General features: G+C 71.6%; 52 protein-coding genes (1 of these 52 cut by a window edge). 35 read left to right on the forward strand and 17 right to left on the reverse strand.

Annotation, left to right across the window (positions count from 1 at the left end; all coding sequences use genetic code 11):
* Positions 1-216 precede the first annotated feature (216 nt).
* Positions 217-378 carry a hypothetical protein gene (locus AC068A_RS05610; protein ID WP_478581126.1) on the forward strand — a complete coding sequence of 54 codons (162 nt, stop codon included), beginning with the start codon at positions 217-219 and terminating at the stop codon, positions 376-378.
* A gap of 39 nt (positions 379-417) precedes the next feature.
* Here the strand turns inward: AC068A_RS05610 and AC068A_RS05615 are convergent, their stop codons facing one another.
* Entirely contained in the window at positions 418-606 is a 189-nt protein-coding gene (locus AC068A_RS05615; RefSeq protein WP_360622827.1) for a DUF5703 family protein, read from the reverse strand.
* Positions 607-653: 47 nt separating this feature from the next.
* Here AC068A_RS05615 and AC068A_RS05620 point away from each other — a divergent pair, with 47 nt between their 5' ends.
* Complete coding sequence (locus AC068A_RS05620) at positions 654-1,349, forward strand: hypothetical protein (RefSeq protein WP_478581129.1); 696 nt, start codon at positions 654-656, stop codon at positions 1,347-1,349.
* A 75-nt stretch (positions 1,350-1,424) separates the two neighbouring features.
* On the opposite strand, the gene AC068A_RS05625 is transcribed toward AC068A_RS05620, so the two are convergent.
* Together AC068A_RS05625 and AC068A_RS05630 are read right to left on the reverse strand one after the other, a co-directional pair.
* Positions 1,425-3,863: an ATP-dependent DNA helicase gene (locus tag AC068A_RS05625; RefSeq protein ID WP_478581132.1), complete on the reverse strand. Its 2,439-nt coding sequence runs from the start codon at positions 3,861-3,863 to the stop codon at positions 1,425-1,427.
* A complete protein-coding gene (locus AC068A_RS05630; RefSeq protein WP_478581135.1) occupies positions 3,860-4,855 on the reverse strand; it encodes an aldo/keto reductase in 996 nt (331 codons plus the stop codon). Before AC068A_RS05630 ends, AC068A_RS05625 begins: the two co-directional genes overlap by 4 nt.
* Before the next feature lie 102 nt (positions 4,856-4,957).
* On the opposite strand from AC068A_RS05630, the gene AC068A_RS05635 reads away from it, so the two are divergent.
* A complete protein-coding gene (locus AC068A_RS05635; protein ID WP_478581137.1) occupies positions 4,958-6,007 on the forward strand; it encodes an LLM class F420-dependent oxidoreductase in 1,050 nt (349 codons plus the stop codon).
* 232 nt (positions 6,008-6,239) lie between these two features.
* Entirely contained in the window at positions 6,240-7,028 is a 789-nt protein-coding gene (locus AC068A_RS05640) for a ferritin-like domain-containing protein (protein ID WP_478581139.1), read from the forward strand.
* Positions 7,029-7,041: 13 nt separating this feature from the next.
* On the opposite strand, the gene AC068A_RS05645 is transcribed toward AC068A_RS05640, so the two are convergent.
* Positions 7,042-8,034, reverse strand: coding sequence for a magnesium and cobalt transport protein CorA (locus tag AC068A_RS05645; protein WP_478581142.1), 993 nt, complete (start codon positions 8,032-8,034; stop codon positions 7,042-7,044).
* Positions 8,035-8,116: 82 nt separating this feature from the next.
* Here AC068A_RS05645 and AC068A_RS05650 point away from each other — a divergent pair, with 82 nt between their 5' ends.
* The 4 genes from AC068A_RS05650 to mshC all read left to right on the forward strand — a co-directional run bounded on the left by AC068A_RS05650 (position 8,117) and on the right by mshC (position 11,712).
* On the forward strand, positions 8,117-8,854 hold the full coding sequence (locus AC068A_RS05650; RefSeq protein ID WP_478581143.1) for a histidine phosphatase family protein: 738 nt from the start codon (positions 8,117-8,119) through the stop codon (positions 8,852-8,854).
* Positions 8,855-8,948: 94 nt separating this feature from the next.
* The gene (locus tag AC068A_RS05655; protein ID WP_478581146.1) at positions 8,949-9,539 is read left to right on the forward strand and encodes a DUF3090 domain-containing protein; all 591 of its coding nucleotides are present in this window, start codon (positions 8,949-8,951) and stop codon (positions 9,537-9,539) included.
* Positions 9,503-10,372, forward strand: coding sequence for an SCO1664 family protein (locus tag AC068A_RS05660; RefSeq protein ID WP_478581148.1), 870 nt, complete (start codon positions 9,503-9,505; stop codon positions 10,370-10,372). The genes AC068A_RS05655 and AC068A_RS05660 overlap by 37 nt, the downstream gene beginning before the upstream one ends.
* A 110-nt stretch (positions 10,373-10,482) precedes the next feature.
* A complete protein-coding gene (gene mshC, locus AC068A_RS05665) occupies positions 10,483-11,712 on the forward strand; it encodes a cysteine--1-D-myo-inosityl 2-amino-2-deoxy-alpha-D-glucopyranoside ligase (RefSeq protein WP_478581150.1) in 1,230 nt (409 codons plus the stop codon).
* A gap of 219 nt (positions 11,713-11,931) precedes the next feature.
* Here mshC and AC068A_RS05670 read toward each other — a convergent pair whose 3' ends face one another.
* From AC068A_RS05670 to AC068A_RS05690, 5 genes are all read right to left on the reverse strand, one after another.
* A complete protein-coding gene (locus AC068A_RS05670; RefSeq protein WP_478581152.1) occupies positions 11,932-12,945 on the reverse strand; it encodes a PAC2 family protein in 1,014 nt (337 codons plus the stop codon).
* A 126-nt stretch (positions 12,946-13,071) separates the two neighbouring features.
* Entirely contained in the window at positions 13,072-14,679 is a 1,608-nt protein-coding gene (locus AC068A_RS05675; RefSeq protein ID WP_478581155.1) for a glycerol-3-phosphate dehydrogenase/oxidase, read from the reverse strand.
* A gap of 37 nt (positions 14,680-14,716) precedes the next feature.
* Positions 14,717-16,243, reverse strand: coding sequence for a glycerol kinase GlpK (gene glpK / locus AC068A_RS05680; protein ID WP_478581157.1), 1,527 nt, complete (start codon positions 16,241-16,243; stop codon positions 14,717-14,719).
* A gap of 80 nt (positions 16,244-16,323) precedes the next feature.
* Positions 16,324-17,106 carry an MIP/aquaporin family protein gene (locus AC068A_RS05685; protein ID WP_478581158.1) on the reverse strand — a complete coding sequence of 261 codons (783 nt, stop codon included), beginning with the start codon at positions 17,104-17,106 and terminating at the stop codon, positions 16,324-16,326.
* 316 nt (positions 17,107-17,422) lie between these two features.
* On the reverse strand, positions 17,423-18,190 hold the full coding sequence (locus AC068A_RS05690) for an IclR family transcriptional regulator (protein ID WP_478581160.1): 768 nt from the start codon (positions 18,188-18,190) through the stop codon (positions 17,423-17,425).
* A gap of 252 nt (positions 18,191-18,442) precedes the next feature.
* Between AC068A_RS05690 and metH the strand changes: the two genes are divergently transcribed.
* From metH to AC068A_RS05710, 4 genes are all read left to right on the forward strand, one after another.
* A complete protein-coding gene (gene metH, locus AC068A_RS05695) occupies positions 18,443-21,979 on the forward strand; it encodes a methionine synthase (protein ID WP_478581162.1) in 3,537 nt (1,178 codons plus the stop codon).
* Positions 21,980-22,092: 113 nt separating this feature from the next.
* Positions 22,093-22,794: an HAD family hydrolase gene (locus tag AC068A_RS05700; RefSeq protein WP_478581165.1), complete on the forward strand. Its 702-nt coding sequence runs from the start codon at positions 22,093-22,095 to the stop codon at positions 22,792-22,794.
* 483 nt (positions 22,795-23,277) lie between these two features.
* Positions 23,278-24,882, forward strand: a complete 1,605-nt coding sequence (locus AC068A_RS05705; protein WP_478581167.1) for an ABC transporter substrate-binding protein — start codon at positions 23,278-23,280, stop codon at positions 24,880-24,882.
* Between the two features lie 74 nt (positions 24,883-24,956).
* On the forward strand, positions 24,957-26,537 hold the full coding sequence (locus AC068A_RS05710) for an ABC transporter substrate-binding protein (protein ID WP_478581169.1): 1,581 nt from the start codon (positions 24,957-24,959) through the stop codon (positions 26,535-26,537).
* A gap of 92 nt (positions 26,538-26,629) precedes the next feature.
* On the opposite strand, the gene AC068A_RS05715 is transcribed toward AC068A_RS05710, so the two are convergent.
* Together AC068A_RS05715 and AC068A_RS05720 are read right to left on the reverse strand one after the other, a co-directional pair.
* Positions 26,630-27,304, reverse strand: a complete 675-nt coding sequence (locus tag AC068A_RS05715; protein WP_361095993.1) for a response regulator transcription factor — start codon at positions 27,302-27,304, stop codon at positions 26,630-26,632.
* A gap of 66 nt (positions 27,305-27,370) precedes the next feature.
* Positions 27,371-28,273, reverse strand: coding sequence for a RecB family exonuclease (locus tag AC068A_RS05720; protein WP_478581173.1), 903 nt, complete (start codon positions 28,271-28,273; stop codon positions 27,371-27,373).
* Between the two features lie 279 nt (positions 28,274-28,552).
* Here AC068A_RS05720 and AC068A_RS05725 point away from each other — a divergent pair, with 279 nt between their 5' ends.
* From AC068A_RS05725 to AC068A_RS05735, 3 genes are all read left to right on the forward strand, one after another.
* Complete coding sequence (locus tag AC068A_RS05725) at positions 28,553-29,686, forward strand: site-2 protease family protein (RefSeq protein WP_478581488.1); 1,134 nt, start codon at positions 28,553-28,555, stop codon at positions 29,684-29,686.
* Positions 29,687-29,704: 18 nt separating this feature from the next.
* Positions 29,705-30,616, forward strand: a complete 912-nt coding sequence (locus AC068A_RS05730; protein ID WP_385422372.1) for a tRNA (adenine-N1)-methyltransferase — start codon at positions 29,705-29,707, stop codon at positions 30,614-30,616.
* Positions 30,617-30,816: 200 nt separating this feature from the next.
* Positions 30,817-31,425, forward strand: a complete 609-nt coding sequence (locus AC068A_RS05735; protein WP_478581176.1) for a hypothetical protein — start codon at positions 30,817-30,819, stop codon at positions 31,423-31,425.
* 4 nt (positions 31,426-31,429) lie between these two features.
* Here AC068A_RS05735 and AC068A_RS05740 read toward each other — a convergent pair whose 3' ends face one another.
* On the reverse strand, positions 31,430-31,759 hold the full coding sequence (locus tag AC068A_RS05740; RefSeq protein WP_478581179.1) for a ferredoxin: 330 nt from the start codon (positions 31,757-31,759) through the stop codon (positions 31,430-31,432).
* 266 nt (positions 31,760-32,025) lie between these two features.
* Here AC068A_RS05740 and arc point away from each other — a divergent pair, with 266 nt between their 5' ends.
* From arc to prcA, 6 genes are all read left to right on the forward strand, one after another.
* Positions 32,026-33,792, forward strand: coding sequence for a proteasome ATPase (gene arc, locus AC068A_RS05745; RefSeq protein WP_385684543.1), 1,767 nt, complete (start codon positions 32,026-32,028; stop codon positions 33,790-33,792).
* A 255-nt stretch (positions 33,793-34,047) separates the two neighbouring features.
* On the forward strand, positions 34,048-35,559 hold the full coding sequence (gene dop / locus AC068A_RS05750; RefSeq protein ID WP_478581184.1) for a depupylase/deamidase Dop: 1,512 nt from the start codon (positions 34,048-34,050) through the stop codon (positions 35,557-35,559).
* Between the two features lie 188 nt (positions 35,560-35,747).
* Complete coding sequence (locus AC068A_RS05755; protein ID WP_042803062.1) at positions 35,748-35,960, forward strand: ubiquitin-like protein Pup; 213 nt, start codon at positions 35,748-35,750, stop codon at positions 35,958-35,960.
* 70 nt (positions 35,961-36,030) lie between these two features.
* Positions 36,031-36,606, forward strand: coding sequence for an endonuclease VII domain-containing protein (locus AC068A_RS05760; protein ID WP_478581491.1), 576 nt, complete (start codon positions 36,031-36,033; stop codon positions 36,604-36,606).
* Positions 36,558-37,397, forward strand: coding sequence for a proteasome subunit beta (gene prcB, locus AC068A_RS05765; protein ID WP_478581188.1), 840 nt, complete (start codon positions 36,558-36,560; stop codon positions 37,395-37,397). Before AC068A_RS05760 ends, prcB begins: the two co-directional genes overlap by 49 nt.
* A gap of 46 nt (positions 37,398-37,443) precedes the next feature.
* A complete protein-coding gene (gene prcA, locus AC068A_RS05770; protein ID WP_478581190.1) occupies positions 37,444-38,208 on the forward strand; it encodes a proteasome subunit alpha in 765 nt (254 codons plus the stop codon).
* A gap of 91 nt (positions 38,209-38,299) precedes the next feature.
* Here the strand turns inward: prcA and AC068A_RS05775 are convergent, their stop codons facing one another.
* Positions 38,300-39,304 carry a LacI family DNA-binding transcriptional regulator gene (locus AC068A_RS05775; RefSeq protein ID WP_478581192.1) on the reverse strand — a complete coding sequence of 335 codons (1,005 nt, stop codon included), beginning with the start codon at positions 39,302-39,304 and terminating at the stop codon, positions 38,300-38,302.
* Positions 39,305-39,439: 135 nt separating this feature from the next.
* Here AC068A_RS05775 and AC068A_RS05780 point away from each other — a divergent pair, with 135 nt between their 5' ends.
* From AC068A_RS05780 to AC068A_RS05840, 13 genes are all read left to right on the forward strand, one after another.
* Positions 39,440-40,702, forward strand: coding sequence for an MFS transporter (locus AC068A_RS05780; RefSeq protein WP_478581194.1), 1,263 nt, complete (start codon positions 39,440-39,442; stop codon positions 40,700-40,702).
* 58 nt (positions 40,703-40,760) lie between these two features.
* Positions 40,761-42,122 carry a Pup--protein ligase gene (pafA, locus tag AC068A_RS05785; RefSeq protein WP_478581197.1) on the forward strand — a complete coding sequence of 454 codons (1,362 nt, stop codon included), beginning with the start codon at positions 40,761-40,763 and terminating at the stop codon, positions 42,120-42,122.
* 101 nt (positions 42,123-42,223) lie between these two features.
* The gene (locus AC068A_RS05790; protein WP_478581199.1) at positions 42,224-43,162 is read left to right on the forward strand and encodes an FKBP-type peptidyl-prolyl cis-trans isomerase; all 939 of its coding nucleotides are present in this window, start codon (positions 42,224-42,226) and stop codon (positions 43,160-43,162) included.
* 66 nt (positions 43,163-43,228) lie between these two features.
* Entirely contained in the window at positions 43,229-43,609 is a 381-nt protein-coding gene (locus AC068A_RS05795; protein ID WP_478581201.1) for an FKBP-type peptidyl-prolyl cis-trans isomerase, read from the forward strand.
* A gap of 128 nt (positions 43,610-43,737) precedes the next feature.
* Positions 43,738-44,697 carry a helix-turn-helix transcriptional regulator gene (locus AC068A_RS05800; protein ID WP_478581204.1) on the forward strand — a complete coding sequence of 320 codons (960 nt, stop codon included), beginning with the start codon at positions 43,738-43,740 and terminating at the stop codon, positions 44,695-44,697.
* A 92-nt stretch (positions 44,698-44,789) separates the two neighbouring features.
* Positions 44,790-45,758: a helix-turn-helix transcriptional regulator gene (locus tag AC068A_RS05805; RefSeq protein ID WP_478581207.1), complete on the forward strand. Its 969-nt coding sequence runs from the start codon at positions 44,790-44,792 to the stop codon at positions 45,756-45,758.
* Positions 45,759-45,944: 186 nt separating this feature from the next.
* Positions 45,945-46,217: a hypothetical protein gene (locus AC068A_RS05810; protein ID WP_478581209.1), complete on the forward strand. Its 273-nt coding sequence runs from the start codon at positions 45,945-45,947 to the stop codon at positions 46,215-46,217.
* A gap of 26 nt (positions 46,218-46,243) precedes the next feature.
* Positions 46,244-46,447 carry a hypothetical protein gene (locus AC068A_RS05815; protein ID WP_478581211.1) on the forward strand — a complete coding sequence of 68 codons (204 nt, stop codon included), beginning with the start codon at positions 46,244-46,246 and terminating at the stop codon, positions 46,445-46,447.
* Between the two features lie 199 nt (positions 46,448-46,646).
* Positions 46,647-46,931 carry a Sec-independent protein translocase subunit TatA gene (tatA, locus tag AC068A_RS05820; protein WP_478581214.1) on the forward strand — a complete coding sequence of 95 codons (285 nt, stop codon included), beginning with the start codon at positions 46,647-46,649 and terminating at the stop codon, positions 46,929-46,931.
* 81 nt (positions 46,932-47,012) lie between these two features.
* On the forward strand, positions 47,013-47,969 hold the full coding sequence (tatC, locus tag AC068A_RS05825; protein ID WP_478581217.1) for a twin-arginine translocase subunit TatC: 957 nt from the start codon (positions 47,013-47,015) through the stop codon (positions 47,967-47,969).
* Between the two features lie 17 nt (positions 47,970-47,986).
* Entirely contained in the window at positions 47,987-48,874 is an 888-nt protein-coding gene (locus AC068A_RS05830) for a diacylglycerol kinase (protein ID WP_478581220.1), read from the forward strand.
* Positions 48,875-48,952: 78 nt separating this feature from the next.
* Complete coding sequence (locus AC068A_RS05835; protein ID WP_478581223.1) at positions 48,953-51,805, forward strand: DEAD/DEAH box helicase; 2,853 nt, start codon at positions 48,953-48,955, stop codon at positions 51,803-51,805.
* Between the two features lie 91 nt (positions 51,806-51,896).
* Positions 51,897-52,580 carry a TetR/AcrR family transcriptional regulator gene (locus AC068A_RS05840; protein ID WP_478581226.1) on the forward strand — a complete coding sequence of 228 codons (684 nt, stop codon included), beginning with the start codon at positions 51,897-51,899 and terminating at the stop codon, positions 52,578-52,580.
* A 50-nt stretch (positions 52,581-52,630) separates the two neighbouring features.
* On the opposite strand, the gene AC068A_RS05845 is transcribed toward AC068A_RS05840, so the two are convergent.
* The 4 genes from AC068A_RS05845 to AC068A_RS05860 form a co-directional block, all read right to left on the reverse strand.
* Entirely contained in the window at positions 52,631-53,599 is a 969-nt protein-coding gene (locus tag AC068A_RS05845) for a pseudouridine synthase (protein ID WP_478581229.1), read from the reverse strand.
* Positions 53,600-53,680: 81 nt separating this feature from the next.
* Positions 53,681-55,219, reverse strand: coding sequence for a serine hydrolase (locus tag AC068A_RS05850; protein WP_478581231.1), 1,539 nt, complete (start codon positions 55,217-55,219; stop codon positions 53,681-53,683).
* Positions 55,220-55,306: 87 nt separating this feature from the next.
* A complete protein-coding gene (locus AC068A_RS05855; RefSeq protein ID WP_478581234.1) occupies positions 55,307-56,140 on the reverse strand; it encodes a siderophore-interacting protein in 834 nt (277 codons plus the stop codon).
* A 49-nt stretch (positions 56,141-56,189) separates the two neighbouring features.
* Positions 56,190-57,098 carry a 5'-3' exonuclease gene (locus AC068A_RS05860; RefSeq protein ID WP_478581494.1) on the reverse strand — a complete coding sequence of 303 codons (909 nt, stop codon included), beginning with the start codon at positions 57,096-57,098 and terminating at the stop codon, positions 56,190-56,192.
* 251 nt (positions 57,099-57,349) lie between these two features.
* Between AC068A_RS05860 and AC068A_RS05865 the strand changes: the two genes are divergently transcribed.
* On the forward strand, positions 57,350-57,671 hold the 5' portion of the coding sequence (locus AC068A_RS05865) for a helix-turn-helix domain-containing protein (protein ID WP_478581235.1). 290 nt of this gene lie beyond the right edge of the window; the window shows 322 of its 612 coding nt (coding positions 1-322); the start codon lies at positions 57,350-57,352; the stop codon falls past the right edge of the window.

The following is a 57,671-nucleotide window of genomic DNA, read 5'->3' on the forward strand; positions in this document are numbered from 1 at the left end:
CGTACGCCCGGTCAGCCTGGCACTCCGGGTACGCCCGGTCAGCCCGGCACGCCGGGTACGCCCGGTCAGCCGGGTACGCCGGGTCAGCCTGGCACTCCGGGTCAGCCCGGTCAGCCGGGTACCCCGGGTCAGCCCGGTACGCCCGGTCAGCCGGGTTCGCCGAGCACTCCCGGTCAGCCCGGGAATCCGGGTGGGCCCGGGACCGGGACCGGGACGGTGACTCCGGGGACGGGTGCCGGGATCGGGATCGCGCCCGCCCGGCAGGCGGGGCTCGCGGCGACCGGTGCCGGTGACGTCCTCGGCGTGGGCCTTCCGCTCGCCGCCGGGACGGTGCTCGCCGGTGCCGTGCTCTACCGGCGCGCCCGCAACACGGCCTGACGGCCCCTCACGGCGCGGGCCCCCTCCACGGGGCCCGCGTCACCACGTGGCGCGGACCTGACGGATGATCCGCCGTCGCAGCCGCACGCGCCGGCTGCCGTCCCGGTGCAGGGTCAGCCGGTCGAGCTCCCAATGCCCGTACTCGGCATGGTCGGTCAGCAGTCGGGTCGCCTCGCTGCGGGGAACCCCGCGGGGCACGTACACGTCGACAAATTCGTATTCCGGCATCGCATCTATTGTGCGGGCACAGCCCCGCTACGGATAGCGTCTGCACTATGTCTGATGCCGCTCTGCCCACTGTTGCCGAGGTACGCGCCGCCGCCGAGGCGGTCAAGGCCGCCATCGACCGTCACCTCGCCGCGGTCGAGAGCAGGATCGGGGACGAGGACCCGGCCGTCTACGCCGCATTCAACGAACTCGCCGCCGCCGCCGAGGAGTACGACGAACTGCTCTACGACCGGTACGACGAGGTCACGCCGTTCGAGATCCCCACGCCCGAGGACGGAGCCCCGTACCGCGGGCCGGCCGAGCCCGCCGCGTTCAGCGTGCTCATCCGCCGCGACTACACCGTCGCCAAGCCCGCGCGGCTGATCGCCCAGGCCGACCGGGTCGCGGCGCACGACAGGGAGGCCGAACTCGTCCACGACGGCGGCACCGCCGGTGCGCTCGGCGTCCTCTTCGGGGAGTACGAGCCCGACGAAATCGCCTCCCGCGCCAAGGACTTCGGTCTGGAGGAGGGTGACTCGACCCTCTGGATCGCCGCCTCGCCCGAGGCGGCGGAGCCGGGGGAGTGGCTGGGCTCGCCCTTCGGGAACACCGATCCGCAGGACGTACTGCACCGGTTCGACGTCAGCTCCGTCTTCGACGACGAGGACGAGGACGCGGACGAAGAAGAGGACGAAGAAGAGGGCGTGGACGAGGGGGAGGACGAGGACGACGAGGCGGCCGAGCCGGGCTTCGCCCCCGCCTGATCCGCCCCGAGGCGGTGAGCGGCGACGCGGCCCACGCCCTTCCCAGGCGTGGGCCGCGTCGTCCGCTCCGGCGGGTTACTCCGGCTGCTCCTCGGCCGCCGCCGCCAGCGACCGCAGCAGACCCGCCAGCCGGGTCGTACGCGGCTTCGGCAGCACGTCCGCGACGGCGTGCGGCAGCGCCTGGTCGACCCCGTGCACCACCGACAGGTGCCGCTCGGCCCGGCCGAACGCCGTGTACACCCAGTCCCGCGACAGCATCTGCGCGGCATCACCCGGCAGTACGGCGACCACCGCCGGCCAGCGCATGCCGACGGCCTGATGCGCCGTCACCGCCCAGCCGTGCCGCACCTGCGCCGCCACCCGCTCCTTCGGTACGACGATCCGACCGCCCGCGGTGTCCAGGTGCAGGCCCTCCGCGTCCGCCGAGACCACCCGGCCCGGGACGGCCCGCCCCGGCGAGGGCACATGGACGACCCGGTCGCCGGGGTCGAAGCCGTCGAACCGGCCCGGGCCGGGGTTCAGCCGCTCCTTCAGCGCCGCGTTCAGCGCCCGGGTGCCCGACGGCCCGCCGTGGCCCGGGGTGATCACCTGGACGCCGTCCGCCCCGATCCCGAAGGCCCGCGGCACCGACTCGGCCACCAGCTGGACGGTGCGGTGCACCGCCTCCCCCGCGTCGCGCACGGGGACGATGACGACCTCCTTGCCGGGCGCCTCGACCTGGTTCAACTCGCCGATCCCGATGCCCGAGACCAGCTCGCCGAGCGGGCCCGGATCGGGGATGCGGGAGACCACCTGCGGGCAGGCGCGGGCCGCGAGCACATCGGCGAACACCCGCCCCGGGCCCGCCGACCCGAGCACCGCCGGATCACCGGACAGCACCAGCCGGGCGCCGTCGGGCACCGACTCCACCAGCTCGGCGGCGCTCTCCACGTCCAGCTGCGGCGCGTCCAGCACCACGAGCAGGTCCAGCGCGAACTGCCCGTCCGCGTCCCGCTCCGGCCCCTCGGTCCCGGCCAGCAGCCCGGCCACGGTGACGGCGCCCGGCGCGGGGGCGTGCGCGGCCAGGCAGGCGCGCAGACCCAGCTTCCCGGCGGTCTCCAGCAGGGCCAGCGGCTCGGCGCGGGCCGCCTCGCCGCCGGTGTGGACGACCAGGCCGTGCGCGGCGACCGCCCGGATCAGCTCGGCGCCCCTGCCGGCGGCGGCCGCCTCCTCCCAGCCGGCGGCGTCCGCGGCCGCGGTGAAGGTGCCGGCCAGTCGGGCCAGGCCGTCGGCCAGGCTCTCCTCGGCCAGCGCGTACGCCTCCAGGCCCAGCAGTACCTGTACGGGCTGCTCCTCGCCCTCGGCGGCGGGCGCACCCAGCGGCTCGTGGAAGACCAGGACCAGGCCCTCGGCGACGGCCTGCTCCAGGGCCTCCGCCGGCTGCGGAACGCCGTACCGGGCCAGGGCGGACTCCAGGGTGGGCGCCTCCAGGGCGGTGTGGCCCTTGAGGGCGGCCTGCTCCAGTAGCCAGCCGACGAGGGCGGTGGCGCGCCGCTCGTCGCCCGGGCCCGCGGCGGGGCCCAGCAGGGCCCGGGCGAAGGAGTCCGCCTGGGTCGGGCGGATCCCGGCCACGGCCAGGAGCCGCCAGGGGTTCTCGGCGAGCTTGTCGGCGGCGGCCTCGCCGAGGGCGGAGGCGGCCGGGGCGGCCAGGGCATCGGGGGCGCCGCCGCGGGTCAGGACCGCCCGTACGGCCTCGACGGTCTCCGCGGACGGGGCGGCGGGGGACCGGTCGGCGGCGGCCGCCGCGGCCGGGCGGGGGTGGGCCGGGGCCGCGGCGGGCGAGGGGGCCGGGGCGGGCCTCCGCGGAGCGGCCGGGGCCTCGTCGAAGTAGCGGGGGGAGGGCTTCTCCCCACTCTCCACGGCCCGTACGGCGGCCAGCAGGTCGGCGGCCGTGCCGCTGAGCTTGCCGCCGGCTTCGACCGGGCCGTGGCGTTGCGCCTTGCGGTGGGCGATGCGCTCCCGCTCGATACGCTGCGCCGCCAGCTCGGCCTGGGCCTCGCTCAACTGCGGGGCCGCGGCGTCGCCCTCCGCCTCGGCGCCGTCGTCCCCGGCTCCGCCGTGGGCGCCGGCCTCCGGCTCGGCGCCGTCACCGGCTCCGCCGGATGCTGCGGGGGGCTCCGCGTCGGAGCCCGGGTCTCCACCCGGGGCCGGTTCGGGCTCGGCGGTGCCGTCCACGGCTGTGCCGGAAGCGGCGGGAGCCTCGCCCGCGTCGGCGGCGGTCTCCGGCTCGGTGGTGTCGCCTTCGGCGCCGCCGGATGCTGCGGGTGTCCCGGCCGGGCTGTCCGGGGACTCGGCCGCGGCCGAGTCGGCGGTGTCCGGGTGTGCTGTGTCGGGTGCCGGCGACTCGTCGGAGGGCGGGCCCGGGGTGCCGGCCGGGTGCGCGGCGGCGGGGGTCGGGGCGGCCTCCGGGGCGGTCTGGGCCTCGCCCTGCGGGCCGGGGGAGGCCGGCTCGGCGGCGTGGCGGTCCGTACTCACAGCGTGCTCCAGTCCTGGTCGGGATAGCGGTGCACCGGGGCCGACACGTCGTCCAGCGCCCGGCGGATCTCCTCCGGAAGACTAAGCGCCTCCACCGACAGCGCCTCCGCCAGCTGCGCGGCCGTCCGAGCGCCCACGATCGGCGCGGCCACCCCCGGCCGGTCCCGCACCCACGCCAGCGCCACCTGGAGCGGTGTCACGGCCAGGCCGTGGGCGGCCGTGGCGACCGCGTCCACGATCCGGCCCGCCGCCTCGTCCAGGTACGGCTCCACGAAGGCGCCCATGGTCGGCGACGCGCCCCGGGAGTCCGCCGGGATCCCGGCCCGGTACTTGCCCGTCAGCACCCCGCGGCCCAGCGGCGACGACGGCAGCAGGCCGACGCCCAGGTCCAGCGCCGCCGGCAGCACCTCCCGCTCCACGCCCCGCTGGAGCAGCGAGTACTCCATCTGGGCGCCGGCCAGCCGGGTCCGGCCCCCGCCCGGCGCCGCCAGCTGCCAGGTCGCCGCCTTCGCCAGCTGCCAGCCGCTGAACCCCGACACCCCCGCATAGCGGGCCCGCCCGCTGCTCACGGCCAGGTCCAGCGCCTGGAGGGTCTCCTCCAGCGGGGTCGCCGGGTCGAAGGCGTGGATCTGCCACAGGTCCACGTAATCGGTGCCCAGCCGGCCCAGCGAGTCGTCCAAGGCGGCCAGCAGGTGCCCGCGCGAGCCGTCGAAGCGCCGGTCCGGATCCGCGACGCCGCCCGCCTTGGTCGCGATGACCAGCTCCCGGCGCGGCACGAGCCCGCCGATGAGCTGCCCGAGCAGGTACTCCGCCTCGCCGCCGCCGTACACGTCCGCAGTATCGACGAGGGTGCCGCCGGCGTCCCAGAAGGTCTTCAACTGCTCGGCGGCGCCCGCCTCGTCCGGCCCGTCCGCCGACCGGCCCCAGGTCAGGGTGCCGAGGCCGATCCGGGACACGCGCAGGCCGGTGCGGCCGAGATGCCTCTGCTCCATGAGCGCTGAGACTACTGGGGCGCTGACGCGGCGAACCCGGGCGCGCTACAGTCCCTGCTCACAGCAACGTTACTGATCGGTAAACCGATAAGGGGACGACACATGCGGCTCGGCATCAATCTCGGCTACTGGGGCGCCGGCATGGACGCGGACAACCTCGCCGTGGCACAGGAGGCGGACCGCCTGGGCTACGACGTGTGCTGGGCCGCCGAGGCCTACGGCTCCGACGCGCCGACCGTGCTCTCCTGGGTCGCCGCCCAGACGGAGCGCATCGACGTCGGCTCCGCGATCATGCAGATCCCGGCCCGGCAGCCCGCGATGACCGCCATGACGGCCGCGACCCTGTACTCCCTCACCAAGGGCCGGTTCCGGCTCGGCCTCGGCGTCTCCGGCCCCCAGGTCTCCGAGGGCTGGTACGGCGTGAAGTTCGACAAGCCCCTCGCCCGGACCCGCGAGTACGTGGAGATCGTCCGCAAGGCGATGACCCGCGAGCGCCTCTCCTACGAGGGCGAGCACTGGACCCTGCCCCTGCCGGGCGGCCCGGGCAAGCCGATCAAGCTGACCGTGCACCCGGAGCGCGAGCGCATCCCGCTCTACATCGCCGCCATCGGCCCGAAGAACCTGGAGCAGACCGGCGAGATCGCCGACGGCGCCCTGCTGATCTTCCCCGCCGCCGAGCACCTGGAGGCCACCGCGCTCACCCACATCCGGGCGGGCCGCGAGAAGGCCGGGCTGACCATGGACGGCTTCGACGTCTGCCCGACCGTGCCGCTGGCCGTCGGCGAGGACGTGACCGCCCTCGCGGACACGTTCCGCCCGTACACCGCCCTCTACGTGGGCGGCATGGGCAGCCGCAAGCAGAACTTCTACAACCAGCTCGCCCAGCGCATGGGCTACGAGAAGGAAGCCGCCGAGATCCAGGACAAGTACCTGGCGGGCGACAAGGCGGGCGCCGCCGCGGCCGTCCCGCACTCCCTGATCGACTCCACCACCCTGCTCGGCTCCGTGGAGCGCATCGCGGACGGCATGCGGGCCTACGCCGAGGCCGGGGTCACCACCCTCACGCTCGCCCCGGCCGGGTTCACCCTGGACGAGCGGCTCACCGCCCTGCGCGCCGGCACGGAGGCCCTGGAGCGGGCCGGCCTCGCCTGATCCCGGACCGGACCGAACCGGACGGGGCCGGGCCCGGGGGACCCCCGGGCCGGTGTGAAGCCTGCGGCCGTGGTGGGGGCTCGGGGGTCTTCCCCGCCACGGCCGACACAGTCAACAACGCGCACGGCCTCCGCCGGGTTACGCCCCCGGTTCACCCGCGTCCGTCGTTCGTTCGGCCGAGTAGGGCGACCCATCGGTTGCCCGGCCGCCGGAACGGCCGTTGACTCGATGCATGCTCTCTGCCCGCAGCCTGTTCCAGGAGATCGTCGACAACGACGACTCCTTCCAGCTCTTCTGCTCCATCGCCGCCAGCGGCGAGACTCAGGGCGGCTGGGAGAACGCCCGGATCGCGGCCCTGGTGCCCGACAGCATGCGCGACCTCGCCCCCAAGATCACCCGGCACGGCGCCGACGAGGACAAGCACGGCCGCATCTTCCAGGCCCTGCTCCGCAAGCGCGGCCTGCCCGCCGTCCCCGTACCGCCCGAGACCGACTACACGATGCTGCTGGAGCGGTGCGGCATCGGCCTCGCGCACGCCAAGCTGCGCGCCGAGGAGCGGCTGACGGAGGAGGACATCGTGGTCTACCTCGCGCACAGCCGGGTCACCGAACAGCGCGCTGCCGACCAGATGGTCATGCTCGTCCGGCACTTCGGCAACCACCCCATGGTCGGCAAGGCCATCCGCGTGATCAGCCACGACGAGGACGGCCACCTGTCCTACTGCCACGAGGAGCTGCTGCGCCTCGCCCGCGCGGGACACGGCAGGACCATCCAGCGGGTACTGCGCGAGAGCGCCCTCGCCGAGATCGCCGTCTACCGGGACGTGAGCCTCGCCGTCATGGCCCACATGGGCCGGCTGCTGCACTGGCCCGCCCCCAAGTCGGCCGCGCTCGCCGCCGGGATCCGCGGGACGTACGCGTACGAGCGGTTCGCCGGCTGGCACCGCATGATCAGCCTGCGCCTGCCGGAGCGGCGCAACGCCCTCGGCGGCGCGCCCGCCACCGCACCCGGGCTCGCGTAGCGCGGCCCCGCGGCTACAGCCAGCCGCGGGCCTTGAACAGCCGGTGCAGCCCCAGGCAGGCCGCCGCCATCACCGCGAGCACCGCCGGATAGCCCCACGGGTGCCGCAGCTCCGGCATCCGGTCGAAGTTCATCCCGTAGATCCCCGCGACCATGGTGGGGACGGCCGCCATCGCCGCCCACGCGGAGATCCTGCGCATGTCGTCGTTCTGCCGGACGCCCACCTGCGCCAGGTGCGCGGCCAGCGCGTCCGACAGCAGCCGGTCCAGCCCCTCCACGTACTCGTTCGCCTTCGCCAGGTGGTCGGCGACGTCCCGGAAGAACGGCTGCGCGGGCCCGGGCACGAACGGCACGCTCCCGAACGCGAGCCGGTCCATCGGCTGGAGCAGCGGGCTCGCCGCCCGCCGGAACTCCAGCACCTGCCGCTTGAAGCCGTAGATCCGGGCCGCCGTGTTCCGCGTGTCCGGGCCGGCCGGTGCGAACACCTCGGCCTCCAGCTCCTCCAAGTCCGCCTGGAGCTCGGCGGCCACCTCCATGTAGTGGTCCACCACCGCGTCCGAGACCGCGTACAGCACCGCCGTCGGGCCGTGCCGCAGGACGTCGGGCTCCTGCTCCAGCCGGCGCCGTACGGCGGCCAGCGCCGCCCCCTCGCCGTGCCGGACGGTGACCACGAAGGAGTCGCCGATGAAGACCATCAGCTCGCCGGCGGTCACCGTGTCCGCGTCGTCGTCGTACAGCACCGGCTTGAGGACGACGAACAGCGAGTCGTCGTACACCTCCAGCTTCGGCCTCTGGTGCGCGGTCAGCGCGTCCTCCACGGCCAGCCGGTGCAGCCCGAACTCGCGGCTGACGTGCTCGAATTCCTCCTCCGTCGGCTCGTGCATGCCGATCCAGAGGAAGGCGTCGCCCGCCGCCCGGGCCATGTCGAGGGCGTCCGAGAAGTCCTCGGGGGCAGCGGAGCGGCGGCCGTTCCGGTACATCGCGCAGTCGACAATCACGCCGGGCATTGTGCCCCGCACGCGCCGGACGCGCACCCCGGGCGCCGCCGCCCCGCCCTGTTCCCGCACGCCAGGGCCTACCCTTGGCGCCATGGCCACGCTGATCCTCGTACGACACGGGCGGTCCACCGCCAACACCGCAGGGCTGCTCGCCGGATGGACGCCCGGCGTGGCCCTCGACGAGCGCGGTGCCGAGCAGGCCGCGGCGCTTCCCGCGCGGCTCGCCGCAGTGCCCCTCGCCGCAGCCGTCACGAGCCCGCTCCAGCGCTGCCGCGAGACCCTCGCACCGCTGCTCGCCGCCCGCCCGGAGCTGCCGCTGCACACCGACGAGCGGATCGGCGAATGCCACTACGGGGACTGGTCGAACCGCAAACTCTCCGAACTCGCCGAAGAACCCCTGATGAAGATCGTCCAACAGCATCCCTCGGCCGCGGCCTTCCCCGGCGGGGAGTCGCTGCGCGCGATGCAGGCGCGCGCCGTGGACACCGTACGGGAGTGGAACGCCCGCATCGAGGAGGAGCACGGCAGCGACGCCGTCTTCCTGATGTGCTCGCACGGCGACATCATCAAGGCCCTGGTGGCGGACGCCCTCGGCATGCACCTGGACCTCTTCCAGCGCCTCCACGTCGACCCCTGCTCGGTCACCGCCGTCCGCTACACGCCCACCCGGCCGTTCGTGCTCCGGCTCGGCGACACCGGCGACTTCGGCTCGCTCGCCCCGCGCCCCGCCCGCGTACCGGACGCGGCCGCGGCCGACACGGAGACCTTCGAGGCGGCCACCGAGGACGGCGGGAACGCGGTCGTGGGCGGCGGCGCGGGAGCGGCGTGATCGAACGGCGCAGTAGGGTGGATGGGCCAACACATGGGCGCAGCCCCGCCCCTGCCCAGCGCCCGCCCCTGCCGCCGAGACTTGGAGACTGGACGTGCCCCGTCAGGTGTTCCTCTACGACCCGCCGGACCGCTTCGTGGCCGGCACGGTCGGTCTGCCGGGACGCCGTACGTTCTTCCTGCAGGCCTCCGCCGGCCACCGCATCACCAGCGTCTCCCTGGAGAAGACCCAGGTCGCGGCGCTCGCCGAGCGGATGGACGAACTGCTGGACGAGGTCGTACGGCGCACCGGCGGCAACGCGCCGGTACCGGCCGTGGCCCCCGCCGAGGCCGCGGACACCGCCCCCCTGGACGTCCCCGTCGAGGAGGAGTTCCGCGTCGGGACCATGGCCCTCGCCTGGGACGGCGAGCACCAGCGGATGATCGTCGAGGCCCAGGCGCTGGTGGAACTCGAGGCCGACTCCGAGGAGGACCTCGCCGAGGCGGAGGAGCGGCTCCTCCAGGACGAGGAGAACGGCCCGCCGATGCTGCGGGTCCGCCTCACCGGCGCCCAGGCCCGGGCCTTCGCCAAGCGGGCCCTGGACGTGGTCAACGCCGGCCGGCCGCCGTGCCCGCTGTGCAGCCTGCCGCTGGACCCCGAGGGGCACGTGTGCCCGCGCCAGAACGGCTACCGGCGCCAGGTGTGAACACTGTGGGGGAGCGGGAGGAACTGCTCGCCAAGGGCGAGCTGACGGTCGTCGGCCGGATCTCCGGGGCGTCCAACGCCGTACTGCTGTGCACGGCGGGGTACGGGGGCGTGAGCGTCGACTGCGTGTACAAGCCGGTCAAGGGCGAGCGCCCGCTGTGGGACTTCCCCGACGGCAGCCTCGCCCGCCGGGAGGTCGCCGCCTACCTGGTCTCCGAGGCCACGGGATGGGGGCTGGTGCCGCCGACGGTGCTGCGCGACGGGCCGTACGGGGAGGGCATGGTCCAGCAGTGGATCGAGCCCGACGAGCCCGACGGGCCCGGAGGCCGCGTCGACGGGTCCTCCGGGGCCGACGGGCTGCTGGCCCTCGTCGAGGGCGAGGAGGCGGGGGAGGGCTGGAAGCCGGTCGCCTTCGCCGACATCGGGGAGGGCCGCACCGCGCTCCTCGTCCACGCCGACGACCCGCGGCTGCGCCGCCTCGCCGTCCTCGACGCCGTGATCAACAACGCCGACCGCAAGGGCGGCCACCTGCTGGCCGCACCCGGCGGCCGCCTCTACGGCATCGACCACGGCGTGACCTTCCACGTCGAGGACAAGCTGCGCACCCTGCTGTGGGGCTGGGCCGGCGAACCGCTGACGGACGAGGCGCGCCGGATGCTGACCGGCCTGGAGCGGCAGCTCGCGGCCGGGGCCCCGCTCGCCACCCGGCTGGCCGAACTGATCACCCCTGCCGAGCTGGCCGCCGTACGGGCCCGTGTGGCCCGTCTGCGGCACACGGGAGTGCACCCCGAGCCCTCCGGGCAGTGGCCGGCCATCCCCTGGCCCCCCGTTTGAACAGGCCGGACCCGGCAGGCACAGAACCGGCGTGACCGCAAGAGTGCCTATCCGGCCAACAGTGCTGGTCCGGTTCGTTTGCGGAACAGGCGTCCGGTTAGGCTCGACACATGCATGCCTGGCCCGCTTCTGAGGTCCCCGCCCTTCCCGGCAAGGGCCGCGACCTCCAGATCCACGACACCGCGACCCGGGGGAAGATCACCCTCGACCCCGGGCCCGTCGCCCGTATCTACGTCTGCGGCATCACGCCGTACGACGCGACCCACATCGGTCACGCGGCGACCTACAACGCGTTCGACCTCGTGCAGCGCGTGTGGCTCGACACCAAGCGGCAGGTTCACTACGTGCAGAACGTCACGGACGTCGACGACCCCCTCCTGGAGCGGGCCCTGCGCGACGGACACGACTGGACCGAGCTCGCGGAGCGCGAGACGGCGCTGTTCCGCGAGGACATGACCGCCCTGCGGATCCTGCCCCCGCAGCACTACATCGGCGCCGTCGAGGCCATACCGGGAATCGTGCCGCTGGTGGAGCGGCTGCGGGACGCGGGTGCGGCGTACGAGCTGGACGGCGACATCTACTTCTCCGTGGAGTCCGACACGCACTTCGGCGGCGTGTCCAACCTCGACGCGGAGGCCATGCGCCTGCTGTCCGCGGAGCGCGGCGGCGACCCGGACCGCCCGGGCAAGAAGAACCCGCTCGACCCGATGCTGTGGATGGCCGCCCGCGACGGCGAGCCCAGCTGGGACGGCGCCTCCCTCGGCCGGGGCCGCCCCGGCTGGCACATCGAGTGCGTGGCCATCGCCCTGGATCACCTGGGCATGGGCTTCGACATCCAGGGCGGCGGATCCGACCTGGCGTTCCCGCACCACGAGATGGGCGCCTCGCACGCGCAGGTCCTGACGGGCGAGTTCCCGATGGCCAAGGCGTACGTGCACGCGGGCATGGTCGCGCTGCACGGCGAGAAGATGTCGAAGTCCAAGGGCAACCTGGTCTTCGTCTCCGCCCTGCGGAGGGCCGGCGTCGACCCGGCGGCGATCCGCCTCGCCCTGCTCGCGCACCACTACCGCGCGGACTGGGAGTGGACGGACGACGTCCTCGCCGAGGCGGAGGCCCGCCTGGCGCGCTGGCGCGCGGCCGTGTCCCGCCCGGACGGGCTTCCGGCCGACGCCCTGGTCGAGGAGGTCCGCGCGGCCCTCGCCGACGACCTGGACGCCCCGGCGGCCCTCGCGGCCGTGGACCGCTGGGCGGACGCCCAGAACGCCGCCGACGGCACCGACACCGCGGCCCCGGGCCTGGTCACCCGCACGGTGGACGCCCTCCTGGGCGTAGCCCTGTAACCCCGCCGCCACGGGCGGGGCAGATCCAGCCTGCGCGGCGTTTGAGCGCACGGGCGCGGAGCGCCCGTCGGGGTCCGGGGCGGAGCCCCGGTTTCGGGAAGGGGCGGGTAGGGGAGCGGCTCCGCGCAGCGGCGCACCACCCCGCCCCGCTTCCGAGGCCGGGCCCGGGAGGTCCGGGCCCGCCCGGATCCCGGCGCCCGGCGCCAGCGCCCCGCGGGGCTACGGCTGCGGCGGCTCCGCCGGGCCGGCGGTGTCGTCCCCCGGGTCCTGCGCGGGCCCCGACCCCGGCTCCGGCTCCGGATCCACGGCCCGCCGCGGCGGTCGCGTCCGCCCGGACGAGGTGTCCCGCAGGTACGAACCGTCACCCCCGCCGGCAGGCCCCGGTTCGGTCCCCGGATCCCGCCGCCGCAGGTACCGCTCGAACTCCCGGGCGATGGCGTCCCCGGACGCCTCCGGCAGGTCCGCGGTGTCCCGCGCCTCCTCCAGCGTCTGGACGTACTCCGCGACCTCGCTGTCCTCCGCGGCGAGTTGGTCGACCCCCAGCTGCCAGGCCCGCGCGTCCTCCGGGAGCTCACCGAGCGGGATCCGGAGGTCGAGCAGGTCTTCCAGCCGGTTCAGCAGGGCGAGCGTCGCCTTCGGGTTCGGCGGCTGGGAGACGTAGTGGGGGACGGCCGCCCACAGGGACACGGCGGGGACCCCGGCGTGGGTGCAGGCTTCCTGGAGGATGCCGACGATGCCGGTCGGGCCCTCGTACTTGGTCTCCTCCAGGTGCATCGTCCGCGCCAGGTCGGGATCCGAGGTGACCCCGCTGACCGGCACCGGCCGGGTGTGCGGGGTGTCGCCGAGCAGTGCGCCGAGGACGACCACCATCTCGACGCCCAATTCGTGGGCGAAGCCGAGGAGTTCGTTGCAGAACGACCGCCACCGCATCGACGGCTCGATGCCCCGTACGAGCACGAGGTCGCGCGGGTTCGCGCCGCCGATCCGCACCACGGACAGCCGCGTCGTCGGCCAGGTGATCTTCCGTACCCCGTTGTCCAGCCACACCGTCGGCCGGTTGACCTGGAAGTCGTAGTAGTCCTCGGCGTCGAGCGCCGCGAAGACCTCTCCCTTCCACTCCCGGTCCAGGTGCGCGACCGCACCGGAGGCCGCGTCACCCGCGTCGTTCCAGCCTTCGAACGCGGCCACCATGACCGGGTCGATCAGCTCGGGCACGCCCTCAAGCTCGATCACCCAGGTCTCCTTCCCAAGTTGCTTGTGTACGTGGGCCAGCCTAAGCCTTGTGGGGACGGCGGCCACAGCCCACGACAGAGGGGCGGTTCCCCTCGGAACCGCCCCTCTTCCCCACCTTGCCGGAGGCTATGCCTTGCGGCCCAGCATCTCCTCGACGCGGCCGCGGACCGCGTCGTCGTCCAGACCGCGGATGGTCACCGTCGTACGGCGGCGGAGCACGTCGTCGACGGTCTCGGCCCACTCGAAGTCGCGGGCGTAGGCGACCTGCGCCCAGATTTCCGGGCCGTCCGGGTGGATCCGCTCGGCCAGCGCCGGGTCCTCGTTCGCCATGCGGGCGATGTCGAAGGCCAGCGAACCGTAGTGGGACGCCAGGTGGCGGGCGGTCAGCGGGTCCATGCGGGCGCCGGGCTCGCGGTCCACGAGGAGGCGGTGCGCGACCGCGTTCGGGTTGGCGACACCGGGCAGCGGGACCCGGCGGACCAGCGACTTCACCGGCTCCATGTCGTCGATCAGCGGGCGGCCCGGGAGCTTCGCCAGCTTGTCCATGACCACCCGGCCGATGTGGCGGTACGTGGTCCACTTGCCGCCGGCCACGGACAGCATGCCGCCGGCACCCTCGGTGACGACCGTCTCGCGCTTGGCCTTCTCGACGCCGCCGGGGCCGCCCGGCAGCACGCGCAGGCCGGCGAAGGCGTAGGTCATCAGGGAGCGGTCGAGGTCGGCGTCCTTCACGGAGAAGGCGGCCTCGTCCAGGATCTGCTGGATGTCCTTCTCGGTGGCGCGCACGTCCGCCGGGTCGCCCTCGTACACCTCGTCGGTGGTGCCCAGCAGCAGCTGGTCCTCCCACGGCAGGGCGAAGGTGATGCGGTACTTGTCGATCGGGGTGGCCATGGCGGCCTTCCACGGCGACTTGCGCTTCATGACGATGTGGGCGCCCTTGGAGAGGCGGATCGACGGCAGCGCGTGCTTGTCCTCCATGCGCCGCAGGTGGTCCACCCACGGGCCGGTGGCGTTGAGCACGACGCGGGCGTCGACGCCGAACTCGGTGCCGTCGAGGCGGTCCTTGAGCTCGGCGCCGGAGACCCGGCCGCGCGTCATGCGCAGGCCGGTGACCTCGGCGTGGTTGAGGACGACCGCACCGGACTCGACGGCCGCGCGGACCGTCATGACGGCGACGCGGGAGTCGTTCATCTGGTGGTCGTAGTAGACGGCGACGGCCTTGAGGTTGTCCGTCTTCAGGCCGGGGTTGTCGGCGACGGCACGGGCCGGGGATATGACCTTGCCCATGCCGTCGCCGAAGGCCGAGAGGGCGGAGTAGGCGAAGACGCCCGCGCCCAGCTTGGCCGCACCCACCGGACCGCCCTTGTAGACCGGCAGGTAGAAGGTGAGCGGGTTGACCAGGTGCGGGGCCACGTCCTTGGCCAGCACCCGCCGCTCGTGGTGGTTTTCGGCCACCAGCTTGACCGCGCCGGTCTGCAGGTAGCGCAGGCCGCCGTGGACGAGCTTGGAGGAGGCGGAGGAGGTGGCGCCGGCGAAGTCGCCGGCGTCCACCATGGCCACCCGCAGACCCGACTGCGCGGCGTGCCAGGCCACCGAGGTGCCCAGGATTCCACCGCCGATGACCAGCAGGTCGTACGTGGCCTTGGCCAGCTGCTCACGGGTCTCGGCGCGGCTCGCGTTCGAGCCGGCGGTCGGGTGCGTTCCCAGGGCGGGGACGCTCTGCAGGGTGCTCATGTTCTTCAGCTCCTCATCGGTTCGTCGGCTGGTGCGGTCAGCCGGCGTTTTCCTCGTCGATCCAGCCCATGGACCGCTCGACGGCCTTGAGCCAGTTCTTGTACTCGCGGTCCCGCTGCTCGGCGGGCATCCGCGGGGTCCACTCGGCCGCGCGGCGCCAGTTGGCGCGCAGGGCGTCGGTGTCCGGCCAGAAGCCGACGGCCAGGCCGGCGGCGTAGGCGGCGCCGAGGCAGGTGGTCTCGGCGACCATCGGACGGACCACGGGGGCGTCCAGGAAGTCCGAGAGCGTCTGCATCAGCAGGTTGTTGGAGGTCATGCCGCCGTCGACCTTGAGGGCCGTCAGCTCGACGCCGGAGTCCTTGGTCATGGCATCGGTGATCTCGCGGGTCTGCCAGGCGGTGGCCTCCAGGACGGCACGGGCGATGTGCGCCTTCGTCACGTACCGGGTGAGGCCGGCGATCACACCGCGGGCGTCGGAGCGCCAGTACGGGGCGAACAGGCCGGAGAAGGCGGGCACGAAGTAGGCGCCGCCGTTGTCCTCGACGGAGGAGGCCAGGGTCTCGATCTCGGCCGCGGACTTGATCAGGCCCATCTGGTCGCGCATCCACTGGACGAGCGAGCCGGTGACGGCGATGGAGCCCTCCAGGGCGTAGACCGGCTTCTGGTCGCCGATCTGGTAGCCGACCGTGGTCAGCAGGCCGCTGTAGGAGTTGATGACCTTGTCGCCGGTGTTCATCAGCATGAACGTTCCGGTGCCGTAGGTGGACTTGGCCTCGCCCTCGGCGAAGCAGGTCTGGCCGAACAGGGCGGCCTGCTGGTCGCCGAGCGCCGAGGCGACCGGGACGCCGGCGAGGACGCCGTCCTTGACGTGGCCGTAGACCTCGGCGGAGGACTTGATCTCGGGCAGGACCTTCAGCGGGACGTCCATGGACTCCGCGATGCGCTCGTCCCAGGCGAGCGTGTGCAGGTTCATGAGCATGGTGCGGGAGGCGTTGGTGACGTCGGTGACGTGCACGCCGCCCTGGGCGCCGCCGGTCAGGTTCCAGATGACCCAGGAGTCCATGGTGCCGAAGAGGATGTCGCCGGCCTCGGCGCGCTCGCGCAGGCCCTCGACGTTGTCGAGCAGCCAGCGGACCTTCGGGCCCGCGAAGTACGAGGCGAGCGGCAGGCCCGTCTCGCGGCGGAAGCGGTCCTGGCCGACGTTGCGGCCGAGCTCCTTGCACAGGGCGTCGGTGCGGGTGTCCTGCCAGACCAGCGCGTTGTGCACCGGCTCGCCGGTGTTCTTGTCCCACAGGACGGTGGTCTCGCGCTGGTTGGTGATGCCGATCGCCTTGACGTCGGCGGCCGTGATCTCGGCCTTGGCGATGGCGCCGGCGACGACCTCCTGGACGTTGGCCCAGATTTCCCTGGCGTCGTGCTCGACCCAGCCCGGCTTCGGGAAGATCTGCTCGTGCTCCTTCTGGTCGACGGCGACGATGCGGCCGTCGCGGTCGAAGACGATGCAGCGGGAGGAGGTGGTGCCCTGGTCGATGGCGGCGATGAACGGGCCGGTGCTGCTGGTCATGGTGGCTGCTCCTGGCAGGTCTGTGAAGAGTGCGGAATCAGGTGGGCGGTGCGGATCTTACGAGCGCGGGGCCGTGCTGATCAGGCGAACGCGATGTTGTACAGACCGCCGGCGATGACGGCGCCGACGAGCGGGCCGACCACCGGGATCCAGGAGTAACCCCAGTCGGAGCCGCCCTTGTTGGGCAGCGGCAGCAGGGCGTGGACGATGCGCGGACCGAGGTCGCGGACCGGGTTGATGGCGTAGCCGGTCGGGCCGCCGAGGGAGAGGCCGATGCCGACGACGACGAAGGAGGTGATCAGGACGCCGATGACGCCGAGGCCCTTGCCGTCGTCCTGAAGGCCCTGGGTCAGGATCGCCAGGACGAGGACGGCCGTGCCGATGATCTCGGTGGCCAGGTTCTGGACCGCGTTGCGGATCTCGGGGCCGGTGGAGAAGATCCCGAGCACCGGGCCGGCCACGTCGTGCGGGTGGGGGTCCTCCGGGCCGAGCTTGGCGTCACGGATGTGCTCCGGGTCCGCGAGGTGGGCGCGGAACTGGCCGTAGTAGGTGACCCACATCAGGACGGCGCCGAGCATGGCGCCGAGGAGCTGGCCGGCGAAGTAGACGGGAGTGTCGCTCCAGTCGCCGTTCTTGACTGCGAGGCCGACGGTGACCGCCGGATTGAGGTGTGCACCGGAGAGCGGGGCGGAGACGTAGGCGGCGATCAGTACGGCGAAACCCCAGCCGAACGTGATCGAGAGCCAGCCTGCGTTGCGGGCCTTGGAGCTCTTGAGGGTCACGGCGGCGCAGACACCACCGCCGAGCAGGGTGAGCAGGGCGGTACCGATGGTCTCGCCGAGGAAGATGTCGGAGCTGGACACCCGCGACTCCTTTGTCTTACGTCCAGGGGTGCGCGGACGCGAGGTCCCGGCCCGCGTTCGCGCACTCGGTGAGTGGTTCACCGGTCCTTGGCCTTGTCACACCCTAGCGCGTATTGCCGGTAGGTGTTCGACAATGCCGACCGATGAACGGCAGTTTTTCGCCCAGGTGAAGAACGCGTCAAGGGTTGGCCAGGCCAATGTGTCGGATCGTTACCACGCAGTACGATCGAACAAATCAAGCCATCCGATGGCCGGAATATGGCAACAAGGCAGCAGAAAACGGCCACGGAGTGGCCGGGAACATGCAGGTCGAGAGCTAGAACCGGCCCGCGCCGAGGTCGCGGGAAACGGCCCGCGCGCAGTCGCGCACCGACGCCACCAGGTTCGCGCGCGGCTCCCCGGACTCCCCGCAGACGCGCTCCACCGCACCGGCCACCGCCACCGCGCCCACCGGCATCCGGCGGCGGTCGTGGATGGGCGCGGCCACCGAGGCGATGCCCTCCCAGGTCTCCTCGACGTCCGCGGCCCAGCCGCGCGCCCGGGTCAGGTCCAGCACCTCCTCGAAGCCCGCGCCGTCCGTGACCGTGCGCGGCGTGAACGCCTCGCGCTCGGCCTCCAGGGCCTCCGTGTGGGCGACCGGGTCGTACGCCGACAGGACCTTGCCCAGCGCCGTGGAGTGCAGCGGCTGCATGGCCCCCACCTCCAGCACCTGGCGGCTGTCGTCGGGGCGGAAGACGTGGTGCATGATCAGCACCCCGCTCTTGTGCAGCACGCCCACGTACACGCTCTCGCCGCTCGCGCGGGCCAGGTCGTCCGTCCACACGAGCGCCCGGGCGCGCAGCTCGTGCACGTCCAGATAGCTGTTCCCCAGGCGCAGCAGCTCCGCGCCCAGCTGGTAGCGGCCGGAGGCCTGGTCCTGCTCGACGAAGCCCTCGGCCTGGAGCGTGCGCAGGATCCCGTGCGCCGTGCCCTTGGCCAGCCCCAGGGCACTCGCGATGTCCGAGAGGCCGAGGCGGCGCTCACCGCCGGCAAGGAGCCGCAGCATCGCAGCGGCTCGTTCGAGCGACTGGATGTTCCGTGCCATGGTGCGCAGCCTCCTGCTGAGGTAGTTCGACAATGCTGAACACTATCGGCCCATGTCGACCTTGCGCATGGTTGGCCCTGCGTTCAAGCCGAAGCCGCCCGGGCCACACCCGGCCGACCCCCGGGCACAGGATGCAGTCCGCCACGTGGGACGCCCTCACCGGGGTTGCGAAGGCGCGGTTACCCTGACCGCGTGCACCCTTGACACAGCAAGGGTGCAAAGCCGACAGCCGTCGCATCCCAGGGAGCTCACATGGCCTCGTTGCCGAACCCGCCCGCCGACACCCAGACCCGGGCCGATGCCCTCCGAGAGGCGCTCGCGAGCCGCGTGGTCGTCGCCGACGGGGCCATGGGAACGATGCTCCAGGCGCAGGAACCCACCCTCGAGGACTTCCAGCAGCTGGAGGGCTGCAACGAGGTCCTGAACGTGACCCGCCCCGACATCGTGCGCACCGTGCACGAGGCCTACTTCGCGGCCGGCGTGGACTGCGTGGAGACCAACACCTTCGGCGCGAACTTCACCGCACTGGGCGAGTACGACATCCCCGAACGGAACTTCGAGCTGTCCGAGGCCGGCGCCCGGATCGCCCGCGAGGCCGCCGACGCCTTCACCGCCTCCACCGGACAGCAGCGCTGGGTCCTGGGCTCCATGGGTCCGGGCACGAAGCTGCCGACCCTCGGCCACATCCCGTACACCACGATCCGGGACGCCTATCAGGTCAACGCGGAGGGCCTGCTGGCGGGCGGGGCGGACGCCCTGCTGGTGGAGACCACCCAGGACCTGCTCCAGACGAAGGCCTCCGTCATCGGCGCCCGCCGTGCCATGGAGGCGCTGCGGGTGTCGGTTCCGCTGATCTGCTCGGTGACGGTGGAGACGACCGGGACGATGCTGCTGGGGTCGGAGATCGGTGCGGCGCTGACCTCGCTGGAGCCGCTGGGCATCGACATGATCGGCCTGAACTGCGCCACCGGCCCCGCCGAGATGAGCGAGCACCTGCGCTACCTGGCCCGCAACGCCCGCATCCCGCTCTCCTGCATGCCGAACGCGGGCCTGCCGGTGCTGACGAAGGAGGGCGCGCACTACCCGCTGACCGCCTCCGAGCTGGCGGACGCGCAGGAGACGTTCGTGCGCGAGTACGGGCTGTCGCTGGTCGGCGGGTGCTGCGGCACGACCCCGGAGCACCTGCGGCAGGTCGTGGAGCGGGTGCGCGGGCTGGCCCCGGTCGTCCGCGAGCCCCGCCCCGAGCCGGGCGCGTCCTCGCTGTACCAGACGGTGCCGTTCCGGCAGGACACCTCGTACATGGCGATCGGCGAGCGGACGAACGCCAACGGGTCGAAGAAGTTCCGCGAGGCGATGCTGGACGGCCGCTGGGACGACTGCGTGGAGATGGCCCGCGACCAGATCCGCGAGGGCGCGCACATGCTGGACCTGTGCGTGGACTACGTCGGCCGGGACGGCGTGGCGGACATGGAGGAGCTGGCGGGCCGGTTCGCGACCGCTTCGACCCTGCCGATCGTGCTGGACTCGACCGAGGTCGACGTCATCCAGGCCGGGCTGGAGAAGCTGGGCGGCCGCGCGGTCATCAACTCCGTCAACTACGAGGACGGTGACGGGCCCGAGTCGCGGTTCGCGAAGGTCACCCGGCTGGCCCGGGAGCACGGCGCGGCCCTGATCGCGCTCACGATCGACGAGGAGGGGCAGGCCCGCACCGTCGAGCACAAGGTCGCCGTCGCCGAACGCCTGATCGGCGACCTGACGCAGAACTGGGGGATCAGCGAGTCCGACATCCTCATCGACGCCCTGACGTTCACGATCTGCACCGGTCAGGAGGAGTCCCGGGGGGACGGCATCGCGACGATCGAGGCGATCCGCGAGCTGAAGAAGCGGCACCCGGCGGTGCAGACCACGCTCGGCCTGTCGAACATCTCCTTCGGCCTCAACCCGGCCGCCCGCATCCTGCTGAACTCGGTCTTCCTCGACGAGTGCGTCAAGGCCGGCCTGGACTCGGCGATCGTGCACGCCTCCAAGATCCTGCCGATCGCCCGGTTCGACGAGGAGCAGGTCGCCACCGCCCTCGACCTGATCTACGACCGCCGCAGCGAGGGCTACGACCCCCTCCAGAAGCTGATGCAGCTCTTCGAGGGCGCCACCGCGAAGTCGCTGAAGGCCGGCAAGGCCGAGGAGCTGGCCGCGCTGCCGCTGGAGGAGCGGCTCCAGCGGCGGATCATCGACGGCGAGAAGAACGGCCTGGAGAGCGACCTCGACGAGGCCCTGGAGACCCGCCCGGCCCTGGACATCGTCAACGACACCCTCCTCGAAGGCATGAAGGTGGTCGGCGAGCTGTTCGGGTCCGGGCAGATGCAGCTGCCGTTCGTGCTGCAGTCCGCCGAGGTGATGAAGACGGCGGTGGCCTACCTGGAGCCGCACATGGAGAAGTCGGACGCGGAGGGCAAGGGCACCATCGTGCTGGCCACCGTCCGCGGCGACGTCCACGACATCGGCAAGAACCTCGTCGACATCATCCTGTCGAACAACGGCTACAACGTGGTCAACATCGGCATCAAGCAGCCGGTCTCCGCGATCGTCGAGGCCGCCCAGGAGCACAAGGCCGACGTCATCGGCATGTCCGGGCTGCTGGTGAAGTCGACCGTGATCATGAAGGAGAACCTGGAGGAGCTCAACCAGCGCAAGCTGGCCGCCGCCTACCCCGTCATCCTCGGCGGCGCCGCCCTCACCCGCGCCTACGTCGAGCAGGACCTCCACGAGATCTACGACGGCGAGGTCCGCTACGCCCGCGACGCCTTCGAGGGCCTGCGCCTGATGGACGCCCTCATCGCCGTCAAGCGCGGCGTCCCCGGCGCCGCCCTGCCCGAACTCAAGCAGCGCCGCGTCGCCAAGCGCACGGGGACATCAGCGGCTGACGCCGCGGGCCCCCTGCTCCAGGTGGAGGAGGCCGAGGAGCCCGGCGGCCGCTCCGACGTCGCGGTCGACAACCCGGTGCCCGCCCCGCCGTTCTGGGGCACCCGCGTCGTCAAGGGCATCCCGCTGAAGGACTACGCCTCCTGGCTCGACGAGGGCGCCCTGTTCAAGGGCCAGTGGGGGCTCAAGCAGTCCCGCGCCGGCGGCCCCGGCTACGAGGAACTCGTCGAGACCGAGGGCCGGCCCCGCCTGCGCGGCCTGCTGGAGAAGCTGCACACCGAGAACCTGCTGGAGGCGGCCGTCGTCTACGGCTACTTCCCCTGCGTCTCCAAGGGCGACGACCTGATCCTCCTCGACGAGCAGGGCAACGAGCGGACCCGGTTCACCTTCCCCCGCCAGCGCCGCGGCCGCCGCCTGTGCCTGGCGGACTTCTTCCGCCCGGAGGAGTCCGGCGAGACCGACGTCGTCGGCCTCCAGGTCGTCACCGTCGGCTCGAGGATCGGCGAGGCCACCGCCAGGCTGTTCGAGTCGGACTCCTACCGCGAGTACCTCGAGCTGCACGGCCTGTCCGTCCAGCTCGCCGAGGCCCTCGCCGAGTACTGGCACGCCCGGGTCCGGGCCGAACTCGGCTTCGCCGGCGAGGACCCCGCCGGCGTCGAGGACATGTTCGCCCTCAAGTACCGCGGCGCCCGCTTCTCCCTCGGCTACGGCGCCTGCCCCGACCTCGAGGACCGCGCCAAGATCGCCGACCTGCTCCGGCCCGAGCGGATCGGCGTCCACCTCTCCGAGGAGTTCCAGCTCCACCCGGAGCAGTCCACCGACGCGATCGTCATCCACCACCCCGAAGCGAAGTATTTCAACGCACGCTGAGCCAGATCGACGTACACTGGTCGGTCCCATACAGGCCGGTCGCCTGTTCCCCGGGGGTACACCCCCGCGGGAAGAGGTGACCGGCCTTCTCGTCCCCTCCGAGAGGTGTGCGCATGACCAGCACCGTTCCCGTTTCCATCGCCCGCACGGCCGACGGCTCGGCCCTGCAGGCGGTGCTGCTCGACATGGACGGGACGCTGGTCGACACCGAGGGCTTCTGGTGGGACGCCGAGGTGGACGTCTTCGCGGAGCTGGGCCACCGGCTGGAGGAGTCCTGGCGGGAGGTCGTGGTCGGCGGGCCGATGAGCCGGAGCCTGGGCTTCCTGATCGAGGCCACCGGCGTGGACATCGACCTCGCCGAACTGAGCGTGCTGCTCAACGAGCGCTTCGAGGCCCGGATCGCCGAGCGCGTGCCGCTCATGCCGGGCGCCGAGCGGCTGCTGTCCGAGCTGGCCCGGCACAACGTGCCCACGGCCCTGGTCTCCGCCTCCCACCGGCGGGTCATCGACCGGATCCTGCGCTCCCTGGGCCCCGAGTGCTTCGCCATGACCGTGGCCGGCGACGAGGTGCCGCGCACCAAGCCGCACCCGGACCCCTACCTGCTGGCCGCCCGCACCCTCGGCGCCCACCCCTCGCGCTGCGCCGTCATCGAGGACACCGCCACCGGCGTCGCCGCCGCCGAGGCCGCCGGCTGCCGCGTCGTCGCCGTCCCCTCCGTGGGCCTCATCGCCCCCGCCCCCGGGCGCACGGTCGTCCGCTCCCTGGAGGACGTGGACCTCGCCTTCCTCCGGGCCCTCATCACCCCCATGAACTGACCGCACACGCTCCGTCCCGAAGGGGTCCGGACCCGGCGCCACCGGTCCCGGGGAAAGGAACTTCCGTTCGATGGCCGGGCGGCCGGAATTCCATCCTTTCCGTGGCGCCCGGGCCGGGTGACCTTCGTCACCCGAAACGCCCCCGACCGACCTGTCCCAGGGCTCGGCAAGCTTCCCTTGTGTCCGGATTGATGATCCCCTGCCCCCATCTGGGATGCCCCCGTCATTGACAGGCAGTCCGCTCCCATCACCGTGCGATTACACCCCAAGTCCTGCCAGTTCAAGCCATCCCCTCATAGGCCACTAATGTCGACGCGGGCACTCCGCCGCACCGCAGCAGTCCAGGACGCATACCCCTGTGTCGGGACTGTGTGGACCGATCGTCACAAAACCGGCCCGATCGTTCCGCCCTGAACGGGCGAACGTCGCGAAGTGCCCTTTACGCCGCTTTGAACAAGTGCCGGTCAAGGGAGTACTTCCAGCATGAACCGCAAGACCCTGGTGCTGACGGCCGCGGCCGGACTGCTCACCCCCGCGCTCGCCGCCTGCGGCAGCGCGACGGGGCAAGGAGCAGGAACCGGAGCGATCGTCGTCGGCACCACCGACCGGTACGAGGCGGCGGACTACGCCCCCGCACCGTTCGACCCGGCGTACGCCTACGACGCCGGCGCCTGGAACGTCCTGCGGCAGACCGTCCAGACCCTGATGCACACCCCCCGCGGCGGCGGCCAGCCCGTCCCCGAGGCGGCCTCCGACTGCCGCTTCACCGACACCGGCAACGAGAGCTACCGCTGCACCCTGCGGCCCGGCCTGAAGTTCGCCGGCGGCGAGCCGCTCACCGCCAAGGACGTCAAGTTCTCCATCGACCGCGTCCGCGCCATCAACGCCGAGAACGGCCCCTCCTCGCTGCTGTCCACCATCGACACCGTCGAGGTCAAGAGCGCCGACACCGTCGTCTTCCACCTGAAGACCCCGGACGCGACCTTCCCGTACAAGCTCGCCACGCCCGCCGCCGGCATCGTCAGCGAGAAGAACTACGACGCCAAGAAGCTCCGCGGGGGCTTCGCCGTCGACGGCTCCGGCCCCTACACGATGAAGGCCGAGGTCAAGGGCGACCACCTCGTCCGCGCCGTGTTCACCAAGAACCCGAACTACAAGGGCGACCTGAAGCTGCAGAACGACAAGGTCGAACTGCGCACCTTCACCGACTCCGCGGACATGGGCAAGGCACTCACCGACGGGCGCATCCACATGGTCTCGCGCACCCTGTCGCCCGCCCAGATCGCCGAGTTCACCGCCAGCCCGCCCAAGGGCGTCAAGCTGACCCAGATGCCCGGCCTGGAGATCCGCTACATCGGCTTCAACACCGAGGCCCCGGCCGTCAAGGACAAGGCCGTGCGCCAGGCCCTCGCGGCCGCCGTCGACCGCAACGCCGTCATCTCCAAGGTGTACGGCAAGTCCGCCCAGCCGCTGTACTCGCTGGTCCCCTCCTCCGTCGCAGGCCACGTCAACTCGTTCCGCAACAAGTACGGCGAGGCCAACACCGCCAAGGCCGCCGCCCTGCTGAAGGACGCCGGCATCAAGACCCCGGTCAAGCTGACGCTGAACTACACCAGGGACCACTACGGCGACGGCACGGCCGTCGAGTTCGAGACCCTGAAGAACCAGCTGAACGCCACCCAGCTGTTCGACATCACCGTCCAGGGCTCCGACTGGACCGAATTCCGCCCCGCGCAGAAGAAGGGCGACTACGCCGCCTACGGGCTCGGCTGGTTCCCCGACTACGCGGACCCCGACAACTTCCTCGCTCCCTTCCTGGAGGAGGACAACTTCCTGGGCACGCCGTACGCCAACAGCACGGTGCGCACCAAGCTCATCCCCGAGTCCCGCAAGGCCGCCGACCGCAACGTCGCCGGCCCCGCGATCGCGGAGATGCAGGACATCGTCGCCGAGGACGTGCCCGTCCTGCCCCTGTGGCAGGGCAAGCAGTACGTCGCCGCACGCGACGGGATCACCGGAGTGGAGTGGTCGGTCAACGCCATCTCCGACCTCCAGCTGTGGGAGCTCGGCCGCGGTGTCAGCGGCTGAGACGAGCAGTAACCGGCGGCGGGTGTCGCAGGCCGGCCCAACGATTCAGCAAGACTGTGAAGGACGTTCGTGCGATGAGACGTAACCAGTGGTTGGCAGCCCCGCTCGGCGCAGCCACCGCCGCCGCGCTGCTCAGCGGTTGCGGTTCGACCGATGGCCCCGCCGCCGAGGGCGGCAAGGGCGTGGTCATGGGCATATCCGACAAGGTGAAGTCCACCGACCCCGCCTCCGGTTACGACCCGGGCTCCTGGCTGCTCTTCAACAACGTCTTCCAGTCGCTGCTGAGCTTCCCCAAGGGCGGCACCACCCCGGAGCCCGACGCGGCCCAGGCCTGCAACTTCGAGGGCGGCGACAGCAAGGTGTACAAGTGCACCCTGCGCGCCGGCCTGAAGTTCAGCAACGGCCACCCGCTCACCTCGAAGGACGTGAAGTTCTCCTTCGAGCGCACGCTGAAGATCAACGACCCGAACGGCCCCGCCGTCATGCTGTCGTCGATCGCCGGCATCGACACCCCCGACGAAAAGACCGTCGTCTTCCGCCTCAAGACCTCCGACGCGACCTTCCCCAGCAAGATCGCCTCGGGTGCGGGCTCCATCGTCGACAGCAGCGAGTACCCGGCCGACAAGCTCCGCACCGACAACAAGGCCATCGGCTCCGGCGTCTACAAGCTGGACTCCATGAACGAGAAGAGCGCCAACTTCTCCGTCAACGAGTCCTACACCGGCAAGGCCAAGGCGAAGAACACCGGCGTCACCCTCAAGTTCTTCAACCACGACCAGGCCGCCCTGAAGAAGGTCCTGGAGAGCGGCGACGTCGACTTCGCCTTCCGCGGCCTCGCCGCCAAGGACATCGCCAGCCTGTCCTCCACCAAGACCGGCAACAACAACGTCGAGGTCGTCCAGGGCACCGGCGCCGAGGTCCAGCACCTCGTCTTCAACATGAAGGACGAAGTCGCCGGCAAGCTCCCCGTCCGCAAGGCCATCGCCTACCTCGTGGACCGCGAAGCGCTCGTCAAGGACGTCTACGAAGGCACCGCCACCTCGCTGTACTCCGTCATCCCGGCCGGCATCGGCTCGCACACCACCGCCTTCTTCGACCGCTACGGCGGCAGCCCGCAGCCGAAGAAGGCCGAGGCCGTCCTGCGCGCGGCCGGCATCAAGGACAAGGTGAAGATCACCCTGTACTCGACGCCCGCCCGCTACGGTCCGGCCACGGACCAGGAGATGCAGCTCATCGCCAAGCAGCTCAACGACAGCGGCCTGTTCGACGCCGACGTCAAGTCCGTCGAGTTCGAGCAGTACGAGAAGGACATCGACGCCGGCAAGTACGGCGTGTACGTCCGCGGCTGGGTCCCCGACTACCCGGACGCCGACAACTTCACGCAGCCGTTCTTCGGACCGGACAACGTCCTGCGCAACAACTACGACAACAAGGAGATCACCGGGACGATCATCCCGGCGACCGCCTCCAAGGCCGACCGCACCGCGGCCACGCCCGACTACACCCGCCTCCAGGACATCGTCGCCGACGAGCTCCCGCTCCTGCCGCTGTGGCAGAGCAAGCAGTACGCGGTGACCCGCCAGAACGTCACCGGCCTGCAGTGGTCGCTGGACGCCTCCACCGTCTTCCGCTTCTGGGAGATCGCCAAGGGCTGACAGCCCCACGGACACGAACCGGCCCGTGCCACCTCCCACCGGAGGCGGCACGGGCCGGTTCCGTTTCACACCCGGGCGCGCGGCGCCGCAGGCTACTGCGCGGCACCCGGCCGGACCAGGCCGCTCTCATACGCGTACACCGCCGCCTGCACCCGGTCGCGCAGCCCCAGCTTCGTCAGCACATGCCCCACATGGGTCTTCACCGTGGTCTCGCTGACGAACAGGTCCGCCGCGATCTCCGCGTTCGACAACCCCCGCGCCACCAGCTTCAGCACCTCGACCTCACGCTCCGTCAGCGAACCCAGCGTGTCCGGAACCCGCTCCTCACCCGACGGCAGGTGCTCCGCGTACTTGTCCAGCAGCCGCCGCGTGATACTCGGCGCGAGCATCGCCTCGCCACCCGCCACCACCCGGATCGCCTGCACCAGCTCATGGGCCGGCGCATCCTTCAACAGGAAGCCGCTCGCCCCCGCACGCAACGCCTGCACCACGTACTCGTCCAGATCGAACGTGGTCAGCACCAGCACCTTCGCCGGACCGTCCCGACCAGGCCCGGTGATCTGCCGGGTCGCCTCCACCCCGTCCATCCGCGGCATCCGGATGTCCATCAGCACCACGTCCGGCTGAAGCGCCCGCACCTGCTCCAGCGCCTGCACACCGTCCCCGGCCTCCCCGACCACCGCCAAGTCCTGTTCAGCCTCCAGGATCATCCGGAAACCGGTGCGCAGCAACGGCTGGTCGTCGACCAGGAGGACGCGGATCGCCACGGGGGACACCTCAGATTCGTCAGGCCACTTCGCTGGGACGCCACCCATTCTGCCCTGATCGGATGATCAGGATTCCGCCGGACGCGCCCCGCCGGCCCCCGCCTCCCGCACGATCGCCAACGGATACACCGGGGGAGTCCCCCCGAACTCCGGACACACCGCCCGGTGATCGCACCAGCCGCACAGCTTCGTCGGCCGCGGCCGCCAGTCACCCGTCGCGGTCGCCTCCTTGATCGCCTCCCACAGCGCCAGCAGCTTGCGCTCCACCCGCTCCAGGTCCGCCACCACCGGGTCGTACGTCAACACGTCCCCACTGCCCAGGTACACCAACTGCAGCCGCCGCGGCACCACCCGCTTCAGCCGCCACACCACCAGCGCGTAGAACTTCATCTGGAACAGCGCACCCTCGGCGTACTCCGGCCGCGGAGCCTTGCCCGTCTTGTAGTCGACGATCCGCACCTCACCCGTCGGCGCCACATCCACCCGGTCGATGATCCCGCGCAGCCGCAGCCCCGACTCCAGCTCCGCCTCCACGAAGAACTCCCGCTCCACCGGCTCCAGCCGCGTCGGATCCTCCAACGTGAACCACCGCTCCACCAGCGCCTCGGCCTCCGACAGCCAGCGCGCCAGCCCCGCCCCGCCGTCCCCCGCCGGAAACAGCTCCGACAGCTCCGGCCTCGCCTCCAGCAGCCGGTCCCACTGCCCCGGAACCAGCGCCCTGGCCCGCGGCGCCGTCCGCTCCTGCGCCGGATGATCGAACAGTCGCTCCAGCACCGCATGCACCAGCGTCCCCCGCGTCGCCGCCGCACTCGGCTTCTCCGGCAGCCTGTCGATCACCCGGAACCGGTACAGCAGCGGACACTGCATGAAATCGCTCGCCCGCGAGGGCGACAGCGAAACGGGTACCACCGCGCCCGGTGCCGCATCGGCATCCGCGGCGCCGGAAAGGGAACCGGTGCTCGTCGTCATGCACAAAACCCTACGACCCGCCACGGACAGCCACGCGCATACCATCGACGCCGGGCCCCCTCGCACTGCATGATCGGAGCATCACACCGCGCCACCGCGCCACCGCGACAGCCCCGGCAGCACCCGCCGGGCGGCCCGTGAACCACACCCCGTGCACCACACGGGGAACACCACCGGCACACCCCGCCGGACAGCACCGAACGAAGGACAGCAGTGGCAGACACCGACGAAACCGGCGAGCGCCCGGGCAAGCGCTCCGGACCGGGCGGCGGACTCCTCATGGGCCGCCCCTTCGGCGTGCCCGTCTACGTCTCGCCCAGCTGGTTCCTCGTCGCCGCCCTCATCACCTGGGTCTTCGGCGACCAGCTCGACCGCGTCCTGCCCGAACTCGGCCCCGCCCGCTACCTCGTCTCCCTCTTCTTCGCCGTCGCCTTCTACGCCTCCGTCCTCGTCCACGAGCTCGCCCACACCGTCGCAGCCCTCCGCTTCCGGCTCCCCGTACGGCGCATCCAGCTCCAGTTCTTCGGCGGCGTCTCCGAGATCGAAAAGGAAACCGAGACCCCCGGCCGCGAATTCGTCCTCGCCTTCGTCGGCCCCCTCCTCTCCCTCCTCCTCGCCGGCGCCTTCTACCTCGGCATGAACGCCGTCGACCCCGGCACCGTCCCCGGCGTCCTCCTCGCCGGCCTCATGATCTCCAACCTGCTCGTCGCCGCCTTCAACCTCCTGCCCGGCCTCCCCCTCGACGGCGGCCGCATGCTCCGCGCCGTCATCTGGGGCATCACCGGCAAACCCATGACCGGCACCATCGCCGCCGCCTGGGCCGGCCGCGGCCTCGCCATCGCCGTCCTCCTCGGCCTCCCGATGATCACCCACACCGGGCTCCTCGGCACCCCCGGCGACGAGATCGGCGGCATGAGCACCGTCATGGACGCCCTCCTCGCCGCCATCCTCGCCGCCATCATCTGGACCGGCGCCGGCAACAGCCTGCGCATGGCCCGCCTACGCGAACACCTCCCCGAACTCCGCGCCCGCACCCTCACCCGCCGCGCCGTCCCCGTCGAGAACACCACCCCCCTCTCCGAAGCCCTGCGCCGCGCCAACGCCTACGGCGCCCGCGCCATCGTCATCGTCGACGGCCACGGCGAACCCACCGCCATCGTCCGGGAGAGCGCCATCGCCTCCGTCCCCGAACACCGCCGCCCCTGGATCCCCGTCAGCACACTCGCCCAGGACCTCACCGACGGCATGACGGTTCCCGCCGAGCTCACCGGCAGCGAACTCCTCGACCACCTCCGCACCACCCCCGCCACCGAATACCTCGTCCTCGAAACCAGCGGCCAGATCTACGGCGTCCTGTCCACCCTCGACGTCGAGAAAGCCTTCGTGAAGGCCATGGCGCGGCCCCGCTCCTGAAGCCAATACACTGGTCACATGTCCGAACCGACCGGTGCCGCCCGCCGTCGCGGGCCCTTCAAGGTCGGGGACCAGGTCCAGCTCACCGACCCCAAGGGACGCCACTACACGTTCACGCTCGAAGCAGGGAAGAACTTCCACACCCACAAGGGTTCCTTCCCCCACGACGAGCTGATCGGCGCTCCCGAGGGCAGTGTTGTCCGTACCACGGGAAACGTCGCGTACCTCGCGCTGCGCCCCCTGCTCCCCGACTACGTCCTGTCCATGCCCCGCGGCGCCGCCGTGGTCTACCCCAAGGACGCAGGCCAGATCCTGGCCTTCGCCGACATCTTCCCCGGGGCGCGCGTCGTGGAGGCCGGGGTGGGCTCCGGCTCCCTCAGCAGCTTCCTGCTGCGCGCCATCGGCGACCAGGGCATGCTCCACAGCTACGAGCGCCGCGCGGACTTCGCCCAGATCGCCCAGGAGAACGTCGAGCGCTACTTCGGTGGCCCCCACCCCGCATGGCAGCTGACCGTCGGCGACCTCCAGGACAACCTGTCCGACACCGACGTCGACCGCGTCATCCTCGACATGCTCGCCCCCTGGGAGTGCCTGGAGGCCGTCTCCAAGGCCCTGGTCCCCGGCGGCATCCTGTGCTGCTACGTGGCCACCACCACCCAGCTGTCCAAGACCGTCGAGTCCATTCGCGAGATCGGCTGCTTCGCCGAACCCCAGCCCTGGGAATCGATGATCCGCAACTGGCACGTCGAGGGCCTCGCCGTCCGACCCGACCACCGGATGATCGGACACACCGGCTTCCTCGTCACCGCCCGCCGCCTCGCGGACGGCGTCGAACCCCCGATGCGCCGCCGCCGCCCCGCCAAGGGCGCGTACGGCGAGGACTACGAAGGCCCCGGAAGCCAGTCCGGCGGCTCCGGCGACCGCGGCTGACCACCAGCCCCGCCGGCACCCAACACACAGGCGCTGCCGTGCAGTTCCCCCGCCACCCGCGGGAACTGCACCGCAGCGCCTTCACGTTGCCCGGGCACACCGCCCGAAGACCCGCGGACCCACCCGTTCCACCCCCGCGTGAGGTATGGCACGATGCTGGCTCGCCGCCACCGCCACCGCCCGCACAGGAGACCCCCCGCGTGCCGCACCGCACCGCCGCGCCGGCCCCCGCCCTGGAAAACCCGGCCCACAGCAGCACCAGGCCCCTCCACTGGCTCGCCACGGCCTGCGCCATGGCCGCCGTCATCGCCGGAGCGGGACTCCTCCAGCCCGAAGCCACCGCCGCCGGACCCAACCCCCCCGAACCCGCCCCCGGACCCGCAAGCACCCCCCAGGCCACCGCCCCGGACCCGGCCGCCGCCACCTGGCCGCTCGACTGCAAAGGCGCCCCCGTCGCCATCACCGCCACCGCCCGCGGCGACCTCGACGGCGACCGACGACCCGAAACCGTCGCAGCCGTCCGCTGCGACGCCGGATCCGGCACCCCGCCCCACGCCATCTACGTACTCACCCAGGACACCGCGCAGGGCGCCCGACCCCGCGTCGTCGCCACCCTCCTCGACACCGCACGCCGACAGACCGCCACCGACCTCACGATCCGTGACGGCACCGTCACCGCACAGCTCCTCGGCTACTCCTCGCCCGAAGTCCCCCGCTACAGCCCCGACGTCAGGCAACTCGCCAAGTGGCGCTGGACCGGCGGAAAATTCCGCCAAGAGCTGACGGAACCGACCGCCAGGAGTGTTTGAACCGTCACTCCGCGTCCGGGCCGAACACCTCGACCCCGTCCGAAACCCGCCTCACATGGATGCAGTCGCCCGGACAGTCCTTCACCGAATCCACCACATCCTGAAGCAGCGGCAACGGAACCGGAGTGCTCGCCCCCGCCTCCACCAGCAACTCGTCCTCAGGGCTCTTCACGTACGCCAGACCATCGATGTCCAGCTCGAACACCTCCGGCGCGTACTGCACACAGATCCCGTCACCGGTGCACAGGTCCTGGTCGATCCAGACCTCCAGCGGCTCCCCGGCCCGCCCGGCGCCGTCGGCGCCCCCGCCGGTCGTCTCCTGCTGCACGGTCATATCCCCTGCCGTTCCCTGCCCTCAATGATCCGTTTCCCGCCACATGCCGGCGGCAAGTCGCGCCCAGGCTGGCGGGTGTTGAACTCCTCGACCTTACAACCGGCTGCTTTCCGATGTTGAAGGGTGGGTATTCCCCTGGCGTGAGGGAGTACGCAAGGGTGAAGATCGGACACACCTCTACCGTCTTTGTGATCTAGGGGTTTCAATCACCACCAGCCCAGGTAGGGTCAGGAAGCGTCCAGCTCCCCTTGGAGGAGGTGAGGACCGTGGCAGCCCACGACGACGACATCAACCGCGGCATCCGGCCGGGGCGCGGGTCTGAGGACCCCGCCGGCCAGGTTGCCTATCTCGAGCAGGAAATCGCCGTCCTGCGACGTAAGCTCGCCGACTCTCCGCGACACACGAGGATTCTCGAGGAGCGGATCGTCGAGCTCCAGACAAACCTGGCCGGCGTCTCCGCACAAAACGAACGACTGGCAAATACCCTCCGCGAAGCACGCGACCAGATCGTCGCACTCAAGGAGGAAGTCGACCGGCTCGCCCAGCCGCCGGCCGGATTCGGTGTCTTCCTCCAGGCGAACGAGGACGGCACCGTCGACATCTTCACCGGCGGCCGCAAGCTCCGCGTGAACGTCAGCCCCAGCGTCGACCCGGACGAGCTCCGGCGCGGCCAGGAGGTCATGCTCAACGAGGCCCTCAACGTGGTCGAGGCCATGGAATTCGAGCGGGCCGGGGACATCGTCACCCTCAAGGAGATCCTCGAGGACGGCGAGCGCGCCCTGGTCATCGGGCACACCGACGAGGAAAGGGTGGTCAGGCTCGCCGAGCCGCTGCTGGACGCCACCATCCGCCCCGGCGACGCCCTCCTGCTCGAACCCCGCTCCGGCTACGTCTACGAAGTCGTCCCCAAGAGCGAAGTCGAGGAACTCGTCCTCGAAGAGGTCCCGGACATCGACTACGACAAGATCGGCGGCCTGGGCGACCAGATCGAGCTGATCCGCGACGCAGTCGAGCTCCCCTACCTCTACCCGGACCTGTTCAAGGAACACGAACTGCGGCCCCCCAAGGGCATCCTGCTCTACGGCCCGCCCGGCTGCGGCAAGACACTCATCGCCAAAGCCGTCGCCAACTCCCTTGCCAAGAAGGTCGCCGAGGTCACCGGCCAGCCCGCCGGGAAGTCCTACTTCCTGAACATCAAGGGCCCCGAACTCCTCAACAAGTACGTCGGCGAAACCGAGCGCCACATCCGCCTCGTCTTCCAGCGCGCCCGGGAGAAGGCCGGCGAGGGCACCCCCGTCATCGTCTTCTTCGACGAGATGGAATCCCTCTTCCGCACCCGCGGATCCGGAGTCAGCTCCGACGTCGAGAACACCATCGTCCCGCAGCTCCTCGCCGAGATCGACGGCGTGGAAGGCCTCGAAAACGTCATCGTCATCGGCGCCTCCAACCGCGAAGACATGATCGACCCGGCCATCCTGCGCCCCGGCCGCCTCGACGTGAAGATCAAGATCGAGCGCCCCGACGCCGAAGCCGCCAGGGACATCTTCGCCAAGTACCTCAAGGCCTCCCTGCCACTGCACGCCGACGACCTCGCCGAACACCAGGGCTCGCCCGACGTCGCCGTCCACAGCATGATCCAAACCGTCGTCGAGCAGATGTACGCCGAAACCGAGGAGAACCGCTTCCTCGAGGTCACGTACGCCAACGGCGACAAGGAAGTCCTCTACTTCAAGGACTTCAACTCCGGCGCGATGATCCAGAACATCGTCGACCGCGCCAAGAAGATGGCCATCAAGGCCTTCCTCGAACACAACCAGAAGGGCCTCAGGGTCTCCCACCTCCTCCAAGCCTGCGTGGACGAGTTCAAGGAGAACGAGGACCTGCCCAACACCACCAACCCCGACGACTGGGCCCGCATCTCCGGAAAGAAGGGCGAACGGATCGTCTTCATCCGCACCCTCGTCACCGGAAAGCAGGGCGCAGACACCGGACGCTCCATCGACACGGTGGCAAACACCGGCCAGTACCTCTGATCGGAGGGCGGCTGCGGGTGCCCCACCGGGCACCCGCAGCCGACTGCTTTACCGACAGCATCACCGACCGCTTTTCAGCCGTGACGGGGCGCAGCCAAAGGACGGAAATGATCTCCCCACCGGCGTGGAGTGGTTCTAGGCTCATCCGTACCGCCGCATCCGCAGTGCGGGGTCGGGCACCGCACACGCACCGGACCACCAGCGGTACTTGAGCGCCGCTCCCGAACAGGAGCGCCGCCGGGCAAGGAGGGCCGCATGACCGTACGGCGAGTAATGGGGATCGAGACGGAGTACGGGATCTCCGTCCCCGGTCACCCGAACGCCAATGCCATGCTCACCTCGTCCCAGATCGTCAACGCCTACGCGGCGGCGATGCACCGGGCGCGACGCGCCCGCTGGGACTTCGAGGAGGAGAACCCGCTGCGGGACGCCCGCGGCTTCGACCTCGCCCGCGAGGCCGCCGACAGCAGCCAGCTCACCGACGAGGACATCGGCCTGGCCAACGTCATCCTGACCAACGGCGCACGGCTCTACGTCGACCACGCACACCCCGAGTACAGCTCCCCGGAAGTCACCAACCCCCTCGACGCCGTGCTCTGGGATAAAGCCGGCGAGCGGATCATGGCCGAGGCCGCCGTACGCGCCGCCCAGCTCCCCGGCGCCCAGCCGATCCAGCTCTACAAGAACAACACCGACAACAAGGGCGCCTCCTACGGCACGCACGAGAACTACCTGATGAAGCGGGAAACCCCCTTCTCGGAGATCGTGCGCCACCTCACCCCCTTCTTCGTCTGCCGCCAGGTGATCACCGGCGCCGGCCGCGTCGGCATCGGCCAGGACGGCCGCGAACACGGCTTCCAGATCAGCCAGCGCGCCGACTACTTCGAGGTCGAGGTCGGCCTGGAGACCACCCTCAAGCGGCCCATCATCAACACCCGCGACGAGCCCCACTCGGACGCCGAGAAGTACCGCCGCCTGCACGTGATCATCGGCGACGCGAACCTCTCCGAAACCTCGACCTACCTCAAGCTCGGCACGACCGCACTGGTCCTGTCCATGATCGAAGACGGGTTCATCACCGTCGACCTGGCCGTGGACCAGCCCGTGCGCACCCTGCACCAGGTCTCCCACGACCCCGACCTCCGCCACCTCATCACGCTGCGCAGCGGCCGAACACTGACCGCAGTGCAACTTCAGATGGAGTACTTCGAGCTGGCCCGCAAGTACGTGGAGGAGCGGTACGGCTCCGACGCGGACGAGCAGACCAAGGACGTGCTGTCCCGCTGGGAGGACGTCCTCGGGCGGCTGGAGAGCGACCCGATGAGCCTCGCGGGCGAGCTGGACTGGATCGCCAAGCGGCAGATCCTGGAGGGCTACCGGCGGCGCGACGGGCTCGGCTGGGACGCCGCCCGGCTCCACCTCGTCGACCTCCAGTACGCGGACGTACGCCCCGACAAGGGCCTGTACAACCGCCTCGTGGCCCGCGGCAAGATGAAGCGGCTGGTGGAGGAGCCGGCCGTGGAGAAGGCCGCCGGGAAGCCGCCGGAGGACACCCGGGCGTACTTCCGGGGCCGGTGCCTGGAGCAGTACGCGGACGACGTGGCCGCGGCCTCCTGGGACTCGGTGATCTTCGACCTCCCGGGCCGCGACTCCCTCCAGCGCGTCCCGACGCTGGAACCCCTGCGGGGTACCCGCAAGCACGTCAAGGAGCTCCTGGACCGCTGCCGGACGGCGGAGGACCTGGTACGGGTGCTCAGCGGGAACTGAACGGGGACCGGGAGAGGGGCCTGAAAACCCCCTCTCCCGGGAATCATGGGAACACCCGGACGTTGTCCAAGTACGGGGACGAAAGCCCGGCCCTCCTTGTAGGGTCCGAAGTAGGGTCTGATCTTGAGGGATCCCGAATCCCGGGGTCCCTCGTCACGAGCGTGCGAACCGAGCGGGGTGAGGTAGACATGGCGACCAAGGACACCGGCGGCGGACAGCAGAAGGCCACTCGCTCGACCGAGGAGGTCGAGGAGCAGGCCGCAGAAGCGCAGTCCGACCTCAAGGAACGGCAGGAAAAGCTCTCCGACGACGTGGACTCCGTCCTGGACGAAATCGATGATGTCTTGGAGGAGAACGCCGAGGATTTCGTGAGGTCCTTCGTCCAAAAGGGCGGCCAGTGAGGGTCGTTGTCGGTAATTGACCTTCGAATTGAAGGTGCGGGGGGCTGTGGCCAACAACGTGCCGGAAGGCATGAAGCGCTGCTCTCGGTGCAAGCGCATGCAACCTCACGAGGCATTCGCGAGCAACCGTTCGATGAGAGACGGCTTCCAGGCGTATTGCCGAGAGTGTCAGGCTGAGCACTACAAGGCGCGTCAGGAAGCCGCAGGGCGGACGGTGCGGGTCAAGATCCCCGTGCCGTCCGGCCACAAGCGGTGTCCTGACTGCGGAGAGATCAAGCCCCATTCCGAGTGGGAGCTGAACCGGACGAGCTCCGACGGATGGGCAAGCTACTGCAAAGAGTGCCGAGCGCAGCGGAATCGGGCGAGCTACTTCAAGCGCAAGTACGGCATCACCGAAGCCGAACGCGACGAGATGATCGCTGCTCAGGGCGGTGTCTGCGTGATCTGCCAGATAGGTCCGGCGGAGCATGTGGATCACGATCATGAGACAGGTAAAGTCCGAGGCGTACTGTGTTTCAGCTGCAACGCAGCCCTGGGGCAGTTCAAGGATCGGCCGGACGTCATCAGGCGTGCAGCCGCTTACGTGGAAGGAAACCTGTGGAACCCAACACTCGTGGCACAGGGCGTCTGCCGGCAGCCTTCCTGACGCCGGGGTCTTCGTCCTTCATGGACTTCCTGGCGGATCACCAGCCGGAGCTTCTGCCGGGCAACCGGAAGCTTCCGGAGGGGATCGTCGAGGCGCCGCACGGCACGACCATCGTGGCCGCCACCTTCCCCGGCGGGGTCGTCCTCGCCGGTGACCGGCGCGCGACGATGGGCAACATGATCGCGCAGCGGGACATCGAGAAGGTGTTCCCGGCGGACGAGTACTCCGCGGTCGGCATCGCCGGCACCGCCGGCCTCGCCGTGGAGATGGTCAAGCTGTTCCAGCTGGAGCTGGAGCACTTCGAGAAGGTGGAGGGGGCGACCCTCTCCCTGGAGGGCAAGGCGAACCGGCTCTCCACCATGATCCGGAGCAATCTGGGGATGGCCATGCAGGGGCTGGCCGTGGTGCCGCTCTTCGCCGGCTACGACGAGGCCCGGGAGAAGGGGCGGATCTTCTCCTACGACGTGACCGGCGGCCGCTCCGAGGAGCACGGGTACGCGGCCACGGGTTCGGGTTCGATCTTCGCCCGCGGGTCGATGAAGAAGCTCTACCGCCCGGACCTGACGGAGGAGCAGGCCACCACGCTGGTGGTGCAGGCGCTGTACGACGCCGCCGACGACGACTCGGCGACCGGCGGTCCTGACCTCTACCGCAACATCTATCCGATCGTCACCGTCATCACCGACGAGGGCTTCCGGCGGCTGACCGAGGACGAGTCCCAGGCCATCGCCCGCAAGGTCACCGACCGCCGCCTCCAGGAGCCGGACGGCCCGCGCGCCGCCCTGCTCTGATCCGTAACAGCCCCTCAGGAGCCCAGAAGAAAGGGACGGTCAGCCGGTGTCGACTCCGTTCTACGTCTCCCCGCAGCAGGCGATGGCCGACCGGGCGGAATACGCCCGCAAGGGCATCGCCCGCGGTCGCAGCCTCGTGGTGCTGCAGTACGCCGACGGCATCGTGTTCGTCGGCGAGAACCCGTCCCGTGCGCTGCACAAGTTCAGCGAGATCTACGACCGGATCGGCTTCGCGGCCGCCGGCAAGTACAACGAGTACGAGAACCTGCGGATCGGTGGTGTGCGCTACGCGGATCTGCGTGGATACACCTACGACCGCGACGATGTGACGGCCCGTGGGCTGGCCAACGTGTACGCGCAGACGCTGGGCACCATCTTCTCCAGTGCCGGCGAGAAGCCGTACGAGGTGGAGCTGGTCGTGGCCGAGGTCGGCACGACCGCGGCGGGCGACCAGATCTACCGGCTGCCGCACGACGGGTCGATCGTGGACGAGCACGGTTCGGTCGCGGTCGGTGGCAATGCCGAGCAGATCAGCAGTTTCCTCGACCAGCGCCACCGGGACGGGATGACCCTGTCCGAGGCGTTGAAGCTGGCGGTGCAGGCGCTGTCCAGCCAGACGAACAGTGCGGACAAGACCATTCCGGCGGAGCGGCTGGAGGTTGCGGTGCTGGACCGGACGCGGTCGCAGCAGCGGAAGTTCAAGCGGATCCGGGGCCGGCAGCTGGCGCGGCTGCTGGAGGCGGATGTTCCGGCGGCGGCGCAGGCCGACGCGGTCTCGAACGACGAGGCGCCGGAGGACGACGCCGAGTAGGTCTCACGCCGGTCTGCGGTGGTTCTTGGCCGCCCCGGTCCTGCCTCTTCGGAGGCGGGCCGGGGCGGTTTGGCGTTTCGGGGCCGGTGTTTCAGGGCCGGGTGGTCGGCGGGGGTGCCGTGGAGGCGCGTACGACGAGGTTGACGGGGATGTCGGGGGCGGTCCATTCGGTGCCGTTCAGGACGGCGAGGAGGGCGGCCATGCCCTGTTCCCCGACGCGTTCGGCGGGCAGGTGGACGGTGGTGAGCTCGGGTTCGACGGCGGTGGCGAGGGCCAGGTCGTCGAAGCCGGTGACGGAGAGGTCGTCGGGGACGCGGAGGCCGAGGCGGCGGGCGGCCTTGCAGGCGCCGGCGGCCAGGATGTCGTCGTCGCAGACGATGGCGGTGGGCCGGTCTCCGGGGGCGGTCAGGGCGGCCTCCATGGCCGTGCAGGCCTCGGCCACGCCGAGCGGGGCGCGGACGGTGCGCAGCTCGGTGTGGGGGCCGAGGTGGCGGGCGAGGGCGTGGGCGCGGACTTCGAAGGTCCAGGTGTCGACGGCGGCGGCGAAGTGGAGGATGCGGCGGTGTCCGAGGGTGAGGAGGTGCTCGGTGACCTGGCGCATGCCGTCGGCCATGGCGAGGTTGACGTGGGCGGCGGCGCGGCGGGAGCCGGGGGCGCTGTCGAGCATGACGAGGGGGAGTTCGTCGCCGCCGATGGCGTCGAGGGCGCCGGCGGCCATGGAGGAGGCGATGACGCCGTCGAGGGCGGCGCTGGCGGAGGCGAAGGGGTCGCGGGCGGGGCCGGTGCCGTCGGGGGAGGGGTAGAGGAGGACGCCGAAGCCGTGGGCGGCGGCGAGGCGGGCGGCTCCGGTGTAGACGCGGGCGAAGAATTCGTTGGTGAGGGCGGGGACGACGAGGAGGGCGGTGCGGGTGCTGCCGAGGCGGAGGTTGCGGGCGGCGAGGTTGGGGCGGTAGCCGAGGTCGGTGGCGGTGGTGCGGACGAGGTCGGCGGTGCGTTCGGAGACGCGGCCGCGCCATTTGTCGCCGAGGACGAGGGAGACGGTGGCCTGGGAGACGCCGGCGGCGGTGGCGACGTCCCGGCTGGTGGGTCTCGTCACACGGGTCTCCTGTAAGGCGAGGTCGGGGGGGTGGGGCCGGTTGTGTGGTTGGACCCCTGGGCTGTGGCCATGGTACGTATGACGCGCCTAGTTATACGTATTACCCCGGCGGGTCCGGGCAGAAGGGGGCGCCAGATGGCCGCGGGATACGCGGAGCTGCTCAGGACCAGGCATGCGGCGCGGCTGCTGGCGGGGACGCTCGTCGGCCGGCTGCCGAATGCCACGGCGTCGATCGCGATCTTGCTGTTCGTGCGGGCCGAGGGTGGCAGCTACAGCCTCGCGGGCGCGCTGGCGGCCGTGTACGGCGTGGCCAATGCGGTGGGTCAGCCGCTGCTGGGCCGTGCGGTCGACCTGTACGGCCAGCCCCGGGTCCAGCTGCCCTCGGCCGTGGTCGCGGCGCTGGGAATGGCGTGGCTGGCGGTGGCGGGCACCGGTTCGGTGGCGGTTGCGTACGCCGCGATGGTGGTGGCGGGGTTCTTCTCGCCGCCGCTGGAGGGTGGGCTGCGGGCGCTGTGGCCGAGCGTGCTGGGCGGCCGGGAGGACCGGGTGCATGCGGCGTACGCGCTGGACGCGGTGGCGCAGGAGATCATGTACACCGTGGGTCCGCTGGTCGTGACGGTGTCCGTGGCGCTGTGGAGTCCGGCCGGGGCCCTGTTGGTGATCAATGCGCTGGGTGTGCTCGGTGCGCTGTCGGTGGTGGTGTCGGAGCCTTCTCGTACCTGGCGTTCCGAGCCGCGTGAGGCGCACTGGCTGGGTGCGCTGCGGTCGCCGGGGCTGCGGGCGCTGCTCGGTGCGTTCTTCTTCGTGGGGATGGCTCTCGGGTCGATCGCGGTGGCTGCGATCGCCTATTCCGACGATCATGGCGGGCAGGCGGTCTACGGGTGGCTGATGGCGGCGCTGGGTCTGGGTGCGCTGGTCGGGGGTGTGGCGTACGGGGCCCGGCAGTGGAGCGGGGCGCCCGAGCGGCGGCTGCGGCTGCTGGTGGGGCTGCTGGCGCTGGGCTATCTGCCGCTGCTGCTGGCGCCCGGGGTGGTGGCCATGACGGTGTTGACGGCTCTGGCGGGGGTGTTCCTGGCGCCGACCATCGCTTGTGCGTTCATCGTGGTGGACCGGCATGCGCCGGTGGGGACGGTCACGGAGGCGTTTTCCTGGCTGGTGACCTTCTTCGGCGTGGGTGCGGCCGCGGGGACGGCGGTGGCCGGTCCGGCCGTGGAACTGGGCGGCACGGTGACCGGGTTCGGTGTGGCCTGTGCGGCCGGTGCTGCGGCTCTGCTGGTGCTGACGGTCACTCAGCGGGTTCTCGCTGCTCCCGGCCGGTCCCGGACCGTGACGGGCTCCGTGGCGGGCTCCGGGGCGGGTGTTCCGGAGGCGGTGGAGGTCCCGCTCGGCGGGAACTGATCGAAACGGCGTTCCCGAAGCCGGTTTCAGACGAGGGCCAAAGGCGTAATGTTCAGTCATGGACCGCCGCATTTTCGGGCTGGAGAACGAGTACGGCGTCACGTGCACGTTCAGGGGACAGCGCCGACTGTCTCCTGACGAAGTGGCGCGCTACCTCTTCCGCCGTGTCGTGTCATGGGGCCGCAGCAGCAATGTGTTCCTGCGGAACGGTGCCCGCCTGTACCTCGATGTGGGATCGCATCCGGAATATGCAACTCCTGAATGCGACAACGTGACCGAACTCGTCACCCACGACAAGGCCGGCGAGCGCATTCTCGAAGGTTTGCTGGTCGACGCCGAACGCCGCCTGCACGAGGAGGGAATCGCGGGCGACGTCTACCTCTTCAAGAACAACACCGACTCGGCGGGGAACTCCTACGGCTGCCACGAGAACTATCTGGTGGCGCGGCACGGGGAATTCTCCCGCCTGGCGGACATCCTGATTCCGTTCCTCGTCACGCGGCAGCTGATCTGCGGGGCGGGCAAGGTGCTGCAGACGCCGCGGGGTGCGGTGTACTGCGTGAGCCAGCGTGCCGAGCACATCTGGGAGGGTGTCAGCTCCGCGACGACGCGTTCCCGGCCCATCATCAACACGCGTGACGAGCCGCACGCGGATGCCGAGCGGTACCGCCGGCTGCATGTGATCGTCGGTGACTCGAACATGTCCGAGACGACGATGCTGCTGAAGGTCGGGGCCACCGACCTGGTGCTGCGGATGATCGAGGCGGGCACGGTGATGCGGGACCTGACCCTGGAGAATCCGATCCGGGCGATCCGGGAGGTCAGCCACGACATCACCGGCCAGCGCAAGGTGCGTCTGGCGAGCGGCCGGGAGGCTTCGGCGCTGGAGATCCAGCGGGAGTACTACGACAAGGCGCTGGACTTCGCCGAGCGCCGGGGGATCCGCTCCGGCACGGTGGAGCAGGTGCTGGAGCTGTGGGGCCGGACGCTGGACGCGGTGGAGTCGCAGGATCTGGACCGGATCGCGACCGAGATCGACTGGGTCATGAAGTACCAGCTGATCGAGCGGTACCGGGCCAAGCATGGCATGACCATGTCTAACCCGCGGGTGGCGCAGATAGACCTCGCGTACCACGACATCCACCGCCGGCGCGGGCTGTACTACCTGCTGGAGCGCAAGGGGCAGGCGGCGCGGATCTGCAACGACCTCAAGATTTTCGAGGGGAAGTCGGTGCCGCCGCAGACCACGCGGGCGCGGCTGCGCGGCGACTTCATCCGGCGGGCGCAGGAGCAGCGGCGGGACTTCACGGTCGACTGGGTGCACCTGAAGCTGAACGACCAGGCGCAGCGGACGGTGCTGTGCAAGGACCCGTTCCGGGCGGTCGACGACCGGGTGGAGAAGCTGATCGCCGGTATGTGACATCGCGCCGATTGGGGTCGGGGCCGCGTGCGGATCTCGTACGGGGCCCCGGCACGCCTTAGAGTGGCGACGACCGTTGCCGTCTGAGATCTGAGGAACACGTGCGCCGAATTGCCGGCCTGCTGGTCGTACCCGCTCTGCTGCTGTCCACGGCGGCCTGTGGCGACAGCGGCTCCGACTCCGCCGACATGAAGAACGGGGTGCCCGCGATCACCGAGGGTGCCAAGTTCGGAGAGACCCCGAAGCTGTCCAAGGGCGAGGGCGACCCGCCGAAGGAACTGAAGGTGGAGACCATCAGCGAGGGCAACGGCCCGGCGCTGAAGAAGGGCGATGTCGCCCAGGTCAACTACCTCGGCCAGGTCTGGGACGGCAAGGAGCCGTTCGACCAGAGCTTCGGCAAGGGCAAGCCGTTCGAGGTGACGATCGGCGCGGGCATGGTCATCAAGGGCTGGGACCAGGGCCTGGAGGGCAAGAAGGTCGGCAGCCGCCTGGAGCTGGTGATTCCGCCGGACCTCGGCTACGGGGACAAGGGTTCCGGCGACAAGATCAAGCCGAATGCCACGCTGGTCTTCGTCGTGGACATCGTCAAGGGCACCAGCGTCCCGGCCTCCGCCACGGGCAAGGAGGTCCCGCAGGAGGACAAGGCCCTGCCCAAGATCGGTACCAACACGGACGGCAAGGAAGTCTCCGTGACCGTGCCGAAGGACGGCGAGCCGCCGGCCAAGCTGGTCTCGAACTACGTGCTGGAGGGTGGCGGCCCGGCCGTCAAGGACACCGACAGCGTCATCGTGAAGTTCCACGGCAAGACGTGGAAGGAAGACAAGACCTTCGAGAGCACGTACGCCCTCGACCAGACGGTGACCTGGCCGATCGACCAGATTTCGGTCAAGGGCCTCAAGGAGGGCCTGGTCGGCAAGAAGGTCGGGAGCCGCATCCTGCTGGTCATCCCGCCGGACCAGGGCTTCGGAGCCGAAGCGCGCGGCTCGATCCCGGCGAACTCGACGCTGGTGTTCAGCCTCGACATCCTCGCGGTGATGTAAGACTGTCCCGGTTGTCCCCCCGGCCACCGTCGGGGGGACCCGTACGTTTTTCTGAGGAGCAGTTCCGTGAGCGACAAGCTCGAGAAGCCCGAGATCGACTTCCCTGAGGGCCCGGCCCCGCAGGACCTCGAGATCGTGGACATCTGGGAGGGCGACGGCCCGGTGGCCGAGGCCGGCCAGAAGGTCTCCGTCCACTACGTCGGCGTGGCCTTCTCCACCGGCGAGGAGTTCGACGCCTCCTGGAACCGCGGCGCGCCGCTGCCGTTCATCCTGGGCATCGGCCAGGTCATCAAGGGCTGGGACCAGGGCGTCCAGGGCATGAGGGTCGGCGGCCGCCGCAAGCTGACCATCCCCGCCCACCTCGCCTACGGCGACCACAGCCCGACCCCGGCCATCAAGCCGGGCGAGACGCTGATCTTCGTCTGCGACCTGATGGGCGTCGGCTGAACCGGCCGCCCCTGACGGGTTGAAGGGCCCCCGCCGTGAGGCGGGGGCCCTCGCTTTTGCCCGGGAGCGCCGGGGCGGTACGGTCAACGGTCACGGACATGCACTGGGAGAAGGGCGGAAGGGCGTCGATGGCGATTGCCAAGGCCGAGCGGCTGATGAATCTGGCGCTGTGCCTGCTGGGGACCCGCCGGCCGCTGAGCAAGCGGGAGCTGCGCGGCTCCATCGAGGCGTACATGGAAGCGGGCAGCGACGAGTCCTTCAACCGCATGTTCGAGCGGGACAAGGACGACCTGCGCGAGCTCGGCCTCGTCATCGAGACGGTGGAGAACCTGGAGGGCGAGACCGGCTACCTCGCCCGCCGCGACAGCAACCGGCTGCCGCCCGTCTCCCTGGACGCCGAGGAGGCCGCCGCCCTGGGCCTGGCGGCCAAGGTCTGGCAGCAGGCCCGCCTCGCCGGGGCCGCCAGCGGCGCCCTGCAGAAGCTGCGGGCCGGCGGCATGCCGGAGGCGGAGGACCCGTACGAGGGCCAGCACAGCGCCATCGAGCCGCGCATCCCGGTCCACGAGGCGGCCTTCGAGCCGCTGATGCTGGCCTGCCGCGACCGGCGGCCCGTGGTCTTCGACTACCGCAAGTCCACCGCCGCCCGGCCGGAGACCCGGAGTGTGGAGCCGTGGGCCCTGGAGTGCTGGCGCGGCCACTGGTACCTGGCCGGCCACGACCGCGACCGCGGGGAGGAGCGGGTGTTCCGGCTCTCCCGGATCACCGGCAAGGTCCGCTCCCGGGCCGGCACGTACACCGCCGAGGTCCCCGACGTGGTGACCGTGCGGGAGACCGTGGCGGGCTGGGCGGGGGAGAGCGCGGACCGCACCGCCGTGATCCGGCTGCGGGCCGGCGCCGGCTACCCGCTGCGGGCGAAGGCCACCGCGACGCGGGAGGGCGTCACGGACGGCTGGGACGAGCTGGAGATCCCCTACGGGCACGGGCTGGACGCGTGGCTCGTGGAGTTCGGGCCGGACGTCGTGGTGGTGGAGCCCGCCGATCTGCGGGCGGACGTGGTGGACCGGCTGCGCGCCGTCGCCGCGGGCTGAGGCCGCACCGGCCCCGCGCCCGATCCCGTCCGCCGCACCATCCACGCACCGCACCGTATCCACGACGTGCCCTGAGGGGGAGACTTACCAGCATGGCCGCCAACGCCATCGACCAGACCCGCCGGATGCTGTCCCTGGTGACCTACCTGCGCGAGCGCCCCGGGGCGCACGTCGCCGACGTCGCCCGGGCCTTCGGGATCACCGAGGACGAGCTCATCTCGGACCTCGACGTGCTGCCGATGTGCGGCACCAGCTTCCGGGGCGGCGACCTGCTCGACATCGACACCGACGGCGAGCGGATCTGGTGGCACAACGCCGACGCCTCGGGTGAGTCCACCGCCGAGCCGCTGCGGCTGGCCGCCGACGAGGCCACCGCCCTGCTAGTGGCGGCCCGGGCCGTGGCCACCCTGCCCGGGCTGCGCGAGAGCGACCGGGACGCCCTGCTGCGGGCCACCGCCAAGCTGGAGGCGGCCGCCGGGGAGGCCGCCGGGGCCAGCTCCCGGCTGTCGGTGACCTTCGAGGCGGAGGGCGGGGTCTTCGCCGACGTCGACCGGGCGATCGCCGAGCGGCGGCGCCTGTGGCTGCGCTACTACTCGCCCGCGCGCGACGAGCTCACCGAGCGCACCGTCGACCCGATCCGGCTCTTCGCGGTGGGCCACACGTACATGGAGGGGTGGTGCCACCTCTCCGAGGCGCGGCGCACCTTCCGCCTCGACCGGGTGGCCGAGATCCGACTGCTCGACGAGCGCGCCGAGCCGCCCGCGATCGAGCCGCGCGACCTGTCCGTGGGGCTGGTCCAGCCGGCTGCCGAGGACCCGCAGGTCGTCGTCGAGGTGGGGCCGGCCGGCCGCTGGGTGGCCGAGTACTACCCGCACGACAGTGCCGAGGAGCTGTCCGACGGGGGCTTGCGGATCACGCTGCGCAGCCCGGACCCGGGCTCGCTGCGCCGGCTCGCGCTGCGGCTGGGCCGCGACGGCCGGATCGTGTCGCCGCCGGAGCTGGCCGAAAGTGCACGGCAGGCGGCGCGCGAGGCACTGGCCGGATACGGGGAACAGGGCTGAGCCCGCAGGTTCGAAAGCCGAGCCGCAGGTTCGGGGCCGAGCCGCAGACAGGGGCCGGGCCGCAGACAGGGGCCGGGCCCGGGGCGGGGGACCACACCGCCGGGGCCGGGCCGGCGCAGGCCGCGCTCGGCGCGGCCGCACCGCAGGGAAGACGAACGGCTGAGGGGAGCGCCGAGGATGTCGCGAATGTCTGGGCCGCGGGGCGGGCAGGCCGCCGCAGGGCCGCCGGGGCCGCCCGCCGTGGCGGGGCCGGTCTCCTTCAAGGCCGCCTGTCCGGACTGCCGGGCCCGCTTCGAGCTGGACGCGGCCGCCCTGCGGCTGGTCATCGGCGGCAGCCGGCGGACCACGTTCTACTCCTTCACCTGCCCCGAGTGCGCCGCCTCCGTACGCAAACCGGCCGGCGAGCGCATCGTGGAACTGCTGACCGGCGGCGGCGTGAGCACCCTGCGCAGCGTCTGACGACACCGGTGGCCTAGGCTCGTCCCATGCTGTGGCCGATGCTCGCAATCGCCCTGGGGTTCCTCGGGCTCACCGTCCTCGCCGTCCTGGCGCTGCGCGTCTTCACCGAGGTACGGCGGCTGTCCGGCCAGGTCGCGCACGCCAGCCGCCGCATCGCGGACGCCTCCGGGGACCTGGAGCGCGCGGCCGAGGACCTGGCCCGCGCGGGCCGCGAGACCGTACGCCGCTGAGGCACGCGCGGCCGGCAGATGTATGGAAAGTGGGGGTCGCGCCCCGTACCGTCTGAACGCAGCCGCGCGCAAGGCCTGGTACCCCGGGGGATTGCCGGTCGTTAACCCCCGGGGGTTACGATCCTTGGAACGGTCCGGGGATCACGGTCCTGTGCCGTTGCCACCACAACCAGCCGTTTCGGTGAGAAGGAAGACACACATGATCGGCAATCTGAAGCCCCTCGAGATCCTTCTGATCATCGCGGTCATCGTGCTCCTGTTCGGTGCGAAGAAGCTCCCCGAGATGGCCCGCTCCCTCGGCAAGTCGGCCCGCATCCTCAAGAGTGAGGCCAAGGCCATGAAGAGCGAGAGCGCCGCGGAGGACGCCGCGCGCACCGCCGACCAGGCCCCGCAGCAGACTGCCCCGCGCACCATCAAGGCCGCCCCCGGCGACGTGTCCAGCTCCCGGCCCGTTGGCGAGCCGAACCACACCGCCCAGGGCTGAGCCGCCGGTCACGACCGCGGTCCGTGCCGTGGTCGCGATCACGGCCGTGCCGGTCATCTGCAACGAGACAAGGGACGTGGGTTGCTCAAGTCCGCCCGCAAGCAGGGGAAGCAGAACAAGGACGCCGAAGGGCGGATGCCTCTTGTCGAGCACCTGCGTGAGCTGAGAAACCGCCTGCTGAAGTCGGTGCTGGCGATCCTTGTGATCACCGTGGTGGCGGCCTTCTTCTACAAGGACGTCATCGACTTCATGCTGAAGCCGATGCTGGACTCCGTCGGCTGCACGGACGGGGTGGTCTCGCAGCGCAACGGCCGGCCCTGCGCCGACATGACCGTGAACGGTCTCATCGCGCCGTTCTCGATCGCCCTCAAGGTCTCGCTCACCGCGGGCGTGGTCCTCTCCGCCCCGGTCTGGCTGTACCAGCTGTGGGCCTTCATCGCCCCCGGCCTGCACAGCCACGAGAAGAAGTACGCGATGGGCTTCGTCGCGGTCGGCGCGCCCCTCTTCGGCGCGGGCGCGGTCCTCGCGTACAGGCTGCTGCCGCAGACCGCCACGATCCTGCTCGACTTCACCCCCGAGCACGCGCGCAACCTGCTCCCGGTCGACGACTACCTCGACCTGGTCACGCGCATGGTCGTCGTCTTCGGCCTCGCCTTCGAGCTGCCGCTGCTGCTGATCCTGCTCAACTTCACCGGGGTCATCACCGCGAAGCGGCTCGCCGGCTGGTGGCGCGGCATGGTCCTCGGCATCACGGTCTTCGCCGCGTTCGCCACCCCGACCGGTGATCCGCTGACGATGCTGGCGCTGGCCTCCCCGATCGTCGCCCTGTACTTCATCGCGCTCGGGATCTGCCTGGTCAACGACCGCAGGCGGCGCCGCAAGAACCCCGACGCGCTGCTCTCCGACGACGAGGCCGCCGAGCTCGACCTCACGCCCGTCCCGATCGGCGCGGTGGAGACGGTGGCGGCCCCGGCGCCGCTGCTCGAGCAGTCCGACGGCGGACGCCGGAAGATCAACGGTTACGACGACGCCACCTGACGGGTACATTCCGTGCGGTGAGCGCTGAGATCACCCTCTTCGTCAATCCCACCGCGGGACGCGGCCGGGGCGCGCACGCCGCGCAGCCGGCCGCTTCCGCGCTCCGGGACGCGGGCTTCCACGTCCGCACCGTCGTCGGCACGGACGCCGGGGACGCCCTGGCCCGGCTGCGCACGGCCGTCGGCGAGGGAACCGGGGCGGTCATCGCCGTCGGCGGCGACGGCGTGGTCTCCCTGGCCCTGCAGGCCCTGGCCGGGACCCTGGTGCCGCTCGGGGTGGTCGCGGTGGGCACCGGCAACGACTTCGCCCGCGCCCTGGGCCTGCCCGTACGCGAGCCCGCGCAGGCGGCCCGGCTGGCCGCCGAGGCCCTCAAGGAGAGCCGGCTGCGCGAGATCGACCTGGGGCGGGTGGCCGGGACCTGGTACGGGACCGTGCTCTGCTCCGGCTTCGACTCGCGGGTCAACGACCGGGGCAACCGGATGCGGCTGCCCGCGGGCCGCTTCAAGTACGACCTGGCGGTGATCGCGGAACTGGCCGCCTTCCGGCCCTTCCCGTACCGGATCACCCTCGACGGCGGCCCCGCGATCGAGACCGAGGCCGCCCTGGTCGCCGTCGGGAACGGGTCCTCGTACGGGGGCGGCATGCGGATCTGCGCCGACGCCGTCCCCGACGACGGGCTCTTCGACGTCGTCGTCGTCGGCGACTGCAGCCGGGCCACCCTCCTGACGGTGTTCCCGCAGGTCTACAAGGGGACCCACCTCGGCCACCCCAAGGTCACCGTCCACCGGGCGGCGAAGGTCACGCTGGAGGCCGCGGGCCTGACCGCCTACGCCGACGGCGAGCGGGTCGGGCCGCTGCCGGTGACCGCCGAGTGCGTCCCGGCAGCCGTACGGATCCTCGGCTAGCGGCGGGCCCTGCGGGCCCCGGACCGGTCATAAAGATCGCGACTGTTGTCAGAGGCGGCGGGTAGGCTCGACAGCAAGATGACCGAAGAACTCTCACCCGCCGAGCGGTACGCCGCTGCCCGGATCCGCGCCGCCGAGGAGGCCACCGCCCTGGCCCCCTTCCGCGAGCTGTACGACTTCGACCTGGACGCGTACCAGGTCGACGCCTGCAAGGCACTGGAGGCCGGCAAGGGCGTGCTGGTCGCCGCCCCGACCGGCTCGGGCAAGACCATCGTCGGCGAGTTCGCCGTGCACCTGGCCCTGCGGCAGGGGCGCAAGTGCTTCTACACGACACCGATCAAGGCCCTGTCGAACCAGAAGTACGCCGACCTCGTCAAGCGCTACGGCGCCGACCGCGTCGGCCTGCTGACCGGCGACAACAGCGTCAACTCCGAGGCGCCCGTGGTCGTGATGACCACCGAGGTGCTCCGCAACATGCTGTACGCGGGCTCGCAGTCGCTGCTGGGCCTCGGCTACGTCGTGATGGACGAGGTGCACTACCTCTCCGACCGGTTCCGCGGTGCCGTCTGGGAGGAAGTGATCATCCACCTCCCCGAGTCGGTGACGCTGGTGTCCCTGTCGGCCACCGTGTCCAACGCCGAGGAGTTCGGCGACTGGCTCGACACGGTCCGCGGCGACACCGCGGTGATCGTCTCCGAGGAGCGGCCCGTCCCGCTGTGGCAGCACGTCATGGCCGGCCGCCGGATACACGACCTCTTCGAGGAGGAGACCGACCACGGAGGCCGCGGCTCCGCGCGCCGCGAGGTCAATCCCGACCTGCTGCGCATGGCCCGCGAGGAGAACAGCCGCACCTACAGCCCCAAGGACCGGCGGCGCGGCAAGATGATCCGCGAGGCCGACCGCGAGCGCGAGCGGCGCTCCCGCAACCGGATCTGGACCCCGGGCCGCCCCGAGGTGATCGCCCGCCTCGACGGCGACGGGCTGCTGCCCGCGATCAACTTCATCTTCAGCCGGGCCGGCTGCGAGGCCGCCGTGCAGCAGTGCCTCTTCGCCGGCCTGCGGCTCAACGACGAGTCGGCGCGCCTGCGGGTCCGCGAGATCGTCGAGGAGCGGACCGCCTCCATCCCGGCCGAGGACCTGCACGTCCTCGGCTACTACGAGTGGCTCGAAGGCCTGGAGCGCGGGATCGCTGCGCACCACGCCGGCATGCTGCCCACCTTCAAGGAGGTCGTGGAGGAGCTCTTCGTCCGCGGCCTGGTCAAGGCCGTCTTCGCCACCGAGACCCTCGCGCTCGGCATCAACATGCCCGCGCGCACGGTGATCCTGGAGAAGCTGGTCAAGTGGAACGGCGAGCAGCACGCCGACATCACCCCCGGCGAGTACACCCAGCTGACCGGCCGGGCCGGCCGCCGCGGTATCGACGTCGAGGGGCACGCCGTGGTGCTCTGGCAGCGCGGCATGGACCCGGCGGCCCTCGCCGGGCTCGCCGGCACCCGCACGTATCCGCTGCGCTCCAGCTTCAAGCCCTCGTACAACATGGCGGTCAACCTGGTGCAGCAGTTCGGGCGGCACCGCTCGCGCGAGCTGCTGGAGACCTCCTTCGCGCAGTTCCAGGCCGACCGCTCCGTCGTCGGGATCTCCCGGCAGGTCCAGCGCAACGAGGAGGGCCTCGCCGGCTACCGCGAGGGCATGACCTGCCACCTGGGGAACTTCGAGGAGTACGCACAGCTGCGCCGCGACCTCAAGGACCGCGAGACGGAACTGGCCAAGCAGGGCGCGGCCCAGCGCCGGGTCCAGGCCGCCGACTCCCTGGAGCGGCTCAAGCCGGGCGACATCATCCACGTGCCCACCGGCAAGTTCGCCGGACTCGCCCTCGTCCTGGACCCGGGCGTGCCCGCCGGGCGGGTCAACGGGCACCGCGGCCACGAGTACGCCGAGGGCCCGCGCCCGCTGGTCCTCACCGCCGAACGGCAGGTCAAGCGGCTCGCGTCGATCGACTTCCCGGTGCCGGTGGAGGCCATCGACCGGATGCGGATCCCGCGGAGCTTCAACGCCCGCTCCCCGCAATCCCGTCGCGACCTCGCCTCCCAACTGCGGGCCAAGGCCGGGCACATCACCCCCGAGCGGAGCCGGCGCGGCCGGGCCGCCGCGGCCGACGACCGCCAGATCGCCCGGCTGCGCGCCGAGCTGCGGGCACACCCCTGCCACGGCTGCGACGAGCGCGAGGACCACGCCCGCTGGGCGGAGCGCTACCACCGGCTCAAGCGGGACACCCAGGCGCTGGAGCGGCGCATCGAGGGGCGGACCAACACCATCGCCCGCACCTTCGACCGCATCCACCGGCTCCTGACCGAGCTGGACTACCTGCGCGAGGACGAGGTCACCGAGCACGGCAAGCGGCTCGCCCGGCTCTACGGCGAGCTCGACCTGCTGGCCTCCGAGTGCCTGCGCGCCGGGGTCTGGGAGGGCCTGAACCCGGCCGAGCTGGCCGCATGCGTCTCCGCGCTGGTCTTCGAGGCCCGGCAGTCCGACGACGCGGTGGCACCGAAGGTGCCCGGCGGGGCGGCGAAGGCGGCGCTCGGCGAGATGGTCCGCATCTGGGGCCGGCTCGACGCTCTGGAGGAGGAGCACCGCATCAACCAGGCGGAGGGCGTGGGCCAGCGCGAGCCCGACCTCGGCTTCGCGTGGGCCGCGTACGAGTGGGCCTCCGGCAAGAGCCTGGACGAGGTGCTGCGCGAGGCGGAGATGCCGGCCGGCGATTTCGTGCGCTGGTGCAAGCAGGTCATCGACGTGCTCGGGCAGATCGCCGCGGCGGCGCCGGCGTCCACGGAGGCCGGCGGCAGCGGCAGCGGCAGCACGGTGGCGCGCAACGCCCGCAAGGCGGTCGACGCCCTCCTGCGGGGTGTGGTGGCCTACAGCTCGGTCGGCTAGCCCCTTTTGGGGCTTCCTCCGAAGGAGGCCATGGCCGGATCTCATCTCTTGCCGTGATCACTTCGGGGTGCTCCTGTGCGACGATCGGGCCATGAGCGGGGGAACGGGCGAAGGCCCGAGACGGGTCGGCCGGCCGCGCGCCGACCGGCTGAAGCAGCACAGCGGCCGGCCGCCGCGCGAGGAACTCCTCTGCGCGGCGGCCGAGCTGTTCACCGTACGGGGGTACGCGGCCACCACCACGCGGACGGTGGCCGAGCGGGCCGGGATGCGCCAGGCCACGATGTACCACTACTTCGCCGGCAAGGAGGAACTCCTCGCCGAACTCCTGGAGTCCACGGTCGCGCCCTCGCTGGGGCTGGCCCGCCGGCTCCTCGCCGACACCGGGCGGCCCGCCGCGCAGCGGCTGTGGGAGCTGTGCCGCTCGGACGTGCTGCTGCTGTGCGGGGGGCCGTACAACCTGGGCGCGCTGTACCTGCTGCCCGAGGTGGCGGGAGCCCGGTTCACCCGGTTCCGCCGGATGCGCGGCGAGCTGCGGGACGCGTACCGGGCGTTGCTCGGCGCCACCCCGGTCGGAGCCGAACTGGGCGGGGACCGGGCCGCGTTGGCGCTCCGCAATGACCTGGTCTTCGGGCTGATCGAGGGCGTCATGCTGATCCACCGCTACGATCCCGCCCGCCCCGTCGCGGCCTTCGCCCAGGCCACGGCGGACGCGGCGCTGCGGATCGCGGGCGTGGTGCGCGACGCGGGCCCGGCCCGGGCGGCGTCCGGCGGGTAGGGCGGCGGGACCGCGGGGACCCCTGCCGGTCCGGGGTCCCCGCGGGCCGCCTACGCGGTCGGCGGCCCGGCCTCCCAGGCGGCGCGGTCCTTCCAGGCGAGCAGCTCCAGGCCGGACTCGAAGCGGTGCTCGATGCCGGTCACCGGGTCGGTGAACGCCAGGGTGCGGGCGAGGAGTTGCAGCGGCCGCCGGTAGTCGTCCGGGGCCGGGTCGGTGACCTCCGGGTACACCGGGTCGCCGAGGATCGGCAGGCCGAGGCCGTTCATGTGCACCCGCAGCTGGTGGGTGCGGCCGGTGTGCGGGACCAGCCGGTAGCGGCCCAGCCCGCCCGCGGTCGCGACGAGTTCCACCGAGCTCTCGGCGTTCGGTTCGCCGCCCGGGACCTCGCTCGCGCCGATGATCCCGCGGACCTTCTCGATCCGGCTGCGGACGGTGCGGGGCAGTTCGACCGCCGGGTCGTGGACGGCGAGGGCCTCGTACTCCTTGTCCACCCGCCGCTCCTGGAAGAGGCCCTGGTAGGCGCCGCGGTCCTCGGGGCGGATGCTGAACATGACCAGGCCGGCGGTGAGCCGGTCCAGGCGGTGGGCCGGGCTCAGCCCGGGCAGGTCCAGCTCGCTGCGCAGCCGGGCCAGGGCGGTCTGCACGATGTGGCTGCCGCGCGGGGTGGTCGCCAGGAAGTGCGGCTTGTCCACCACCAGCAGGTGCGCGTCCCGGTACACCACGCCGATCGGGAACGGCACCGCCGGCTCGGGGTCCATGTCCCGGTGGAACCACAGGTACGCGCCCGGCTCGTACGGGTCGTCGGCGTGCAGCACCCGCCCGCCGGGGCCGAGGATCCGGCCGCCGTGCAGCAGGCGCGCCATCGACTCGGCGCCGCGGGTGCCGGCGTAGCGCTCGGTGAGGTAGCTGCCGAGGTCGGGCCACCTGCCGTCCCGGACGGTGGGCAGGCGCAGCCGGACCGGGTCGATGCCGTCGATCTGGGGGAGCGGGGCGGGGGGTGTGCGGGTTCTGCTTCTCATCTGCTCCAGGCTAAGCGGCCTCGGGGAGTGGGGCGGGCGTGCCCCACTTCCCCGAGGCCGCTCGGCGCAGTCCGCGGCGGGCTACGGCTGCCGGCGGGTGAAGGTGCCCAGGTGCTCCTGGTCCAGGTACTCGATGCGCATCGTGCCGTCCTTGAAGAACACGCCGGTGCGGCCGACGGCGTTCTCCCCTGCGGTCTCGAAGCTGAACGTATCGCCGTCATAGTGCCGCAGCGGGTGGCGCTCGGGCTTGGGGCCGAGGGAGAGGGTGAGGCCGCCGCCGGGGTTCGCCGCGACCGTCGCCCCGCCGTAGTACGGGTTGTCGTAGGTGCCGGTGTACGCACTGTCGGCACGGGGCGGTGCGGCGCCGGCGGGCGGGTGGGCGTAGTCGGTCTTCGAGGCCTTCGGATCCGGCTGCGCGTAGAGCGAGGCGAACAGGGCCAGCCAGTCGGTGGTGGGCCCGCCGTGCTCGGCGGTGTCGAAGAAGTCCTCGGCGATGGCGTCGGCGAGGCCGACCGGGGCGCCGTTGGTGAGGACGACGATGCCGAGCCGTTCCAGCGGCAGCAGGGTCACATTGGTGTTGGCGCCGAGGTCGAAGGCGCCGGAGTGGCTGAGCCGGAGCCGTCCCGCGTCGTCGTACGTCACGTTCCAGCCGAGCCCGTAGAACTGGGGCCGGCCGGTCGGGGTGGTGGCCCGTGCCACGATCTCGGGCACGTGGGTGCGCGCCAGGGGCGCGGAGGGGACGATCCGCTTCCCGTCGAGGGTGCCTTCGCCGAGCTGGAGCCGCATCCACCGGCTCAGGTCGCGGGCGGTGGAGCTGACCCCGCCGGCCGGGGCCTGGGCGTCCGGATCGCGTACGTGGCGGGGGGACCAGGTGCCGTCGGGGTTCTTCACGTGGGTGGCGGCGTGGTCGGGTGCGGTGGCGAAGGCGGAGAACCCGGTGCTGGTGCGGGTCATGCCGGCGGGCTTGAACAGGGTGTCGGCGCTGAGCTTCTGCCAGCTGGTGCCGTGGGCCCGGGCGACGGCCTCGGCGGCCGCGGTAAACCCGAAGTTCGTGTACGCGTAGCTCGCCCGGAACGGCGACAGGGGCAGCAGGCGCAAGTGGTCCAGGACGTACGCCTGGTCGTAGCCCAGGTCCTCGAGGAGGTCCCCCGCGTGGTCGGGCAGGCCGCTGCGGTGCGAGAAGAGGTCGGCCGTGGTGACGTGCCCCGTGACCCACGGGTCCTTCAGGGCGAAGCCGGTCAGCTCGGTGTGCCGGTCCCACTCGGCCGGGTCCTTCATCGTGCCGGCGACGACGGTGGAGGAGACGGGCTTGGAGAGCGAGGCGATCTGGAACACCGTGTCGGGGCCGACCGCGCCGCTCTCGCCGGTGCGCCGCACCCCGAAGCCCTTGAGGTGCACCACCTTGTCGTCGTGGACGACGGCCACGGACAGCCCGGGCACTCCCGTGCTGCGCATTCCCGACGCGATGAACCCGGGCAGGCGGTCCACTGCGGTCGCGACGTCCTGGTCCGTCAGCTGGGGCTTCGGGGGCGGCGGGGGGCTCGGGGCGGCCGCGACCGGTGCGGCGGCGGCCAGCGCCAAGGCGGCTCCCGCCGCCGTGAGCACGAGGCGGGTACGCATAACCCTCATTGTGGCGCCGGCGGGGCGGCGCCGCCCGTCCGACCCGGACGCGCGGCTCGGCTGGGCGGCCCGCGGGAGCCGCCCGCGTCAGGCCGCGGCCTCCTGCTCCGCGAGGATCCGCGCGTTCCACTCGCCCTTGATCGCCCGCCAGCCCTCGTCCGTCTCGCCGAGGCGCCAGTAGCCCGAGATCGACAGGCGCTCCTTCGGGATGCCCCGCTCCAGACGCAGGTGGCGGCGGAGCTCCTTGACGAAGCCCGCCTCGCCGTGGACGAACGCGTGTACGTCGCGGGAGGGGAAGTCGAGGGCCTTGACGGCCTCGACCAGGGCCTCGCCCACCGGGCGGGCGCCGCGGTGCAGCCAGACCGGGGCGATGCCGTCCGGCGTCGTGATCTTCTGCTCGTCCTCGGGGGCGCCGATCTCCACCAGGGCGTGGACCCGGGCGCCGGCCGGCATCCGCTCCATCGCCGCGGCGATCGCCGGCAGGGCGCTCTCGTCGCCGGCGAGCAGGTGCCAGTCGGCCTCCGGGGCCGGGGCGTACGCGCCGCCCGGGCCGAGGAAGCGGACGAGTTCGCCCGGCCGGGCGCGCAGGGCCCACGGGCCGGCCAGCCCCTCGTCGCCGTGGACGACGAAGTCGATGGTCAGTTCCAGGTGGGCCGGGTCCCAGCTGCGGACCGTGTACGCGCGCTGGCGCGGCCACGCGGCGCGCGGGTACTGGGCGCGGATGCGGTCCAGTTCCCACGGGGAGGGGTAGTCGACGCCCTCCGGCGCGAACAGCAGCTTGATGTAGTGGTCCGCGAACTCGCCCGCACTGAATCGGGCCAGTCCGGCGCCACCGAGAACCACCCGCACCATGTGCGGCGTCAGCCGCTCGGTCCGCACGACGACTGCGGTGCCGACCTTGCGGGCGCGTCCTTCTGCCACGGCGTCTCCCCTGACTCCCCTGAAACTTAGGATTACCTAAGTTAGCACCTCAGGGAAGCAGCGCGCCGCGCAGGCGCGCCACCGCGCCGCCCAGTCCCCACCGGTGGGCAAGTGCATCGACGAGTTCCGGCTGCGCCGGGGCCGTCGGCAGCGCCGGGTCGAACGCGGGCAGCGGCACGTCGGCGGCCACCCGGACCACCTTGGGGGCCACGGCCAGGTACGGCCGGGACTCGTCCAGCCGCTTGCGCTGAACGGGTGTCAGCTTCGACTTCGGGTCGTCGACCGCGGCGATGATTCCGGCCAGATTCCCGTACGCCTCCAGCAGCTTCGCCGCCGTCTTCTCGCCGATCCCCGGGACTCCGGGGAGGCCGTCGCTCGGGTCGCCGCGCAGCAGGGCCAGGTCCGCGTAGCCGGGGCCGTCGACGCCGTACTTCGCTCGCAGCCAGGCCTCGTCGGCGACCTGGAGCGTCCCGACCCCCTTCAGCGGGTACAGCACGCGCCGCTGCCGGGCGTCGTCGACCAGCTGGTACAGGTCCCGGTCGCCGGTGACGATGTCCACCGGGCCGGCGGCCCGCGCCGTCAGGGTGCCGATCACGTCGTCCGCCTCGTACCCGGCCACCCCCACCCGGGCGATCCCGAACGCGTCCAGCGCCGCCTCGATGATCGGCACCTGCGGCACCAGGGTGTCCGGGGTCTCCTCCACGTCCGGCAGCCCCGCCGCGGTCTCCTCCGCGACGCGGTGCGCCTTGTAGGAGGGGATCAGCTCCACCCGCCAGTGCGGCCGCCAGTCGGCGTCCATGCACGCCACCAGCTCGTCCGGGCGGTGGTCCTGCACCAGGCGGGCGATGAAGTCGAGCAGCCCGCGCACCGCGTTGACCGGGGTGCCGTCCGGGGCCTTCACGGAGTCCGGTACGCCGAAGTACGCGCGGAAGTAGAGGGAAGCGGTGTCCAGCAGCATCAGCCGTCGAGTCGTCGTCACGACGATGATGATGCCGCACCCGGCCGACGCCGAAGGGTTACGGCCAGGGGGACGAAAAGTGGCCGCAGAAGCGCGCGGACATGGCACAGGAGTTTCACCCGCGGCGTAGCCCGGTCCGCCGCCGGGCGCGAAACCGGGGGCGGTTGCTGCGTAAGGTGCTTACAGCACACCCCCGTGCGACGGACGCCGACGTACGCCGACAGACCTGACAAGGGGAGGGCAGCCCCGCCATGGACGACAGGGACGGCTCGGACGACAAGGAACGGGACAAGGACGCCAAGGAGCCACTCCGGGTGGGCGTGGCCGTGCGCAAGCGGCGCCGGGCGCTCCACTTGACCCTCGCCGCCGTGTCGGCGCGCAGCGGTCTCTCGGTGCCCTTCCTGAGCCAGATAGAGAACGAGCGGGCCCGGCCCAGCATGCGCTCCCTCGAGCGGGTCGCCGATGCGCTGGAGACCACCGCGGTCGAGCTGCTGGCCGCGTCCGACACCGCGCGCACCGTCGACCTCGTACGGGCCGGGGACGACTCCGGGCTGGGCCCGGTTCCGGGCGTCC

Source organism: Streptomyces sp. NPDC043854 (assembly GCF_056436005.1).

Coding starts and splice junctions, on each gene's coding strand:
- AC068A_RS05635 (WP_478581137.1), top strand. CDS start 4,958: ATGCGGCTCGGCATCAATCTCGGCTACTGGGGCGCCGGCATGGACGCG.
- AC068A_RS05815 (WP_478581211.1), top strand. CDS start 46,244: ATGCTGTGGCCGATGCTCGCAATCGCCCTGGGGTTCCTCGGGCTCACC.
- metH (WP_478581162.1), top strand. CDS start 18,443: ATGGCCTCGTTGCCGAACCCGCCCGCCGACACCCAGACCCGGGCCGAT.
- AC068A_RS05810 (WP_478581209.1), top strand. CDS start 45,945: ATGTCTGGGCCGCGGGGCGGGCAGGCCGCCGCAGGGCCGCCGGGGCCG.
- AC068A_RS05615 (WP_360622827.1), bottom strand. CDS start 606: ATGCCGGAATACGAATTTGTCGACGTGTACGTGCCCCGCGGGGTTCCC.
- AC068A_RS05725 (WP_478581488.1), top strand. CDS start 28,553: ATGGGCCGCCCCTTCGGCGTGCCCGTCTACGTCTCGCCCAGCTGGTTC.
- AC068A_RS05630 (WP_478581135.1), bottom strand. CDS start 4,855: ATGGAGCAGAGGCATCTCGGCCGCACCGGCCTGCGCGTGTCCCGGATC.
- AC068A_RS05760 (WP_478581491.1), top strand. CDS start 36,031: ATGAAGCGCTGCTCTCGGTGCAAGCGCATGCAACCTCACGAGGCATTC.
- glpK (WP_478581157.1), bottom strand. CDS start 16,243: ATGACCAGCAGCACCGGCCCGTTCATCGCCGCCATCGACCAGGGCACC.
- AC068A_RS05675 (WP_478581155.1), bottom strand. CDS start 14,679: ATGAGCACCCTGCAGAGCGTCCCCGCCCTGGGAACGCACCCGACCGCC.
- AC068A_RS05710 (WP_478581169.1), top strand. CDS start 24,957: ATGAGACGTAACCAGTGGTTGGCAGCCCCGCTCGGCGCAGCCACCGCC.
- dop (WP_478581184.1), top strand. CDS start 34,048: ATGACCGTACGGCGAGTAATGGGGATCGAGACGGAGTACGGGATCTCC.
- AC068A_RS05730 (WP_385422372.1), top strand. CDS start 29,705: ATGTCCGAACCGACCGGTGCCGCCCGCCGTCGCGGGCCCTTCAAGGTC.
- AC068A_RS05740 (WP_478581179.1), bottom strand. CDS start 31,759: ATGACCGTGCAGCAGGAGACGACCGGCGGGGGCGCCGACGGCGCCGGG.
- AC068A_RS05800 (WP_478581204.1), top strand. CDS start 43,738: ATGGCGATTGCCAAGGCCGAGCGGCTGATGAATCTGGCGCTGTGCCTG.
- AC068A_RS05720 (WP_478581173.1), bottom strand. CDS start 28,273: ATGACGACGAGCACCGGTTCCCTTTCCGGCGCCGCGGATGCCGATGCG.
- AC068A_RS05700 (WP_478581165.1), top strand. CDS start 22,093: ATGACCAGCACCGTTCCCGTTTCCATCGCCCGCACGGCCGACGGCTCG.
- AC068A_RS05645 (WP_478581142.1), bottom strand. CDS start 8,034: ATGCCCGGCGTGATTGTCGACTGCGCGATGTACCGGAACGGCCGCCGC.
- AC068A_RS05835 (WP_478581223.1), top strand. CDS start 48,953: ATGACCGAAGAACTCTCACCCGCCGAGCGGTACGCCGCTGCCCGGATC.
- AC068A_RS05845 (WP_478581229.1), bottom strand. CDS start 53,599: ATGAGAAGCAGAACCCGCACACCCCCCGCCCCGCTCCCCCAGATCGAC.
- AC068A_RS05705 (WP_478581167.1), top strand. CDS start 23,278: ATGAACCGCAAGACCCTGGTGCTGACGGCCGCGGCCGGACTGCTCACC.
- AC068A_RS05780 (WP_478581194.1), top strand. CDS start 39,440: ATGGCCGCGGGATACGCGGAGCTGCTCAGGACCAGGCATGCGGCGCGG.
- AC068A_RS05650 (WP_478581143.1), top strand. CDS start 8,117: ATGGCCACGCTGATCCTCGTACGACACGGGCGGTCCACCGCCAACACC.
- AC068A_RS05690 (WP_478581160.1), bottom strand. CDS start 18,190: ATGGCACGGAACATCCAGTCGCTCGAACGAGCCGCTGCGATGCTGCGG.
- AC068A_RS05805 (WP_478581207.1), top strand. CDS start 44,790: ATGGCCGCCAACGCCATCGACCAGACCCGCCGGATGCTGTCCCTGGTG.
- AC068A_RS05640 (WP_478581139.1), top strand. CDS start 6,240: ATGCTCTCTGCCCGCAGCCTGTTCCAGGAGATCGTCGACAACGACGAC.
- AC068A_RS05850 (WP_478581231.1), bottom strand. CDS start 55,219: ATGCGTACCCGCCTCGTGCTCACGGCGGCGGGAGCCGCCTTGGCGCTG.
- AC068A_RS05620 (WP_478581129.1), top strand. CDS start 654: ATGTCTGATGCCGCTCTGCCCACTGTTGCCGAGGTACGCGCCGCCGCC.
- AC068A_RS05860 (WP_478581494.1), bottom strand. CDS start 57,098: ATGCTGCTGGACACCGCTTCCCTCTACTTCCGCGCGTACTTCGGCGTA.
- pafA (WP_478581197.1), top strand. CDS start 40,761: ATGGACCGCCGCATTTTCGGGCTGGAGAACGAGTACGGCGTCACGTGC.
- mshC (WP_478581150.1), top strand. CDS start 10,483: ATGCATGCCTGGCCCGCTTCTGAGGTCCCCGCCCTTCCCGGCAAGGGC.
- tatA (WP_478581214.1), top strand. CDS start 46,647: ATGATCGGCAATCTGAAGCCCCTCGAGATCCTTCTGATCATCGCGGTC.
- AC068A_RS05840 (WP_478581226.1), top strand. CDS start 51,897: ATGAGCGGGGGAACGGGCGAAGGCCCGAGACGGGTCGGCCGGCCGCGC.
- AC068A_RS05755 (WP_042803062.1), top strand. CDS start 35,748: ATGGCGACCAAGGACACCGGCGGCGGACAGCAGAAGGCCACTCGCTCG.